The 57,671-nt window shown below is 55.7% G+C and carries 48 protein-coding genes, 2 tRNA genes and 2 pseudogenes (2 of these 52 cut by a window edge); 21 read left to right on the forward strand and 31 right to left on the reverse strand.

Going from position 1 to position 57,671, the window contains the following annotated elements:
- The 3 genes and pseudogenes from EMQ_RS14535 to EMQ_RS14545 form a co-directional block, all read left to right on the forward strand.
- On the forward strand, positions 1-368 hold the 3' portion of the coding sequence (locus EMQ_RS14535) for an LLM class flavin-dependent oxidoreductase (RefSeq protein WP_010668510.1). Its footprint begins 988 nt before the window's first position; 368 of the gene's 1,356 nt are visible here — the last part of the coding sequence; its start codon lies beyond the left edge, outside the window; the stop codon is at positions 366-368.
- Between the two features lie 27 nt (positions 369-395).
- The gene (locus tag EMQ_RS14540) at positions 396-1,727 is read left to right on the forward strand and encodes an LLM class flavin-dependent oxidoreductase (protein ID WP_010668511.1); all 1,332 of its coding nucleotides are present in this window, start codon (positions 396-398) and stop codon (positions 1,725-1,727) included.
- 74 nt (positions 1,728-1,801) lie between these two features.
- Positions 1,802-2,534 (forward strand): annotated as a pseudogene (locus EMQ_RS14545) (IS5 family transposase).
- A gap of 60 nt (positions 2,535-2,594) precedes the next feature.
- On the opposite strand, the gene EMQ_RS14550 reads toward EMQ_RS14545, so the two are convergent.
- Positions 2,595-2,909, reverse strand: a complete 315-nt coding sequence (locus EMQ_RS14550; protein WP_010666527.1) for a hypothetical protein — start codon at positions 2,907-2,909, stop codon at positions 2,595-2,597.
- 329 nt (positions 2,910-3,238) lie between these two features.
- Between EMQ_RS14550 and EMQ_RS14555 the strand changes: the two genes are divergently transcribed.
- Both EMQ_RS14555 and EMQ_RS17420 read left to right on the forward strand, forming a co-directional pair.
- A protein-coding gene (locus tag EMQ_RS14555) for an IS5 family transposase (protein WP_132012082.1) occupies positions 3,239-3,942 on the forward strand; the annotation gives its coding sequence in 2 pieces (ribosomal slippage) (positions 3,239-3,521 and positions 3,521-3,942; 705 coding nt in all).
- Between the two features lie 289 nt (positions 3,943-4,231).
- The gene (locus tag EMQ_RS17420) at positions 4,232-4,465 is read left to right on the forward strand and encodes a hypothetical protein (protein ID WP_373278086.1); all 234 of its coding nucleotides are present in this window, start codon (positions 4,232-4,234) and stop codon (positions 4,463-4,465) included.
- Positions 4,466-4,628: 163 nt separating this feature from the next.
- Here EMQ_RS17420 and EMQ_RS14565 read toward each other — a convergent pair whose 3' ends face one another.
- From EMQ_RS14565 to EMQ_RS14650, 18 genes and pseudogenes are all read right to left on the reverse strand, one after another.
- Complete coding sequence (locus EMQ_RS14565; protein ID WP_010668653.1) at positions 4,629-5,129, reverse strand: CBS domain-containing protein; 501 nt, start codon at positions 5,127-5,129, stop codon at positions 4,629-4,631.
- Between the two features lie 45 nt (positions 5,130-5,174).
- Positions 5,175-6,635, reverse strand: a complete 1,461-nt coding sequence (locus EMQ_RS14570; RefSeq protein WP_010668654.1) for an NADH-quinone oxidoreductase subunit N — start codon at positions 6,633-6,635, stop codon at positions 5,175-5,177.
- On the reverse strand, positions 6,632-8,143 hold the full coding sequence (locus EMQ_RS14575; RefSeq protein ID WP_010668655.1) for a complex I subunit 4 family protein: 1,512 nt from the start codon (positions 8,141-8,143) through the stop codon (positions 6,632-6,634). Before EMQ_RS14575 ends, EMQ_RS14570 begins: the two co-directional genes overlap by 4 nt.
- Positions 8,140-10,107 carry an NADH-quinone oxidoreductase subunit L gene (gene nuoL, locus EMQ_RS14580; RefSeq protein WP_010668656.1) on the reverse strand — a complete coding sequence of 656 codons (1,968 nt, stop codon included), beginning with the start codon at positions 10,105-10,107 and terminating at the stop codon, positions 8,140-8,142. Before nuoL ends, EMQ_RS14575 begins: the two co-directional genes overlap by 4 nt.
- Before the next feature lie 5 nt (positions 10,108-10,112).
- Positions 10,113-10,424, reverse strand: a complete 312-nt coding sequence (nuoK, locus tag EMQ_RS14585) for an NADH-quinone oxidoreductase subunit NuoK (RefSeq protein WP_010668657.1) — start codon at positions 10,422-10,424, stop codon at positions 10,113-10,115.
- A gap of 1 nt (position 10,425) precedes the next feature.
- Positions 10,426-10,926: an NADH-quinone oxidoreductase subunit J gene (nuoJ, locus tag EMQ_RS14590; protein ID WP_018307788.1), complete on the reverse strand. Its 501-nt coding sequence runs from the start codon at positions 10,924-10,926 to the stop codon at positions 10,426-10,428.
- A 5-nt stretch (positions 10,927-10,931) separates the two neighbouring features.
- Positions 10,932-11,444, reverse strand: a complete 513-nt coding sequence (gene nuoI / locus EMQ_RS14595) for an NADH-quinone oxidoreductase subunit NuoI (RefSeq protein WP_010667880.1) — start codon at positions 11,442-11,444, stop codon at positions 10,932-10,934.
- 25 nt (positions 11,445-11,469) lie between these two features.
- Entirely contained in the window at positions 11,470-12,426 is a 957-nt protein-coding gene (gene nuoH / locus EMQ_RS14600; protein ID WP_010667879.1) for an NADH-quinone oxidoreductase subunit NuoH, read from the reverse strand.
- A complete protein-coding gene (nuoG, locus tag EMQ_RS14605) occupies positions 12,423-15,158 on the reverse strand; it encodes an NADH-quinone oxidoreductase subunit NuoG (protein ID WP_010667878.1) in 2,736 nt (911 codons plus the stop codon). The genes nuoH and nuoG overlap by 4 nt, the downstream gene beginning before the upstream one ends.
- Entirely contained in the window at positions 15,155-16,459 is a 1,305-nt protein-coding gene (nuoF, locus tag EMQ_RS14610) for an NADH-quinone oxidoreductase subunit NuoF (RefSeq protein ID WP_010667877.1), read from the reverse strand. The genes nuoG and nuoF overlap by 4 nt, the downstream gene beginning before the upstream one ends.
- The gene (gene nuoE / locus EMQ_RS14615) at positions 16,456-16,947 is read right to left on the reverse strand and encodes an NADH-quinone oxidoreductase subunit NuoE (RefSeq protein WP_010667876.1); all 492 of its coding nucleotides are present in this window, start codon (positions 16,945-16,947) and stop codon (positions 16,456-16,458) included. The genes nuoF and nuoE overlap by 4 nt, the downstream gene beginning before the upstream one ends.
- A complete protein-coding gene (gene nuoC, locus EMQ_RS14620) occupies positions 16,934-18,694 on the reverse strand; it encodes an NADH-quinone oxidoreductase subunit C/D (RefSeq protein WP_010667875.1) in 1,761 nt (586 codons plus the stop codon). Before nuoC ends, nuoE begins: the two co-directional genes overlap by 14 nt.
- A 5-nt stretch (positions 18,695-18,699) precedes the next feature.
- Positions 18,700-19,335 (reverse strand): NuoB/complex I 20 kDa subunit family protein, encoded by a 636-nt coding sequence (locus EMQ_RS14625; RefSeq protein WP_010667874.1) that lies wholly within the window; start codon positions 19,333-19,335, stop codon positions 18,700-18,702.
- Positions 19,332-19,757 (reverse strand): NADH-quinone oxidoreductase subunit A, encoded by a 426-nt coding sequence (locus EMQ_RS14630; RefSeq protein ID WP_010667873.1) that lies wholly within the window; start codon positions 19,755-19,757, stop codon positions 19,332-19,334. Before EMQ_RS14630 ends, EMQ_RS14625 begins: the two co-directional genes overlap by 4 nt.
- A gap of 824 nt (positions 19,758-20,581) precedes the next feature.
- Complete coding sequence (locus EMQ_RS14635; RefSeq protein WP_010667871.1) at positions 20,582-21,142, reverse strand: phosphate-starvation-inducible PsiE family protein; 561 nt, start codon at positions 21,140-21,142, stop codon at positions 20,582-20,584.
- 180 nt (positions 21,143-21,322) lie between these two features.
- Positions 21,323-22,076: pseudogene (locus EMQ_RS14640) on the reverse strand (IS5 family transposase).
- A gap of 460 nt (positions 22,077-22,536) precedes the next feature.
- Positions 22,537-22,612, reverse strand: a tRNA-Glu gene (locus EMQ_RS14645).
- An 84-nt stretch (positions 22,613-22,696) separates the two neighbouring features.
- On the reverse strand, positions 22,697-23,743 hold the full coding sequence (locus EMQ_RS14650) for a hypothetical protein (RefSeq protein ID WP_232092251.1): 1,047 nt from the start codon (positions 23,741-23,743) through the stop codon (positions 22,697-22,699).
- Positions 23,744-23,879: 136 nt separating this feature from the next.
- Between EMQ_RS14650 and EMQ_RS14655 the strand changes: the two genes are divergently transcribed.
- Together EMQ_RS14655 and EMQ_RS14660 are read left to right on the forward strand one after the other, a co-directional pair.
- On the forward strand, positions 23,880-24,569 hold the full coding sequence (locus EMQ_RS14655) for an ATP-dependent Clp protease proteolytic subunit (RefSeq protein ID WP_010665775.1): 690 nt from the start codon (positions 23,880-23,882) through the stop codon (positions 24,567-24,569).
- A 102-nt stretch (positions 24,570-24,671) separates the two neighbouring features.
- On the forward strand, positions 24,672-25,685 hold the full coding sequence (locus EMQ_RS14660; RefSeq protein WP_010665776.1) for a ferritin-like domain-containing protein: 1,014 nt from the start codon (positions 24,672-24,674) through the stop codon (positions 25,683-25,685).
- A 109-nt stretch (positions 25,686-25,794) separates the two neighbouring features.
- Here EMQ_RS14660 and EMQ_RS14665 read toward each other — a convergent pair whose 3' ends face one another.
- Positions 25,795-26,955: a serine hydrolase domain-containing protein gene (locus tag EMQ_RS14665; protein ID WP_035349760.1), complete on the reverse strand. Its 1,161-nt coding sequence runs from the start codon at positions 26,953-26,955 to the stop codon at positions 25,795-25,797.
- An 11-nt stretch (positions 26,956-26,966) separates the two neighbouring features.
- Entirely contained in the window at positions 26,967-27,773 is an 807-nt protein-coding gene (locus EMQ_RS14670) for an NAD kinase (RefSeq protein WP_010668272.1), read from the reverse strand.
- A 348-nt stretch (positions 27,774-28,121) separates the two neighbouring features.
- Here EMQ_RS14670 and fliF point away from each other — a divergent pair, with 348 nt between their 5' ends.
- From fliF to EMQ_RS14705, 7 genes are read left to right on the forward strand one after another with little or no spacing between them, the layout of a single operon-like run.
- Positions 28,122-29,789, forward strand: coding sequence for a flagellar basal-body MS-ring/collar protein FliF (fliF, locus tag EMQ_RS14675; protein WP_010668273.1), 1,668 nt, complete (start codon positions 28,122-28,124; stop codon positions 29,787-29,789).
- Between the two features lie 3 nt (positions 29,790-29,792).
- A complete protein-coding gene (gene fliG, locus EMQ_RS14680; RefSeq protein WP_010668274.1) occupies positions 29,793-30,800 on the forward strand; it encodes a flagellar motor switch protein FliG in 1,008 nt (335 codons plus the stop codon).
- A complete protein-coding gene (locus EMQ_RS14685; RefSeq protein WP_132012083.1) occupies positions 30,797-31,507 on the forward strand; it encodes a hypothetical protein in 711 nt (236 codons plus the stop codon). The genes fliG and EMQ_RS14685 overlap by 4 nt, the downstream gene beginning before the upstream one ends.
- A 22-nt stretch (positions 31,508-31,529) precedes the next feature.
- On the forward strand, positions 31,530-31,823 hold the full coding sequence (fliN, locus tag EMQ_RS14690) for a flagellar motor switch protein FliN (RefSeq protein ID WP_081470977.1): 294 nt from the start codon (positions 31,530-31,532) through the stop codon (positions 31,821-31,823).
- A gap of 11 nt (positions 31,824-31,834) precedes the next feature.
- Positions 31,835-33,160, forward strand: coding sequence for a sigma-54 interaction domain-containing protein (locus EMQ_RS14695; RefSeq protein ID WP_018307781.1), 1,326 nt, complete (start codon positions 31,835-31,837; stop codon positions 33,158-33,160).
- Positions 33,160-35,310 carry a flagellar biosynthesis protein FlhA gene (gene flhA, locus EMQ_RS14700; RefSeq protein ID WP_026199983.1) on the forward strand — a complete coding sequence of 717 codons (2,151 nt, stop codon included), beginning with the start codon at positions 33,160-33,162 and terminating at the stop codon, positions 35,308-35,310. The genes EMQ_RS14695 and flhA overlap by 1 nt, the downstream gene beginning before the upstream one ends.
- An 18-nt stretch (positions 35,311-35,328) precedes the next feature.
- A complete protein-coding gene (locus EMQ_RS14705; protein WP_081617487.1) occupies positions 35,329-36,288 on the forward strand; it encodes a flagellar biosynthesis protein FlhF in 960 nt (319 codons plus the stop codon).
- An 86-nt stretch (positions 36,289-36,374) separates the two neighbouring features.
- On the opposite strand, the gene hpf is transcribed toward EMQ_RS14705, so the two are convergent.
- The 7 genes from hpf to EMQ_RS14740 form a co-directional block, all read right to left on the reverse strand.
- Complete coding sequence (gene hpf, locus EMQ_RS14710) at positions 36,375-36,974, reverse strand: ribosome hibernation-promoting factor, HPF/YfiA family (protein ID WP_026199982.1); 600 nt, start codon at positions 36,972-36,974, stop codon at positions 36,375-36,377.
- A gap of 65 nt (positions 36,975-37,039) precedes the next feature.
- Positions 37,040-38,482 (reverse strand): RNA polymerase factor sigma-54, encoded by a 1,443-nt coding sequence (gene rpoN, locus EMQ_RS14715; protein WP_018307778.1) that lies wholly within the window; start codon positions 38,480-38,482, stop codon positions 37,040-37,042.
- 9 nt (positions 38,483-38,491) lie between these two features.
- Positions 38,492-39,295, reverse strand: a complete 804-nt coding sequence (gene lptB, locus EMQ_RS14720) for an LPS export ABC transporter ATP-binding protein (RefSeq protein WP_010667087.1) — start codon at positions 39,293-39,295, stop codon at positions 38,492-38,494.
- Position 39,296: 1 nt separating this feature from the next.
- The gene (locus tag EMQ_RS14725; protein WP_099348650.1) at positions 39,297-40,451 is read right to left on the reverse strand and encodes an LptA/OstA family protein; all 1,155 of its coding nucleotides are present in this window, start codon (positions 40,449-40,451) and stop codon (positions 39,297-39,299) included.
- Positions 40,452-41,222, reverse strand: a complete 771-nt coding sequence (lptC, locus tag EMQ_RS14730; RefSeq protein ID WP_018307776.1) for an LPS export ABC transporter periplasmic protein LptC — start codon at positions 41,220-41,222, stop codon at positions 40,452-40,454.
- On the reverse strand, positions 41,222-42,220 hold the full coding sequence (locus EMQ_RS14735; protein ID WP_048874285.1) for a KpsF/GutQ family sugar-phosphate isomerase: 999 nt from the start codon (positions 42,218-42,220) through the stop codon (positions 41,222-41,224). The genes lptC and EMQ_RS14735 overlap by 1 nt, the downstream gene beginning before the upstream one ends.
- A gap of 121 nt (positions 42,221-42,341) precedes the next feature.
- Positions 42,342-42,998, reverse strand: a complete 657-nt coding sequence (locus tag EMQ_RS14740) for a ribonuclease D (protein WP_010665886.1) — start codon at positions 42,996-42,998, stop codon at positions 42,342-42,344.
- Between the two features lie 225 nt (positions 42,999-43,223).
- Between EMQ_RS14740 and EMQ_RS14745 the strand changes: the two genes are divergently transcribed.
- A complete protein-coding gene (locus EMQ_RS14745; RefSeq protein WP_010665887.1) occupies positions 43,224-43,535 on the forward strand; it encodes a hypothetical protein in 312 nt (103 codons plus the stop codon).
- Between the two features lie 182 nt (positions 43,536-43,717).
- On the opposite strand, the gene EMQ_RS14750 is transcribed toward EMQ_RS14745, so the two are convergent.
- A tRNA-Leu gene (locus EMQ_RS14750) sits at positions 43,718-43,804 on the reverse strand.
- A gap of 254 nt (positions 43,805-44,058) precedes the next feature.
- On the opposite strand from EMQ_RS14750, the gene EMQ_RS14755 reads away from it, so the two are divergent.
- The 5 genes from EMQ_RS14755 (at position 44,059) to EMQ_RS14775 (ending at position 54,623) form a co-directional block, all read left to right on the forward strand.
- Positions 44,059-45,015 (forward strand): complex I NDUFA9 subunit family protein, encoded by a 957-nt coding sequence (locus EMQ_RS14755; RefSeq protein ID WP_018307774.1) that lies wholly within the window; start codon positions 44,059-44,061, stop codon positions 45,013-45,015.
- A 256-nt stretch (positions 45,016-45,271) separates the two neighbouring features.
- Entirely contained in the window at positions 45,272-46,705 is a 1,434-nt protein-coding gene (locus EMQ_RS14760; RefSeq protein ID WP_010666969.1) for an NAD(P)-dependent oxidoreductase, read from the forward strand.
- A 5-nt stretch (positions 46,706-46,710) separates the two neighbouring features.
- Positions 46,711-51,264 carry a glutamate synthase large subunit gene (gene gltB, locus EMQ_RS14765; RefSeq protein ID WP_373278093.1) on the forward strand — a complete coding sequence of 1,518 codons (4,554 nt, stop codon included), beginning with the start codon at positions 46,711-46,713 and terminating at the stop codon, positions 51,262-51,264.
- A 101-nt stretch (positions 51,265-51,365) separates the two neighbouring features.
- The gene (locus EMQ_RS14770; RefSeq protein WP_081470958.1) at positions 51,366-52,376 is read left to right on the forward strand and encodes an aldo/keto reductase; all 1,011 of its coding nucleotides are present in this window, start codon (positions 51,366-51,368) and stop codon (positions 52,374-52,376) included.
- 69 nt (positions 52,377-52,445) lie between these two features.
- A complete protein-coding gene (locus tag EMQ_RS14775) occupies positions 52,446-54,623 on the forward strand; it encodes a beta-N-acetylhexosaminidase (RefSeq protein WP_231367910.1) in 2,178 nt (725 codons plus the stop codon).
- Between the two features lie 88 nt (positions 54,624-54,711).
- Here the strand turns inward: EMQ_RS14775 and EMQ_RS14780 are convergent, their stop codons facing one another.
- Both EMQ_RS14780 and EMQ_RS14785 read right to left on the reverse strand, forming a co-directional pair.
- On the reverse strand, positions 54,712-56,607 hold the full coding sequence (locus tag EMQ_RS14780; RefSeq protein WP_010666965.1) for a superinfection immunity protein: 1,896 nt from the start codon (positions 56,605-56,607) through the stop codon (positions 54,712-54,714).
- A gap of 69 nt (positions 56,608-56,676) precedes the next feature.
- Positions 56,677-56,976, reverse strand: a complete 300-nt coding sequence (locus tag EMQ_RS14785; protein ID WP_132012084.1) for a hypothetical protein — start codon at positions 56,974-56,976, stop codon at positions 56,677-56,679.
- Positions 56,977-57,028: 52 nt separating this feature from the next.
- Here EMQ_RS14785 and EMQ_RS14790 point away from each other — a divergent pair, with 52 nt between their 5' ends.
- On the forward strand, positions 57,029-57,671 hold the 5' portion of the coding sequence (locus tag EMQ_RS14790) for a hypothetical protein (RefSeq protein WP_018307771.1). It continues 560 nt past the right edge of the window; the window shows 643 of its 1,203 coding nt (coding positions 1-643); the start codon lies at positions 57,029-57,031; the stop codon falls past the right edge of the window.

A 57,671-nucleotide genomic window follows, 5' to 3' on the forward strand; every position in this document is an offset into this window, starting at 1 on the left:
TGAACAGTTACAAAGGTCATGCAGAGCGTATTTTGCGTGGAGTGGCTTCTGGAAATCTGACATTGCGGCAGGCGACGGAGCGTTATGGCGGCTGGCGTCTCAGCTTCGTTGGATCACCGGAAACAATCGCCAACGAGATCGAACGCTGGTTTGTCGGTGGTGCTGTAGACGGCTTCAATATTCGTTTCACCAACCCTCGGGATTTCAGGGCTTTTCGTGAACATGTCATTCCGATTCTTCAAAAACGAGGCCTGTTCCGGACCGAATATGAAGGAACGACACTGAGAGACCATCTTGGCCTTCCAGTTCCCGAAAACAGGTGGACAGCACGGAAACGTGAAGATCCTTCACATGCCGCTGCCACCTGATCACTCTCTGTTTTGAAAAGCGATAAAATGACACAGAAACGCAAGATCAAACTTGGATTCATTCTGCATGGCGTCGGACGGACATGGGATGACTGGCGCCATCCGGAACGGAATGTGCGAGCCAGCACAAATTTTTCCCTGTATCGCAAACAGGCTCAGCTTGCAGAAAAGGGGAAGTTCGATTTCCTTTTTGTTGCTGACAGTCTGTCGATCAATGAAAAATCCAGTCCACACTATCTCAACCGTTTCGAACCGCTTACTATTCTGTCGGCGTTAGCTGCTGTCACCGATCACATAGGGCTCGTCGGCACGCTGAGTGTGAGTTACACGGAACCGTTTAATGTAGCGCGACAATTCGCCTCGCTTGATCATATCAGTCATGGTCGAGCTGGCTGGAACGTTGTCACTTCATGGTTGAGTGATACGGCTGCAAATTTTGGCCGAAAGGAGCATCCTGCCCATAGTGAACGCTATCGCATTGCAGCGGAACATCTGGAAACTGTGCAAGGATTGTGGGACAGTTGGGAGGATGATGCTCTGGTTGGTGATAAGGCTAGTGGTGTATTTGTAAATCCTGAGAAACTGCACAAACTTGATCATGCCGGGGCTCATTTTCAGGTTCGGGGCCCTCTGAATATTGATCGTTCTTCGCAGGGACAGCCGGTTATTTTTCAGGCGGGAGCATCGGACACCGGGCGTGATTTTGCTGCGCGGCATGCAGAAGCTGTTTTCTGCGGTCCAGCGGATTTGGACGAAGCCCGTCTTTACTACGCCGACCTTAAATCCCGTGCCCATAAGCTCGGTCGTAAAGATGATCTTCCTTTCATTCTGCCTGGAGCCGCACCGATTGTCGGTTTGACCGAAGAAGAGGCGGAAGCGCGGTATCAGGAGCTTGTTTCTTTAACCTCAATCGATACTGGTCTTGGTTTCCTCTCACGCTCATTCAATGATCACGACTTCCGACAGTACGATCTGGATGGACCTTTTCCTCAAGTGGAGCATATCGGTAATGAAAGTAACCAGAGTGCCTCGCAACGTATTCTCAAACAGGTCAGAAAAGACAATCTGAGTATCCGGCAGATTGCGCTGGAACTTGCCACGCCACGTGGGGATTTTGTCGGTACGCCAACGCAGATTGCTGATGCCTTACAGAACTGGTTTGAATCCGGAGGATCAGATGGTTTTGTTCTGTTTGAGCCTCTTCCCGGACAGCTTGATCTTTTTGTTCAGCATGTCGTGCCTATTCTGCAGGAACGCGGTCTATTCAGACAGGACTATGAGCATAAAACATTCCGGGAGAACCTTGGTCTTTCCATCCCTGTCAATCGCTACGCTGTAGATCGTAAGCAGGCTGGCTGAATGAAAGGATCGAAGGGCTGCTGACTGGTGGTGTCTTGGCAGCCTGAACTATCCCAGGATTGAAAGAGGGCTTGATGAAGAATTCCGCAAAGCCATTTTTCCCACTGGCACATGGGGTTCCGCGGGTGGATGACCGTCGTGTTCTGAGCGGAATTGTTTACGTGATCTGCAACGGTCTTCAGTGGAAAGACGCTCCGAAAGTGTATGGCTCACACAAGAGCTTGTACAACCGGTTTATCCGCTGTAGCCGCCTGGGTGTCTTTGACCGGATTTTTGTCGCCCTGACAGAGCAGGCTGGCCGTTCGATGTGTCTGATGATTGATGTAACACATCTCAAAGCACACAGAACGGCAGCCTCCCTGCTTAAAAAGGGACTTTTCCCCGCCATATCGGACGCATAAAAGGCGGCCTGCACTCAAACTCCATGCCGTGTGCGATGGTCAGGGCCGGCCTGTTCGCCTGCATCTGACAGCAGGTCAGGTCAGTGACTCCAAAGGTGCAGATGTGCTGCTGGCAGATCGCCCCGACGAGACAGAAGAAGTCATCGGAGACCGAGGCTATGACAGTAACTAGATCAGGCAGTCTCTCGCAGAACGGAATATCACAGCCTGGATTCCGCCGAAGAAGAACCGGAAATCAAGGCCACCTTACAACTGGCTCCTGCATAAAAAGCGCCATTTCATCGAAAATATGTTCGTAAAGCTCAGAGACTGGCGACGGGAGACAACCCGATATGACCGCTGCGTTCATACCTTCATGTCCGCAATTTGTATCGCGGAAAGCGTCTTTTTCTATCTCAAAGAATAACTCCTGAGCCTAACGAAACAGCGAAATTACAGACATTGCGCATAGGTTAGATCTAAATCATCAATGTTGACCGTAGCTTCCGACGCCCGCTACAAACTTGGAAGCTTCCTTGTCCGTCAAACCCACGGAAGGGTTATGCCGATTGGTTTTTAGGTGAGCACGAAGTTCCTGATCGTATTTTGTTAGCACCTCACCGATGATGTTGCTCTTGTCTAGAATTTCGATCTCCTTGTCTATCCCGTGTTTTATGGTCAGCCTGCGTAGGTCGCGAATATATTGTTTTGCCGCATCCATCGGGTCGCCAAAGATTCCAGCGTAAAACGTCGCATCGGAAATAATCTTGAATTTCAGGTGGACACCAGTTCGAGCGTTCATGTGACGGGACACCCGCGCAAGATGCAGAAGCGACACTTCTTCCGCGAAAGTAACTGACGTGACGTGGTTACGCTTTTGTTAATTGCTTATCACGCAAAACACGAGGAGAAAGACGACGACCTCATTGGCATTATTGATTGCGCGGCGTATTTTCTCTGGAATGCGTCCACACGCCGCGAACATGTGTCTCGGATTGAACTGGAGTAATGGGTGGTTCAGGTAATCTCGGATGGTATACTCCTTTAGGCTTTATGTGGATTCACATAAGGCTTGTGTTATGATTCAAGCTTCGGATGGAACGCTTTGTGCTGACAGACGCCCAATAGGCGCTGATTGAATCCCACTGCCTTGGTAAATCGACCGATCCGGGACGGAGCGGTCGCGACAACCGTCTTTTCATGGAAGTGGTGCTGTGGATTGTGCGCACTGGTAGTCCATGGCGTGATCTGCCTGCCCTGTTCGGTAACTGGAGCACGGCGTTCCGTCGCTTCAGCGACTGGCGCACTGCTGATGTTTTTAAACAGATTTTCGATGCATTATCCGGTGATCCGGATATGGAATATGCAACGATCGTGAAGATTCATCGTCATGGTCAGGGCGCTAAAGGGGGACTCAGGGCCAGGCCATAGGCCGCTCGAAAGGCGGCATGACGACGAAGATTCTCGCGCTTACGGATGCTCTGGGCAATCTCGTTCGTTTCCGTCTGATGCCCGGACAGCGCTTCGACAGTGTGGAAGTGCCATCGTTGATTGACGGTCTCGAATTCGATGCCTTCATCGCCGACAAGGCGTTCGACAGCAACGCCATCATTGCCGAACTGAATGAAAGGGGTGCAACAGTCGTTATTTCCCAGCATCCGCGACGTTCAAAGCCGCTGCTGCTGGATCGGGAAATCTATAAATGGCGGCATCTGATCGAGAATTTCTTCTGTAAGCTCAAGGAATTCAAACGCATCGCAATGCGGACCGACAAAATAGATGCAAGCTTTAGCGCCATGACCTATCTCGCCGCAGCCATCATCCATTCACAGTGAATCCCCACAAGCCCTAGAATGACTTTACTCCAAAAAGCTGCTGAATTGTCGATCGTAATTTGATAGTGCCTCAACAGCTCTGTCATACGATGTTCGAGAAAGCCGGAAAAATATGATGCTAGGGCCTATTAGATCTTGAAATTCTTCCCATATTGTAGGGATGAAAGAAGGAGATAGAACAGGCACCTTTACGGACGAGGCATGGACGATCTGGGAACCTATGATTGATGAGGCAGTTCGCCCAAGGGGCAAGACGCCACCACATGATCTGTAGCGCACGATAGCAGCGATTTTCTGGCGGTATGAAAATGGCATGAAATGGCAGAGTATTCCCGCTGAATTGGGTCCGTGGTGGCGGGCGGTACAGCTTTTCATCCGCTGGGCGAAACTGGGCGTAAGGAAACGTCTGTTCGAACTGGTTCAGAAACAACAGGGAGTGGCGTCGACCTCGTGCGGGCCATGGGAGGTGGCTGGGGACCGTAGGAGGGACCAAAAACAAAATAGGTCTTTGTTGACTACATGATTCTGCCGTGTCAGCCGGTTTGAAGATCAGGTTGCTTTATCGGCGCGAGGTTCGGCCACTCGATCCTGATGGAAGGAAGTGGGTGTCCGATATCTAACGCATGACACCACATCCCCCCACGGGAGAGGTAGCCGCACTTCATAGCATCTGTCGCAACATGCAATCAGCTTTGTTTTTCTCCGCACTGCATCGGTAGCTCTTCATGGGGAGGCTGGACGGCCGCATGGTCGCTGCCTGTCACGTAACCCTGAAGTTCACGTGCTTCCTGTTCGGCATTTTCAGCGCGGAGTTTGACAATATCGCCAATACTGACCAGTCCGACGAGTTTTCCGTTCTCCAGAACGGGCACATGCCGATTGCGGGAATACGTCATGCGGCAGGCAATATCGTAAATACTGTCATCGGGTGTTGCGGTCGGCATAGCCTTCGTCATGATATCCTTTGCGGTCAGGGTGGATATGTCCGCACCATGTTCGGATAACATATGAACGATCCCTTTTTCCGAGACCATACCAATCAGTTGTCCATCAGGATCAAGAACAGGTGCGCCACCAATATTATGCTGCGCCAGTACGGTGGCGACACTCACAACGGGGTCGTCTGCTTTCACGGTAATGACCGTGCTGCCTTTTTGCGCCAGAATGTGAAAGACATGAGAGGACATGGGAAAATCCTTTCCATGTTTTAGGGAAATCGAAAAGAAGTTTCGTCAACGCATCGTCATCTCGGCCTCTGTGTCAGATGGGATGGCGGAGACAGGAAGAAGAGGATGGAGGGCGCGGGCGGGAAAAAGCCCTCCAATCACCACGATTATTGTGAGAACGATGACAAGCGCCATCAGTTCCGGGCGGATATGCCGATTCAGGCTGGCGGATGGCAGCGATGGTGCTGACATCATGACACGGATGATGTTCAGGTAATAATACAACCCGATAATGCTGCCGATTATGAGCACACCCAGCAGTAGGTTGCGCTGGTATTCAACCCCTGTCGCCGCGATCTCGAACTTTGCAAAAAATCCGATGCCGGGTGGAATGCCTGCAAGCGAAAGCAGCATGAGCGACATGGAAGAAGCCAGAAACGGGCGGGTGAAAAACAGTCCCTTCCATTGCGCGATAACCGCGCCATCGGACCCGTCAGGCGTTGCGAAGGCGGCTATGGTCGCAAATACGCCTAATGTACTGGCTGTATAGGCCAGAAGATAAATGGTGATGGCCCCCGATTGCAGACGACCCGGGCAAAGGAAGGCAATCAGCAGATAGCCCACATGCGCAATGGATGAGCAGGCCAGAAGACGTGTGAGGCTGGTTTGACGCAATGCAAGCAGGTTGCCCCCCATAATGGTCAGGATAATGACGACATACAGGATGTCGTTGAGGAAGGGCGGTTGGTTTCCCGTTCCGAAATAGCGGATCAGCGAAGAAAATATCGCGATTTTAGAGACAACAGCCAGAAACGCCGCTACGGGAACGGGTGCGCCTTCCATCACGTCCAGCAGCCACATATGGAAGGGAACAGCAGAAAGTTTGAAGAACATGCCGATAAGGATCATGATCGTGGCGGCGACCGGCAACGCAGGGTAAATATCCCCAGTTGTGGCGGGCGGCATGAACCGCAGCGATCCTGTCACGCCATAGGCCAGACCGACACCAAACAGAAGAATGGCGGAAGACACGCCTGACAGGATCAGGTATTTCATCGCCGCTTCATAACCCGGCATGACAGGGCGATGCCGGAAGGTCACAAGTCCCATAAGCGAGACACCAAGGATTTCCAACCCCAGGAAAAAGGGCATGTAATTCGCGCTGAAGACCATGGTCAGTGCGCCAAGCGTGCCCAGCATGCACAGCAGGGGATATTCATCCACCAGTGACGTGGTTCTGTCGTTCGCATCATTCCGCCATGATATGAGCAGGATACACATGCTGGAAAACATGATGAGAATGGCAGTATAGTTCGCCCATTGATCCTGAATGAACAGGCTGTCGCCATTATCCCGTGCTGTGCCGGTATGGTGCCCTACAAACACAAGAGCCAGTAGCAGTGTCGCCAGTCCGGTCAGAAAACTACGGTTCGTCGAACGTCGCCACGCCGTTGCGGCGAGCATGACCGTGATCCCTACACAGAGCACCGGCAAAGATGTTGGCAGGAAAACATCGTGTTCGATCATGGCGCGTGCTCTCCCTGACCGGTCACCCCTATTACGGACAGGGGAGAGGGAGCGGAAAACGTCATGAAAGGCTGTGGATGTAGGCCCAGCACGATCAGAAAAATCATCGCGCAGGCAAAAACCGCCATCTGCCGCACAGGCAAATCCTTCAAGGGGAGCTGGTCTCCCCGCGGTGCTGCCAGAAAGACGCGATTGACCATCCGTAGCGCATAGATGGCGGCCAGAACCAGCCCCACAGTCGTCACTGTCGCAATGATAGGGCTGACATGCCATGTCGCCAGCAGCACGAGGAACTCGCCAGCGAAATTACCCAGTCCCGGCATTCCGAGCGACGCCACGGCAAAAAACAGTCCCGTGGCGGACAGGCGTGGCATGGCTGTCCACAAGCCGCCGATACGGTGCATGTCACGTGTATGTAGTCGGTCCTGAATGGCGCCCGCGATCAGGAAAAGCGCGCCAGCACTCAACCCATGCGCCAGCATCTGGATGATCGCTCCCTGCATTCCCATGCGTGAGCCGGTAAAGATGCCAAGCACCACAAAGCCCATATGGCTGATACTGCTGTAAGCGATCAGACGCTTAATATCTTCCTGTGCACAGGACAGCCACGCCCCGTACAGAACGCCCACAACACCCAGCCCCATGGCGACGGGCGCGAAATACATGGCCGTATCTGGAAACAGCATGATATTAAAACGGATCATGCCATATCCACCAGTTTTGAGAAGAATGCCTGCCAGTAGCACGCTGGCTGCCGTGGGCGCCTGTGTATGGGCGTCGGGCAGCCAGACATGGACCGGCACGATCGGCAGCTTGACGGCAAAGGCGATGAAGAAGCCCAGCATGAGCAGCATGGACAGGGTAGGAGACAGGTGTGTCTGGGCCAGTGTGAAGTAATCGAATGTCAGCACGCCAGTTTCCCGGTCGTGCGTGATGACCAGACCGAGGATGGACAGCAGCATGAGCAGCCCGCTGCCCTGCGTGAACATGAAAAACTTCAGGGCGGCGCGCTGCCTGTCCTCATGCCCCCATACGGCGATCAGCACGAACATTGGCACCAGCATTAGTTCCCAGAAAAAGAAGAACAGGAACAGGTCTGTGGCCAGAAATGTCCCGATAATACCAGTAAAAGTCGTAAGAAAAAGAAAATGGAATGTACCAGATTTGATCGTAACCTGACGGGTGGCAAGACATGCGCACAGGAAGCACAGGATCAGCGAAAGCCAGATCAACGAGAGCGAAAGACCGTCCATGTCCAGCCTGATCGCGATCCCCATGGTGGGGATCCACGGCATGGAAAAATGCTCCAGCCATGGCCCCGTGCGAATGGTCGGATGGTTGAATGTGACCATTGCAAGCAGCAGGGCTTCCACAATCAGGGTCGCCAGCATTACCCACCACGATGCATTACGTGCGGGTGCGCTGGTATGAGGCAGGATGCGCTCAGCCAGCCACGCCAGACCACCGCCTATGACAGGCAGCAGCACAAGGGCGGGAAGGGGATTCATGACAGCAGCGCCATGGTGAGAGCCACGCACAGCCCACCGGCAATCCATGCCGCATACCACCGCACGCGACCGTTTTGTATCTGGCCCATCAGGTGATCGGCCCACCTTATGCCACTGGTCCCCCATAGGGTCAGCGTGCCCAGAAAAGCCGTTCGCGCTCTGAGAACCGAGGTGCTGGCCGTCCGTGTCAGCCGTCCCGCTCCGGTTATGGCGTAATCAAGAATGTCATGCCGCGTCAGCCATGTCAGGAAACGAAAGGGCTGCACGAACAGACGGTCATACAGGACATCTATGCCCTCCCCGGTGCGGGCAAAGCGGATAACTGCCGCCTGTCCCGGTATCTCGCGCATGACGGGTGAAGGGCGTCCCCACAGCACCCATGCGACGCCAAGTCCGGCAAGCGGAACAACGGCACCCGCCAGCACCAGCCAGCCGGGTTCATCCACGTGTGAGTGGGATGCCGCAGGATCAAGAAGGGTGCTGAACAGATGAAGGGGAGGAAATGTCGTGGGCATTTCAATGATGCCTCCACAGAGGGACAGGACACACAGACAGCCAAGGGGAATGGTCATGAGGCGTGACGTCTGGCCCTTCGCTGTGGTTCCCGATTTTCCGAAAAAAACGATGAATACACAGCGGAAAATATAAAGCGCGGTCAGGAAGGCGCCCAGCAGGGCTATCCCCCACAGGAAATGTCCGCTCAGCATCAATTCGTGGGTCAGGCGGAAATGGGCGGGCCATACGCCCGACAGGATCATTTCCTTGCTGTAGAACCCTGCCGTGACCAGTGGCAGACCGGCCAGCGCGGAGGCTCCGATGACAAAGGCGGCGGTCAGTCCCGGCATGGTGTGGCGCAGGCCGCCCAGACGGAAAATATCCTGTTCATGATGGGTGCGCACGATAACCGCGCCCGCGGTCAGGAAAAGGAGCGCCTTGAAAAAGGCATGGGTCATCAGGTGAAACAGCGCTGCCTGCCATACGCCGCACCCAAGGGCGAGAAACATGTAGCCAAGCTGGCTGATCGTGGACCATGCAAGGATACGCTTGAGATCGGATTGCACCAGTGCCGTGCAGGCTCCTATAAGAATGGTCAGCGCTCCGATTATAGTCGTAAGCACCATGACGGGAGCCGCCAGGGCAAAAAGGTCATGCAGTCGTGCAATCAGATAAACGCCTGCCGTAACCATCGTCGCCGCGTGGATCAGGGCGGAGGTCGGTGTCGGTCCGGCCATGGCATCCGGTAGCCATGTCTGGAACGGGATCTGCGCCGATTTGGCGAGGGCCCCTATGAGGATGAAAAGGGCTGCCATGTTTAGAGCGGTCGGGGTTATCTGTCCATTTGTCACTGCCTCCAGCACGGTGCCGATGTGCAGGGAACCTGCCGCCGTGGCCAGAAGCAGCAGCCCGCACAGCAAGGCCGCATCTCCCATGCGGGTCATGTAAAAGGCCTTGCGTGCAGCCGCAGTATTGACGGGGTTGTCATACCAGAACCCGATGAGCAGGTAGGAACACAGCCCCACGCCTTCCCACCCGATAAACAGGCAAAGCAGGTCGGACGCCAGCACCAGCACCAGCATGGAGGCCACGAACAGCGTCATGCAGCCAAAAAAGCGGGCAATCCCCGGATCGTCCCGCATATAGCTTGCGGCATAGATATGGATGAGTAATCCCACGATCGTGACGACAAGGATCATAATCATGGAAATCCGGTCCAGCATGAATGCGATATCGGCTGAAAATCCTGCGATATGCATCCACGGCCACAGCGTTGTCTGCACTATCCCTGTCGCTGGACCGGATAGAAGCAGGGCGGACAGAACGATGCTGATGGCAGCGGATAGTCCCACGCTCACACAGGCAACTGTCCCGACGGCACGCGCACTCATGCGTCCGGCGGAGACAAACAAGATCACGGAAGCAGCAAGTGGTGAAAGGATGAGAAGGGGAAGCAGAATTTCGCCCATGACCCTTATCCTTGCAGAAGGTTGCCGGTATCGGCATCAAGCGTGGGACGTCCCCGGGCGTGCAGGCACAGGATGATGGCAAGCCCCACCGCCGTTTCTACGGCGGCGAGGGCGAGGATCAGCAGGAACATCACCTGTCCCGCCGCATCGTGCCAGCGTGCTCCCGCGCCCACGAAGACGAGGGCAGCCGCATTGAGCATGATATCCAGAGACATCAGCATAAACAGCAAGTTGCGCCGGATGAGAACGCCCGCCAGCCCGACCGAAAGCAGGATGGTGGCCAGCAGCAGGGTGTCGTTGAAGGAAAAAACCGGCATGTCAGGGATCCTCCACACGGTTGCGTCCGATGTGAAAGACCGAGATCAGACCGGCCAGAAGCAGGAAAGATGCCAGTTCGACCATCAGCACGTAGCGTCCAAACAGACTCAGCCCGACATCATGTGCCGTAATGGGGGAAAGGGAAGGAGTGGATTCGGAAAGAGGGCTCACACAATAAAGAAGTTCCGCACATACAATGGCGGCTAGAATCCCCGGTCCCAGCCATGCGCGTGGACGCAGCCATTCCTTTTCACGCGCGCTGTCCGGTTGCCCCAGATTGAGCATCATGATGACGAAGACGAACAGCACCATGATCGCGCCGGCATAGATGATGATCTCCAGCATCGCCGCGAATGATGCTCCCAGCATCACAAGTAATGCCGCCAGCGCCAGTAGTGTCACGACCAGATACAGCACCGCATGCACGGCGACTTTCCGGGTAATGACCATGATGGCCCCGATGACGGTCACACTGGCAGCAAGGAGGGCCAGAGCGTGCATGATGGTTACGGCAGCAGGGAGTGAAGATCGATTGGCGGGCGTTCGCGTTCGGAAGCACCGCGTTCCTTGCCGGGGATGGGGATGCCCGCGACATTGTAGAAGCTGTAATCAGGATATTTCCCGGTACCGCTTATCAGCAGGTCTTCCTTTTCATAAACAAGATTGGGGCGTGCGTATTCACCCATCTCAAAATCGGGCGTCAGTTGTATGGCGTAGGTTGGGCAGGCTTCCTCGCAAAAGCCGCAGAAAATGCAACGGGAAAAATTGATCCGGAAATATTCGGGATGCCAGCGCCCATCGGTCTCGGTTTTCTGCAGACTGATGCAGTCCACCGGGCAGGCGACAGCGCACAGATTGCACGCCACGCACCGTTCCTCTCCATCGGGATCGCGCGACAGAATGATCCGTCCGCGATAACGCGGCGGCAGATAGGGTTGCTGTTCGGGATACTGCACGGTCGCGCGCCGGTGGAAAGCATGCAGCGCCGTCAGGAACAGGGTGCGCAATGTATTGAACATGGGGGATGCCTTTGCATCGGGCGTGTCACAAAGACGCGCGCAGCATAAGAATAGTTCCGGTTGCCATGACATTTAATAGTGAAAGCGGCAGCAGGACTTTCCAGCCCAACGCCATCAACTGGTCGTAACGCGGGCGGGGCAGACTTGCGCGCAACAGAATGAAAAACGCCACCATGCCGCCGGTCTTGATCATGAACCACACGGCGGGGGGCAGCAGTGGTCCGCGCCAGCCCCCAAGATAGAGCGTGGTCACAAGACTTGAGACCAGAACGATCCCGGCATATTCGGCAATGAAGAACATCCCGAATTTCATGCCTGAATATTCGGTATGGAAACCTGCGCCCAGTTCGTTCTCCCCTTCGGGAAGATCAAAGGGCAGACGGTGTGTTTCCGCAATGCCTGCAAGCAGGAACACGCCAAAGCCGAGACATTGCGGGATGATGAACCACAGCCCCGCCTGCGCCATCACGATGTCGTGCAGGCTGAATGATCCAGCCATCATGACCACGCCCAGCAGCGAAAGTCCCATGAAGACTTCGTAGCTTATCATCTGCGCTGCTGCCCGCATGCCGCCCAGCAGTGCGAATTTGCTGTTGGAGGACCACCCGGCCAGTACCACCGCATAAACCCCCAGTCCCATCATGGCGAGGATGAACAGCAGCCCGACATTCAGATCGCCTGCAATGCCCGTGCCCATCGTGATCGGAATGACGGCAAAGGACAGCAGGACCGTCATCATGCCGATAGCAGGAGCAAGAATGAAAACGCCCTGATCGGCAAAGGGAGGAATCCAGTCCTGCTTGAACAGGATCTTGATTCCGTCCGCCACAGCCTGAAACATGCCGCCCGGTCCCACGCGGTTGGGGCCATGCCGGTCCTGCCATAAGCCCAGCAGTCGCCGTTCGACCCATGTCAGCAATGTCGCAAGGGCAAGGAGGAGAAGCGGTGTAAGAATGATGGTGAGCAGTGCTGAAGAAGTCATGATCGTTCTCCTTCACCGGGCAAACTCTCAAGCCGGGCCACGCGGGGGAAACGGAACGCGCGTGCGACCATGTGCGTGGGACATAGGACAGTGCCTTCGGGGAGACCGGGTACCGGCTCCACGGACAGGATGTGTGGCCCGTCTTCCAGGTGCAGCACCATGCGGTCTGATCTGGTCATGCTGGCGGACAGCCCCAGCGTTGGCGCACTGGATCGCGTCATGATGGGAGGCGAGAACATGCTCAATTCCTCACTGCCGAACAGGTGTGTATCGGGCAGCACCAGCACAGTATCCGCCTGTGGGACATAGGGGGCCGGAATAGCCGTGTTGTAAGCGTAGGGCTGCGCTTCCGTGTTTTGATTTTCTGCTGGGGATAACAGCCGGATACCCGATGGACCACCACGCATCGGTCCACCGATTTCGGACTGGAAACGGTTAAGTGCCTGCACCGAATTCCATGCTGGCGTCTGATAGTAGGGAACCAGCGCGCCGGGCATGTCCGGTTCGTAGGCTCCTTCCATTGAACTGCTGAATGGTGTGTCCGGACTGGCGGGGGGCGGCTGATCACGCACACTGATGAAGGAACGGATAACGGTCCGACCGCTGGCGCGATAGGTCTGGCTGCGCAGTTTCTCGCCATTGATGCGGTAATCCGCTTCGGGCGCGGCCATAACGGCCGGGGCCAGATCGGGAAATACCGTTGCCAGCGCGGCAAGAACGTCATCGAGATCCCGCCAGTCGATCAGACCCGTTATGGGGTGCATGGACGGGTCAAGACTTCGGGCCAGCGCCTGTATCCACCGCCAGCCGGCCTGTATGGGGGCAGGGGGAAAGACCGCCTGGAAAAAGCGTTGCGCCCTGCCTTCCTGACTGATCAGTGTGCCGCTGCATTCGCTGAAGGCCGCAATGGGCAGGACAAGGCTGGCGTGCTGGCACAGCGGTGTCACCGTGTGGTCGATCACGACGATGTTGGGAACGGCCGCCACAAGTTCCGCCACATCAGCGGGATCGAGGGCGCGTGTCAGGTCGTTTTCCACGATAACCAAAGCAGAAATCTCGCCTGCCCGGGCCTGTTCCATCACCGTTTCCAGTGACAGCCCGCCCATCATGGCCAGCCCCATGCTGTTGCATTCAGGCAGAACCAGCGACAAGCCCGCGGCAGGTGTGGCGCGGGCAAGGGCTGCGGCAATACTGGCGGCACCCTGCATCAGTGCGGGGGAGCCATACTGCATGCCGGATACGACCAGCGGCTTTCCGGCGGCCAGCAGCGCCTGCGCAATGCGTGCGGCGCGCGCCGCATCATCTGGCGTCAGATCTGTGACGGGTGGGGCGGAGGGATCAATTGCGTGGGCGATGGCAAAGCCAAGCCGTGCGATATCATCAGGCGCTGAGCGAAAGATTTCGACAGCCACACTGTCCAGATCGGTTGGCGCAGGCGTCAGGACATGCAGGGCGGAAGGGCACTCGCTTCCCAGCGTTCGGACCGCCGCATCCATCCACCGAGGCACCTTGGCGTTGTCCGCCGTGTGGAAGGAGGCCTGACGTACCGACTGCCGCAACGACAGACCCAACCGGGGAGCGGTGGCGCAGACGTCCTCGCCCAGCACCAGCACAGCGTCGGCACTTTCCATTTCATGCAGGGTGGGCAGGGCGCCGGGATGCCGGGTGAGCAGGGTATGAGCCAGTTCCACGCATTCCTGTTCCTGCCGCGTCTGGCCGGTGGAAAAATGCTCTAGCCCTACCAGCGCATGCAGGCTGAAACAGGTCTCCAGGGCTGCGCGGGGAGAGGCGATGCCCACAATCCGCCCCTTCGTCTCCATACGCGCGAAAGCCGTCAGGGCTTCCGCCATAGGGACGGGCACCTGCTGTCCGTCAATGGTGCGCAGCGGCGTGCGGATCCGTGTCGGCGCATTGACAAAACCATGACCGAACCGGCCCCGGTCGCACAATACGTAGCGGTTGATGTCTGTATTATAGCGGTTGAGAACACGCCGGAGGGTTTCCTCGCGGGCATTGACGATGGTGTTGCAGCCCACTGCGCAGTGTACGCACACCGAGGGCGCGCCCCGCATGTCCCACTTGCGGGTGTAGACGGCGGAAAAGGGTTTATCGGTAAACACGCCAGTCGGGCAGATTTCCACCAGATTGCCGCTGAACGCGTTTTGCAGCGTGCCGTCTTCGGCGCGACCGAAATAGACATTGTCATGCGAGGCAAAGGCCGCCAGATCGTCCCCGCCCGCGTAATCACGGTAGAACCGCACGCAGCGATAGCAGGCGATGCAGCGGTTCATTTCATGTTTTACGAATGGTCCGAGATCCTGATTGCGATGGGTCCGCTTCGTAAACCGGTAGCGACGGGTGTTGTGCCCGGTCATGACCGTCATGTCCTGCAGGTGACATTCGCCACCTTCCTCGCAGACGGGACAGTCATGTGGATGGTTGACCATCATCCATTCGATGACGCCAGCCCGAAAGTCGCGAGCTTCCGGATTGTCAATGGAGATGATAGCGTTTTCGCTGACAGGGGTCATGCAGGCCATCACGATGCGGCCCTTCCTGTCCTCGGGCCCGCTGAACTGTTTGACGGCGCACTGCCGGCACGCTCCGACGGAACCGAGTTCGGGATGCCAGCAGAAATAGGGCAGGTTGGCCCCGGCCTCCAGACAGGCCTGAAGCAGGTTGATGTCGTTGCGGGTCTGGCAATCCCGTCCATCGATGCGGATGGTGGTCATGGTCCTGCTCCGGCGTGATGCGGGCAACGGCCCTGCTGGATGTGGGCAGCGAAATCGGCGGCGAAAAGTTTCAGCCCGCTGGCCAGTGGCGCCATCGCTCCCGGTGCATGGGCGCAGAAGGTCCGCCCCGGAGCGCCCAGCATGCGGGCATGGCGGTCAAGCTGCTCCAAATCTTCATCACGACCCGTCCCGTCCTCGATCGCGTCCAGCAGGCGTTCCACCCAAGGCAGCCCATCCCGACAGGGCGTGCACCAGCCGCAGGATTCCTGTGCGAAGAAATGTTCAAGGTTGCGGATCATGCCGATGGGACAGGTGCGGTCATCCAGAATGATGGCCATGCCGGTGCCAAGCCTGCTGCCCGCCTTTTCCACCGATCCGTAATCCATGGCGACATCGAGGGCCGTGGCGTCGATAAAGGCGGTGGACGCTCCGCCCGGCAGCAGGGCACGCAACTGGTAGCCGGAGCGCATGCCGCCTGCGTGGTCCTCAATGATCTGACGTAGCGGCGTGCCGATCGGCAGTTCCCATGCTCCCGGCTTTGCTACGCGCCCGCTGACACCATAGATCTTGGTGCCACCATCCTCGCCTAGCCCGAGGCCCGCGAACCATTCCGGTCCGTTGGCGATGATATGAGGCAGATTGCACAGCGTCTCGACATTGTTCACCACGCTGGGCGCGCCCCACAGGCCGCCGGTCTGGGGAAAGGGCGGCTTGCTGCGTGGCGTGGCGCGGCGGCCCTCCAGCGCGGTCAGAAGGGCGGTTTCCTCGCCGCATATGTAGCGGCCGGCGCTGGAATGCACGTGGATGTCAAAGCTGAAGCCCGAGCCGAGAATGTTCTCGCCCAGCCAGCCCCGCTCCCGTGCCTCTCCGATCGCACGGTGCAGGCGAACGCAGGCTTCCTGATACTCCCCACGCAGGAAAACGATGCCATGTCCCGCCTGCACGGCGTAGGCGGCAAGGATCATCCCTTCGACCAACTGGAGTGGATTGCCTTCCAGCAGCCAGCGATCCTTGAAGGTGCCCGGCTCCATCTCGTCGGCGTTGGCGATTAGGTATTTGCGGCGTTCGGAGGCGGGTTCCTTGGGCACGAAGCTCCATTTTTGCCCAGTGCCGAAGCCTGCGCCACCACGCCCGCGCAGCTTTGAGCGTGTCACTCTGTCAATGATTTCAGCCGGGGTAAGGCTTCCCAGCGCCAGCCGAGCCGCCTGCCAGCCGCCAGCGCGTTCATATGCCGCGCAGTCCGGTGGACCGATGGCAGGATCGATCATGGCGGTCAGGGGACGTTCGGAGGCGGCCGTCATGGCGTGTCCCTCAGCGTATCAATCAGGTGATCGAGGCTTTCCGTGGTCACATCTCCATGCAGTGTGTTGTCAACCAGCATGGCCGGGGCGTGATCGCAGTGTCCGATGCAGACCGTGGGGAGTAGCGTGATGGCGTTGTCCGCCGTGGTTTCTCCGGGCCTTATGCCGAGCTTTCGGCACAGATGGGCGCAGAGCGGTTCGCGTCCCATGATCCAGCATGAAACGCTGTCGCACAGCATGATGACATGCCGCCCGACCGGTCTGCGGAACAGCAGATTGAAATAGGTTGCGACACCATCGAGATCATCTGCCGACATGCCCAGCAGGTCGGCCACTTCGCGCAGATGCGCCGTACTGATCCAGCCAAAGCGGGCCTGCACCAGCCGCAGGGCTGCGACACTCGCGCCGCGCGGATGCAGTTCCTGCGCCGCAAGGGCAAGGATTTCCGCCCGCATGGGCGCTGGGAGGGGGAGATCAGCGGTCGACATCGGCCATCACGAAATCGATGCTGCCCAGGATCGCGATCAGGTCCGCGACCATGATGCCGCGACTGAGCAGCGGAATCATTTGCAGATGGGCGAAGGATGGCGTGCGGATGCGCGTGCGGTAGGACGTCGTGCCGCCGTCGCTAATGAGGGTATAGGTGTTCACGCCTTTCGTGGCTTCGATGCTGGCCCGAGCTTCTCCCGGCGGAATGACCGGCCCCCAGCTTACGCTGAGGAAGTGATGGATCAGGGTTTCGATGTCATGCATCGTCCGCGCCTTGGGCGGAGGGGTTGTCAGGGGATGATCGGCCTTGACCGGACCGGCGGGCATGTTGTCCACGCACTGACGGATGATATGCAGGCTCTGGCGTATTTCCTCCACATGCACGGCAATCCGGTCATAACAATCGCCGTTGATACCAGTAGGAATGTTGAATTCAAGCTGGTCGTAACAGGCATAGGGCGCGTGTTTGCGGTAGTCCCATTCCAGCCCTGTGGCGCGTAGCCCCGGCCCGGTAACGCCCCATTCGACGGCCTCTGCGGTGGTATAGGCGCCAATACCCTTCGTCCGGGCCCGGAAGATGGGATTGCGCATGACCATCGCATCGTATTCGTCCAGTCGCAGAGGCAGGTCATGGAGAAACGCGCGGATCAGTCCTTCCCACCCATTGGGCAGGTCCATGGCGACCCCGCCAATCCGAAACCACGCCGGATGCATGCGAAAGCCGCAGATCGCCTCGATAATCCCGAAGACGCGCTCGCGGTCGGTAAACATGTAGAACACCGGAGAAAGTTGCCCGACATCCTGCGCCATGGTGCCGTAGAAGACGAGGTGGCTGGCAATGCGGAACAGTTCCGCCAGCATGACGCGGATCATCTGCGCCCGTGGCGGCACGGTAATTCCGGCCAGTGTCTCGACCGCCATCACATAAGGGAAATTGTTCATGACGCCGCCGAGGTAATCCACCCGGTCGGTGTAGGGGATGTAGGTGTGCCATGACTGGCGTTCCCCCATCTTTTCCGCGCCCCGATGGTGAAAACCGATATCGGGCACAGCATCGACAATCCGCTCCCCTTCCAGTTGCAGCACGATACGGAATACCCCGTGCACGCTGGGATGATTGGGGCCGAGATTGAGAAACATGAAGTCGCTGTGGTCACTATGTCGCCGCATGCCCCACGCGGAAGGGTCAAAGCGCAGGGCGTCCTGCTCCTGCGCTTCGTGTTCTTCCGTCAGGCTGTAGGGCGGCATTTCCGTGGCGCGGGCATGGTGGTCCTTGCGCAGGGGATGTCCGGTCCATGTGGGTGGGGTCAGGATACGGCGCAGGGAGGGATGGTTCTGGAAATGGATACCGAACAGATCCCAGACCTCGCGTTCATACCAGTTGGCGTTGGGCCACAGGTCACAGATGCTGGGCAGGGCGGGAGCTGTTGCGCCAAGAGGCACCTTGATCCGTAATTCATCGGTACGGGTGGTTAGCGAAATCAAGTGATAGACAACCGTGAATGCCGATTTTGGCTGCCCGTCACGGTGGGTGCGGTCGCGTTCATCTATGGCCGTCAGGTCCAGCAGCATGAGGGATGCAGCAGCCTTCAGTGCGGCAAAGGTAGGGCGCAGATCGGTCGCTGCGATCCAGAGGATGGAGACCCCGTCGCATCCAGTCTGTGCGGCCAGCAAACCGTTGGGGAGATGCTCCGAAATTCTTTCCGCAAGACTCTGTTCGCGGGCGGGAGAAAGGAGCGTCGTCATGGGCGTCAGATCCCGTCAGGCGTGCGGAGGTCGCGCATGGCTCGGCGCTGGTCGCGCTTTTCATCGCGCAGACTGGGCGGTGTCACGGGTTCCGCGCCTTGCGGTCCCACCATCCAGCTCAGGGGTCTGCGCTGTGTGCCGATGGATTTCTGCAAGAGCAGCAACCCCTCCAGCAGTGCCTCTGGGCGAGGAGGGCAACCGGGCACATACACATCCACGGGCAGGAAACTGTCCACGCCCTGCACGACACTGTAAATGTCATACATGCCGCCGGAATTGGCGCATGACCCCATGGAAATCACCCAGCGTGGCTCCAGCATCTGATTGTAAAGATGCTGGATAACCGGAGCCATTTTGACGAACACGGTGCCGGAAATGACGATCAGATCCGCTTCGCGTGGTGTAGCGCGCAGGACTTCGGACCCGAAGCGGGCGATGTCGAACCGGCTGGTGAACGCTGTCGCCATTTCCACATAACAGCATGACAGGCCGAAATTCAGCGGCCAGATCGAATTTTTCTGCCCCCATGATACAAAATCCTGCAACCGGCCCATGACCAGATTACGACGGAGAGTTTCGCTGAAACTGGGCGAAGGCTGCACGTCTCTGGGTGCACCGGGGGAAGAAAGGGACCAGCTCATGATGCGAGGTCCTTTCGTGTGTCCGTTACACGACGTGGACGAACCTGCGGCCCCCAGTCCAGCGCTCCGGCTCGCCACAGATAGGCAAGAGAAATCGCCAGAAAGACAATAAAGGCAAGCGCCGCGCCATAGCCGATCCAACCCACTTCGGCCACAACAGTTGCCCATGTCAGGAGAATGGCTGTTTCGACATCAAAAATGACGAAGAACATGGCCACCAGATAATACTGTACAGGCAACCGCAGGTGCGCCGATCCCGTGGGGATGATGCCGGACTCAAAAGGCATGGACATGGAGCGGCCCAGGGCTCTGCCGCTTCGTCGGGTGCCGGTTATGGCGGACAGTCCCATCATGCCGGCCAGCACTATTCCTATGACAAGAGCATAGGTAAAAATCGACCATATACTGGAAACATTTTCCATACTGGCAATTCCGTTTCTGTTTATTCTGAACGGAGGTTATTTGTGTAGTGCTATTGGTCATGACGGATGACAGGCGGCTGCGGTCCGAGGAGGAGCGTGTCCTCTGACACATTCGGGTTCACTGAAGGAAACGTCAGAATGCGTTATCAGTCGCCTATACGCGGCAAGAAGAGGGAAGTTGCGGCTCTATCGTGCAAGTTTTTCACGAAATGGGACGGCTTATTTATGAGAAATATTCTTCTCTCAATTTTCTGTTTTCGTATCAGGTGAGCATGGACAGAAAGTAATCACAGGATACGATTGGAAATGGCCTGTTCGGAGTGCAGGGAGACCGGGATTACGGCCGTGCCGCGCTGAATATTCTGGAGGAAACCTTGGTGTGTCTAATGTCCCGGTGACACAGTGCATCTGAGGCGAAGAAGTGCCGGAAATCGTGTAACCGTCCATCATCCAGCCCCATCGCCTCTGGACGGAAAGCTGTTCTGCTTTCTTTAAAATTTACAAACCGGGATCAAAGGAGCTGCATTCTTTGGTGTAGAGCAAAACCCGGGACAGTTGCCGTCCATGTCTAAACATTTCGGGCTTTGCGCTGAATCCCGTCAGTGGTGCAGAGGACAGGTGGTTTTCTCACCGGGCAGATGATCGAAATTGCAGGAAATGCTTCCGTCCACGGGGCTGTTATTCGGGTCAGGCTTGGGACAGCACGCAGTTAGAAGGATGCCGAATGCCGTGAGAATGAGGATGTTGCGTTTCATAATGCTTGCTGATTCTTTCTCAATAGGTGCAGTTCTGTACACGAACAATGACGGCCCGGTAAGGCGAAATTATTCCTGTGTGTGAGACGATTGGTCGTGCGGGGCTTTTTCGACGGCGGAGAAACGGGCCGCCTGAGCAGCGACGCGCGTGTCCTGTTCACGGATCAGCCAGTACACGACGCCGAGCGCCAGCACCGCCGCAGAAAAGGCGATCATTTCCATGGGACGTACTTCGTTTAGGTCGAGGATAATGAATTTCCGGGAGACGGCGAGAAGCGCGATCAGCACGATCGTGCGGACTCGCACGACGTCCTTGTTGTGTGACAGGCTGATTCGGAGCGAGCTTTTAAACTCCAGAGCGATGATGACTGTGAAGATATTGCCAAACACGCTCTGGAAGGTCGGCGCATTGTCCGGGCTGATCTGACCGAACCATGCGAGCCGCCAGACTTCTTTCGTGAGGCTCCAGGTGGCGATTGCCGTGATGATCATGATCAGTGCTGTCAGGATCAGCATGATCAGAAGTTCGAACCCTTCGTAGAGATTCATTTCCCGGAAGCTGCGTCCGAGACGCAGGGCTTCCCGCGAAAAGGGATCGTGAGGTTCTTTTCCGTCCCCTGAACCGTCCATTTCTGACTTTCCTTATCGATGCGCGTCGGTTCTCTGATGCGGATAGTGTCGCAGGCATCGCGTGACGGGTCCAGTCGGGAACAGGATGACCGGTATGTCCGTCCGCTTCCCCCGCGCTTTCATTGACCGTGGTATGTTGTGGCAACTGCCGAAAACGGTATGACTTATTGGGGCGTGTCATCAGTTAATTCCGATGATGGCGGAAACGAGTTGCACTGCTGCGAAGAATGTTGACTTCAGCTTGTCGTAGCGTGTTGCAATGCCTCTGAACTGCTTCAGTCTGGCGAAGAACCGTTCAATGATGTTTCTGTTTTTGTAGAGCTGGAAGCTGATTTTCCGTGGATCGCGTCGATTTTTCCTTGAAGGGATAACCGGTACGATCTGCCGTTCTTCGATCTTTTTGATAAGCGGATCAGCATCATAAGCCTTATCGGCGATAAAAGCTGCAGGATCGACTTCATCCAGCAGGGGGTCTGCTTCTGTGATGTCCGCTCTCTGCCCGGGCGTCAGGGACAGGGCGACCGCCTTTCCCGCAGCATCGACAATGGCGTGGATTTTCGAAGTCAGTCCGCCACGGGACCGCCCGATGGCCTGATCCGCGCCCTTTTTTACGGGCGCCCGCACTGTGCTGGTGAGCCCGGACAATCGTGCTGTCGATCATCATGTATTCGTTGTTGGGACCGGCGGCCAGATGCCGGAAAATCCATTCGATCACGCCGCCTTCGCACCAGCGACTCAACCGTCAGTGGACGTTTTTCCAGTCACCAAAACGGACAGGCGGGTCACGCCGGGGAATGCCGGCACGGTAACGATACAGAACCACTTCCACAAACAGACGGTTATCGGCAGCCATTCCGCCGACATGGCCTTCGCGCCCCGGGAGAAGATCCTTTATCCGTTCCCACTGGCTGTCACTCAGGCCATATCGACGCATTCACACTCTCCCTGAAAACAGAGAGAAAACTTCACAGATCTAATGGAAGTACAAGCCTCATAGCGCCAGATGCTAACTGACGGCACGACCTAACGTTCGAAGCACGATACCGTCCAGAGCCCGGACATCGATATTGCGCCCTTCACGGACCTTGACCGAGGTCTCTTCGAGCCGCGCGCGGGCGAGACGGGCTGTATCGAATGTTCTGACGATCCGCTGGCCATTGACCAGTTTGCGTGCCCGATACTACTTTGGACCGCGGCAACTTACACCATCGGGCAGCGGACGTCTTGTCGCGGGATCGTTGGCATTTTCGGTGGATTTTGTACGGGCCATAAGACGAACTCCGAAGGAGGGACGGAATCGTCATTGGCCCAGAATTGGTCCAGAATCGCTACTTAATTTTTGGATGGGTAGGGCGCTTTTCCCGTAAGCCAATGATAACATTGCCAAATAAATTTGGCGTCCCGTACGGGATTCGAACCCGTGTTGCCGCCGTGAAAGGGCGGTGTCCTAGGCCTCTAGACGAACGGGACAGAGGCGAGGGCGTAATTAGGCGAGGGAACGATGGGCGTCAAGCGCGATACGACAGAAAAAATAAAATTATTGTCTTTCAGCGATTAACCCTGCGTGCTGACGCGTGCGGCCGGGCCGAATGCGGAGCTGGTGATATGCAGGGCAGAGGCGGGCATCCCCTTCTTGATCAGCGCGTCTGCCAGCGTTCTGCCGCGCAGCAGACCAAGCTCAACTGCCTGCGTCTGATCGTCCGGAGACAGGGAGACCGTCTCGCCGCTGCAATGCAGGAATAGCGGGGCGCCGTGACGGCTATTGATCAGCTTGGTCAGGGTGCCATCCTGTCCGGGCTTCATCTGATCCGAGCCCGGAAGGAAACCGATCAGCGTACCGTCCTTGGGTGAGACATCATAATCCGGTTGAATCGGTTCCATAGCGAGTGCGTCGTGAGGAGGCGCAAAGCCCGGGATGGAAGGGATAGCAGGCGGTCCGGCGGGAATTTCCGGCAGAGGCCCCGTGACGGACGTGGCTGCGATCGCAGCATCACCGCGGAATTCAGGCATGGCGAGTTCTGCTTCAGGTGGCGCCTGTGTCGCGTCCGACTTCGCTTTGGGGGCCGGAGAAGGCGTTGTGGCTGGTGTTGTTCCCGTCGGAGGTGACGAAGAATCTGCCGCATCAAGGATGGCCCCCATCCCGCCGTTGGGCACTGGGGTGGTGGTCGCGGCAGTGGGAGCCTGCGTTGTGCTTCCCTTGGACGCATCCGCTGCAGAAACGGCGGGTTTGGCGGTAATGGCTGCTTTGGGCGGTGGAGGAATGACGGGTGTCAGGGTGCCGTTCTGCGCTGCCGTCCGCATGGTGAGGTTGCGGGAAGTGATCAGATTATTGGTGATGGACTGACGCAGCTCCGGAGACGGAAGCGCTGGCGGTGTGGTGGGTGTCAGACCAACACGGGGATAGGGATCAAACTGTCCCGGCGCAGGAGGGCGCTGCTGGGCAATGATTCCGCCTTCATGCTGATGGTACCAGTCAAGCGTGGTGTCGACCAGATCGCGATGCTGGCAGCCAGCCAGAAGCGCACAGGAAAACGGCAGGACGATCCTGAAGAAGCTTCGGCTCACAGCCGACTGGAACGGAAAAATTGTCATTGGGCTCATCTTAATCGCTTCGGGTTTCTCTGGCGAGAGCCACTGTCGTGAAAGCGATGTTGTGCTGTGCCTCTTGGCATTGCCAGCAGGGCGGCGCAGAATAAGAAGAATGAGATCACATTACCCAACCAAGGAGGCCGACCTGATGGGCGCCAATCGCATGCTGGACGATGTCACCAAAGGGCGGATCAGACTCGATGACGAGGATCCGAACGGCCCTGACATTCCTGCTCCCGAAGGCCCGGAGCCGTCCGAGCCGGATGACAACAAGACGCTGTCCTCGCCGATCAATGAGCTGGAAACCAAGCTGTTCGATCAGCGCAAGGTTCTGATCTTCGGCGGGATCAACGACAAGATCGCCCGCGATGTGACCGGTCGCCTGCTGGCTCTTGCTGGTGCGTCGGACAAGCCGATCGACGTTTACGTCAACTCCCCGGGCGGTCATGTGGAAAGCGGCGACACGATTCACGACATGATCCGCTTTGTCGATTCCGTGGCTCCGGTCAACATGATCGGCACCGGCTGGGTTGCATCGGCTGGTGCGCTGATTTTCGCAGCCGGCCACAAGGATCGTCGATTCTGTCTGCCCAACACGCGCTTCCTGCTGCATCAGCCGATGGGTGGCGTGCGTGGACCGGCGACCGATATCGACATCGAGGCCCGCGAGATCATCAAGATGCGTGAGCGTCTGAATCATCTGTTCGCCCGTGAGACAGGCCAGCCTTACGAGAAAATCTGCAAGGACACGGATCGTAATTACTGGATGTCGGCTGAAGAGGCGATTTCTTACGGTCTTGTGACACGGATCATTTCCAAGCCGTCCGATATCCACTAACCGCGCTCTGTCCCGCGCTGCGTGCGTGGAAAGAGATCCATCATCAGATATGGCGCGTCTCCGTGATGGGGATGCGCCATTTTCCAACATGGGTACGTGGAAATGACTGCACTTGCCGATATCTACACCAGACTCCCGGACAGTATTGATGACCTGCCTCCTCCGCCGAACGCAGAGGCTGTAGAGCAGGCCGATTACCGCGCCCGTCACTGGAGTTCCTCAATTCCCGGCCCGCTCAAGCCCGGTTCGCCGGAGCACAAACGGGCCATGGCGGATATGTTCCGGGAGACGTTCAATCCCTATCGTCCGTCCGTCATCAACTGGCCCAAGCTGGAGCCGGATGCCCTGAGACGTGTGACGTCCCTGCCGATCTGGGACATTGCCGTGCAGACGGAAGGTAAGGCGCGTCTGCGTATGGCGGCCTATGCCCGGATGATCGACGACCCAGATATCAAGGACGCGATTTCCCGGAATGCATGGGAAGAAAACCGGCACAAGGAAGTCCTGAGCAAGCTGGTCGAGGCCTACGGAATCGAGATGGCTCCCGAGCCGCCATACGTCGAGCCGAAGGACGTCGAATGGGCCTATCTCGTCACGGGTTTCTCTGAATGTGTGGACAGCTTCTTTGCGTTCGGCATGTTCCGCGTCGCCCAGACGTCAGGATTTTTCCCTGCGGAACTGATTGAGACATTCGAGCCGGTGATGCAGGAAGAGTGCCGTCATATCCTGCTCTTCGCCAACTGGCTGGCCTGGTATCGTGCGGTCATGCCTGCGTGGAAACGTCCCTGGTTTGAACTGAAGGTGCTCGCCGTGTGGGGCTTCCTGATTTACGAGCGTCTGGGCCTTGTTCATTCTGTCGATGCCAATGGTGAAGAACATACGCAGGACAACAACTTCACGGTAACCGGCACGAAGGATATGACCAGTCAGGATATTACGCTGGCGGACTTCATGCAGCTTTGCCTTACCGAGAACGCTAGACGTTTTTCGGGTTATGACCCGCGCCTGCTTCGGCCCAAACTGGCTCCGAATATCGCCAAGACGATTCTGTTCGTGCTGCGTCTGTTCGGACGCAAGCCGCATGATCTGGAAGCAGGCGCGCCGGTCGCCGCCTGAAGTGATGTTTGAGGCCGGAACGTAGTTTTCTGCGTCCCGGCGTCATGTATTTTGAATGGGGATCACAAGCTCAGAAGCTGTGGTCCCCATTTGTTTATGGACCCTTGTTCTACGCTCTGCCCCGTAACGCACGCGCTGCCACTGTCGCGACATCATGACGTAGCTTGACGATGGCCTTGCCGTTAGTGTCCAGCGGATGCACCCGGTTGGTTAGAATCAGTACAAACGCAGAGCTGCCAGCATCCATCCAGAGAGATGTGCCGGTATATCCGGTGTGTCCAAAGGAACCGACAGGAAAAATATCGCCCCGAGGTGTAGAGTAATGCGTTGCAATGTCCCAGCCGAGCCCACGCAGATCCGTGACGCCGGGTGACTGGGGCGATGTCATGAGCCGAAGCGTCGCGGTGCGAAGTGGGTAATTGCTGGGACGCCCCGCAAGCCGGTCAAGAAGACTGGAAGCGTAGAGCGCCATGTCGTGGGCGTCTGAGAACAGGCCCGCATGTCCGGCGACACCGCCCATGCGTCGGGCTGTGGGGTCATGCACGACACCACGCAGCGGAATATGGTTCTCGTCATATTGTGTCGGCGCGATGAGTGGCCGCACTGTTGCTGGCGGCAGAAAACCGGATTCCTGCATGCCGATCGGCTGTAGGATGTGGCGTGCCGCATAGACATTCAGTGGCAACTGACTGAACCGCTCCACCAGCAATCCGAGAACGATGAAATTGATGTCGCTATAGACAAAATGCTGTCCGGCTGGAGCCTGTGGGACTGCGGTCATGGCTCTGTGGACGGCTTCGTCCTTGCCGGTCCACGGCGTGGACAAATCCAGATCCGGGGCCAGACCGGAATAGTGGGTCAGCAGATGCCGGATGGTGATCGCTGCTTTTCCGTTCTGTGCAAAATCCGGCAGATAGCGTGAAACCGGATCATCAAGTTGGAACAGGCCCTGTTCCCAGAACTGCATGATCGACGGGGCCGTGATGGTCGCTTTTGTAAGCGAGGCCATATCGAACCGCGTGTCCCATGACATGGGTTCGGGAGCAGGAGCTAGCGCTCTGTGCCCCATGACGGCGCGGTGAAGGATAAGGTCACCCTGACCGATAACGGCGATAACGCCTGGAATCTCGCCACGTTGAACGGCACCCGACAGAAGACTATCGACTTCCGAAAAATCGTATGAGGGGCGGCTGGCAGCACAGCCCGCCAGGCTTGTGGCTCCGGGGAGAAGAGCTCCCGACAAACATTTGAGAAACAGGCGTCTGCTCATAACTGGATATCTCAGGCCGAAAACTGTTCAGCAATAATGCGCTCTGACAGGGACTGTCCGGGGTCAAACAGGACAGTGACCGAGCGGTTTCGGTTTTCCTGCACGGACACGGTTTTGACGTCACGTACTTCCGTAAAGTCCGCGACCGCGGCGACAGGGCGCTTTTCCTGCTCAAGAATCGAAAACGTCACGACAGCGGTTGAGGGAAGCAAGGCGCCGCGCCAGCGTCGCGGACGGAAGGCGCTGATGGGGGTGAGCGGCAGAAGATTCCCGGAGAGCGGCACAATGGGACCGTGTGCGGACAGATTATAGGCGGTGGAGCCAGCCGGTGTGGCAACCAGCACGCCATCACAGATCAGTTCAGGGAGACGCTCGCGTCCATCCACATCGATTCTGATTTTGGCCGCCTGACGGGTCTCCCTGAACAGAAAGACGTCATTGAGGGCTTCGGCTTCATGAACGGACCCATCCGTGCAGATCGCTTTCATGTGCAGGGGATGAAGTTGGGCGCTTTGAGTCACAGCAAGTCGCTCCAGCAGATCATCTTCATCCAGCGGATTCATCAGAAACCCTACGGAACCACAATTCATTCCATAGACAGGCACGATTCCGTCCATGACCTGTCGGAGTGTTTCCAGCATGAAGCCATCACCGCCCAGACAGATGATGACTTCTGCTTCTTCCTGAGAACAGTTGCCGTAACGACGGGAGAGTCGAAGCAGTTCTTCCTGGGCAGTTGCCGTTTCAGCTGCGACAAAGGCAAGGCGTTCAGGACGCGTAGCAGGCGGCCAGAAGGTCTCTGGAGAGTCTTTTTCCATATATTCCGGTCCGCGTCTTTCTGGCTGCAGGCGTGGTTGTTGCCGCAAACTTATACGTGACGTGCATGGAACGCCACGGGCAACGGCGGACTGAGTGCTCGAGTTCGGTGAAACAGACTTTATGGGACAGGTCGCAGATTTCCGGCGTTTCGATCTCCGGTCTCCGTGAAGGGAGTTTTTTGTTCGTCAGCAACCCGGCAAATTTTGCCGATATTAACTCCAGAGTAATGGCACTTATGCACGATCAGTTCAGAGATACACCAGGAACCAAGTGATTCACGTGCAAGGTCCAACAAGACGCTCATCCGGAGTCCCATGCAGCTTAACTCATTGTTCGGAAAATAAAAATTGAAAGCGACACTTTCCGGCCTGAAGTCGCTCGGACTGCCTCGTCTGATCGCTTTGGGAGCCGTTGGTCTCGGCATTTTGGGTATGCTGGCGGTCTTTGCATTTCATGGCGGTGGGCAGGCTACGGCGCTGCTGTACAGGGACCTGGATCTGCATGAAGCCGCGCAGATGGCCGAGGATCTTGAGAAGGCCCATATTGCCCACACTGTTTCGCCGTCTGGTGATGCGATTTATGTGGCTCCTGCTCAGGTCGCTGCCGCACGCCTGCTTCTGGCCCGTGATTCCCTGCCGTCAGGAGGGTCTGTTGGATATGAGATCTTTGATCATTCCAACACACTGACCACCACGGAATTCGAGCAGCATATTGACGAAACACGTGCTCTCGAGGGCGAATTGGAGCGATCCATTCGCCTGATTCATGGCGTAAGGAACGCGCGTGTTCATCTGGTGCTGCCTCACCGGGAAATGTTTTCGGCAGATCAGCAGGCGGCACAGGCCAGTGTACTTCTGACGATGAGCGGAAGTCGACCGGATGCAGAAAGTGTTCAGGCGGTTCTCAATCTTGTCGCTGCCGCCACACCAGGGCTTTCGCCTCAGAACATTTCTATCATTGACAATCACGGCAACGTTCTGGCGCGACCGGGGGATCGAAATGGTCCCGCAGGTCTTGCTCAGAGTATCGATGAGCAGAGACAGGCTATGGAAGCCCGGCTTTCCCAGACTGTCGAGGCTATGCTGGTACCCACGCTTGGCGCCGGGCATGTGCGGGCAGAAGCTTCTGTGCTGATGAATCTCGATCGGGTGCATGAAACGCAGGAGAGTTACGATCCAGACCAGCAGGTCTTGCGTTCTCAGCAGAGCACAACAGACAAGTCTGTAAATACAGAGGGGCAGCAGAATACTTCTGTAGCGAATAATCTGCCGAACGCAAATGCTGGACAGCCTCGAGCCGGAAGCCAGGATGACAGGCGGGAGGAAACGAACAATTACGAAATTGGCAAACGTGTTCGTACTGTTGTTCAGGATCAGCCACGCGTGTCACGTATCAGTCTGGCGGTCATGGTTGATGGCAAAACCAATAAAGGCGCGGATGGCAAATCCGAATGGGCTCCTCTGGATCAGGCCGAACTGGATAGAATCTCGACTCTTGCAAAGACAGCCATCGGTTTTGATGAAAAACGTGGGGATACAGTCAATGTCGTCTCAATGCGTTTTGCTTCGGAGTCCGCTGATACTGCCAGTGCACATGCTTCATGGATGGGACTGCCGATCGAAAAAGCGGATGCCATTCAGATGTTGCGCAGTCTGGCCCCAGGTCTGCTTATCTTTCTCGCGCTTATATTCTTCGTCAAACCTCTCCTGAAAAAAGATAATACAGGTGAAAATACTGGGGATGCGTCCACTTTGCCGGCAACATTGAACGATGGTGAGGGGCGTCCTGTGACAGCGTTGATGGAAACAGATGACGATGAAGCAATGCAGAGTGCTCCGACTCAGCTCGCGTTGGAGGGGCCTCGTGAAAGAAGGCCTGATTTTATGAATCTTTCTGGAATTGAGGGGCGTCTCAAGGCGTCCGCTATTCGCCATGTGCGTGAGTTGGCATCTGAAAACCCAGAGGAAAGCCTCAATGTCATCCGAAGCTGGCTTACGCCGCAGCATGAGGGCTGAAATATGTTGGTAAAAACAGCCTTAACAGGAGTTCAGAAGGCCGCGATACTTCTGCTCGCTTTGGGAGAAGAAAACGGCACGCAGCTGGTTTCTTCCATGCAGGAACATGAAATTCGTGAAATTTCTGCGGCAATGGCGACTATGGGGGCTGTATCTGCAGAAAGGGTTGAGGCTGTTTGCGCCGAATTCTCTGGAGCATTTTCTTCTGTTGATATGTTGGTAGGAACATACGACACAACAGAGAAAATTTTACGAAAGGCACTTCCTGGAGATCGGGTGAGTGCCATTATGGAAGAAATTCGTGGTCCGGCAGGCAGGACCATGTGGGATAAATTGGGGAATGTCCCGGAAAACATTCTGGCTAACTATCTTCGTAATGAATATCCCCAGACTGTGGCAGTTATTCTAAGCCGCCTTCAGGCGTCCCAGACAGCACGCGTACTGTCTCTTTTTCCTGAAGATTTTTCGGTAGATATCATGATGCGTATGCTGCACATGGAAAATGTTCAGAGGGATGTCATCGACAGTCTTGAGACAACCCTGAGATCCGAATTTATGGCCAGCCTTGCACGCTCGTCCAAACAAGACAGCCATGAACTTCTCGCCGAAGTATTCAATAATTTCGACCGACGCGTTGAAGGTCAGTTGATGAATGCTCTGGAAAAAAGAAATATTGAAGATGCTGAGCAGGTCAAGGCGCTTATGTTTACGTTTGAAGATCTAAAGCGTCTGCCGCGCGATGCAATCATGAGAATCATGAGAGATATCGACCGGGAGAAGTTGCCTTTAGCACTCAAGGGGGCATCGGAAGATATAAGAAAACTGTTCCTGTCATCAATGACATCACGGGCAGGGAAAATACTGGAAGACGAAATTTCTGCAATGGGCCCTGTCCGTATAAAGGATGTTGATGCGGCGCAATCGGAAATTGTTAATGTTGCTAAAAATCTTGCGAATCAAGGGGAGATAGATCTGAATCCCGGAAGTGACAACAATGAGATGTTGGCATGAATACGTGTATTGTTCTTTCTGGAGAGAATAAATCCGGCGTCCTGTTTGCTGAGGATTTCGATGATATTTCTAACAACATTCAGAAATCGTCAGACCATAATGAAGATCCTGTTCCAGAAGAACCTGCTGCTCCACCAGTTCCGTCCTATTCACAAGAAGAAATGGATTCTGCTATTGCTGTCTCTGTCTTAAAGGCCACTGAAAGGGTCAGAGATGAGATGGAAAAAACCCATCTGGAAGAAATTGAAAAAATAAAAGAAGAAAATAAAAATAAATTTCAAAATATATTTGACTCTATAAATAAAAATATAGATTTATCCTTGTATAATTATTCTGAAAATTTATCAAGATCAATATTGGTGGCCGTTGTGTCTTCATTTCCTGCGTGGAGTGATTCTCAAAAAAAATTATGGGCGGAAGGAATATTAGACAAAATATTATCATATTTTTCAGATGATTTTACTGTTTATGTAAAAACTCATCCAGATTGTTGTGAAGAAGTAAAAAAAACATTGTTTGAAAACAAGAATGTAAAAGATGATCGGATAAAATTTTTAGAAGATTCAAACCTTCATAAAACTGATTTTGAAATAGAATACTCTGATGGAAAAATATCTCGGCATATAGAGTTAATCGTTTCAAATATCTTAACTGATTTATCCAATTCTATAAACTTAAATGTCAAAGGAGACGTTTCCAATGGTTAATGCACCATTGCAGGAGGATTTAATGCAGCAAGATGGGATCGTTGCGCCGGTAGAAAGCGAACATGAACATTCTATTGAAGCAGTCTATGATATCCCTGTTACCGTTAGTGCTGTGTTGGGACGGGCGACAATGCAGGTAAGTCAGCTGTTGAAGCTGGGTAGGGGAGCTGTTGTCGAGTTGGATAGAAAAGTTGGCGAGGCGATTGATATTTACGTCAATAATAGACTGATCGCTCGAGGAGAGATTGTGATGGTTGATGAAAGCCGTCTCGGTATAACCATGACAGAAATTATCAAATCAGAAAAAAATAATTAAGGTTATTCTCCGTGCGTATACTGATTATTGGTTCTCTCTCCGATGAATTAGGAAAAGCCACAAAGATTGTATTGGCGCGGGGAGCCTGTGTGGATCATGCTGAGACCAATGGATATGCTATAAAGAAAATATGTTCATCTGGAGACTATAAATTTATTATATGCTCTGTAAGGGAAAATATTACAGATTTGATTAAGGCATTAAAGCAGGAGAGGATAGCTATTCCTGTCATCGCCTGTGGTCCGGAAGATCCTGCTATCGCAGCAGATGCAATTGCCAATGGTGCCGAGGATTATATTCCTCTTCCTCCGGATCCTGATATTATCGCAGCATTCCTGCAGGATGCGAGTAGTGAAAAAACAATTTTTCATACTGTCGATCCTGTTATGAAAAAGTTGCTGAAGCAGGTCGATAAGATAGCCGTATCAGGAGCATCTGTTCTTGTGACGGGAGAGTCTGGCACAGGAAAAGAAATTATTGCTCGTTATATTTACCTCAATTCAAAGCGGGCAACTGGCCCATTTATTGCGCTGAATTGTGCTGCTCTACCTGAAACATTGGTTGAATCGGAGCTTTTCGGTCATGAACGAGGAGCGTTTAGTGGTGCAACGGCCAGACGAGTTGGTCGGTTTGAGGCTGCCAATCACGGGACGTTATTGCTTGATGAAATCAGCGAAATGGATGTCCGTCTTCAGGCAAAATTGTTGAGAGCAATTCAGGAACGAGAAATAGACCGATTGGGAGGAAATACTCCCGTCTCGGTTGATGTTCGTATTATTGCAACATCCAACAGAGATCTTCCGGCAGAAATCAAGGCACAAAAATTTAGAGAAGACCTCTATTTCAGATTGAATGTGGTCTCAATCAGGATTCCCCCATTGCGTGATCGTGTAATGGATATTCCTTATCTGGCAAATCATTTTTGTCTTTATTACAGCAAGATAAATGCCATTCCACAAAAGACTATCTCTGAAAGTGCAATGGAGAAATTAAAGCAATATAAATGGCCTGGAAATGTCAGGGAGCTTGAGAATACAGTTCATCGTGCTGTTGTTGTCTCTTCCAATGACATTATAGATGTCGATTGTTTCGATCTTCCTGATGCACAGTCAGAGAAACATTCTCAGGAGCATTCGTTATCCTCTTGGGTCGGGTATCGGATGGATGAAGTTGAACAGGCTCTTATTATAGAAACTCTTTCGCATACGGATGGAAACCGAACTCAGGCCGCCTCTATATTGGGGATTTCCATTAGGGCTCTGAGAAACAAGTTGCGTGAGTATGCTGGTCAGGGTGTTGCGGTTCCTCCTCCATATCAAAGCTTGACAGAGATATAATGTCAGAATCGACAAAAACCTCTTTAAAAAATCTGTTTGATTATCAGATTCTCCTGAGAAATATAAAATCTTTTAGTGTTAAAGACTTGAAGAATGGTGGTTGGCGCCATTTTGTTCCTGGCAGTGATGTGGGCTTGGCGCTAGGCGTTGCAGCCCTTCTTTCTGTATTAATTATTCCATTGCCCACCATGTTCCTGGATGTGGGGTTGGCAATTTCTATTACAGTTTCAGTGCTGATTTTGATGGTGGCCCTGTTTCTGCAAAGACCACTTGATTTTACTTCTTTCCCAACCCTCCTTCTCCTGACAACACTTCTCCGTCTTGCTCTGGAAGTTGCCACCACTCGTCTGATCCTGGGGCATGGCAATGAGGGCGTCTATGCTGCTGGTCATGTTGTGGCGGCGTTTGGCGGCTTTCTTATGGGAGGAGATGTTGTCATTGGCGGTATTCTGTTCTCGATCCTTCTCGTTGTGAACTTCATGGTTATTACAAAAGGTTCGGGCCGTATCGCTGAAGTGGCAGCGCGATTTTCTCTTGATGCCATGCCAGGAAAACAGATGGCGATTGATGCTGAGCTCGCATCAGGCGCTATTTCCGACAAGGTTGCGAGAAAAAGAAGAAAGGAGCTTGAAGAAGAAAGTGGATTCTATGGGTCAATGGACGGTGCTGCCAAATTTGTAAGAGGCGATGCAATTGCGAGTCTGATCATTACAGCGATTAATATTATCGGGGGACTAACCATCGGTGTTGTTCGACATGGAATGCCACTGAGTGAAGCGGCTGGGTCATTCACAACATTGACGATTGGTGATGGTCTTGTTGCACAGATTCCTGCTTTACTGGTTTCCACAGCCGCAGGTATTGTCGTTACAAAAGGGGGGACTGAAGGCGCGGCTGACGCAACATTGCTGAAACAGCTGGCTGGTGGTTCCAAACCCTTGGCGCTTGCGGCAGGTATTTCTGGAATCATGGCCATTATGCCAGGTTTGCCGGCTCTTCCGTTTTTGGGAATTGCTGCGATTTGTGGTGGGGTTGCCTGGTCTCGTCATACTCATCCGATCGAAGACAAAGACGAAGAAGAGGCTGCAACACATGTTGTGCCTCATAATGCAGAGCCACCTATTACGGATTCCCTTCGCATTGATATGATCAGACTTGAACTTGGTTTCAGCCTTCTCAGTCTTGCCAGTGGTGAAAACCCACAACTGACAGAACAGATAAAAATATTGCGGCGTACTATAGCCAGTGAGATGGGTTTTATTCTTCCTCCTGTCCGTATTCAGGATAATTTACAGCTTCCTGGTGATCAATATGTCATTAAGATCAAGGAAATAGAAGTAGGTTCGGGTGAGGTCCGTCCCAACAGACTGCTAGTGATGAATCCTGCAGGCGGCTTGCCAGCACTTCAGGGCGAGGTGACCAAAGAGCCCGCATTTGGCTTGCAGGCAATGTGGGTTGATATTGGTCTCAGAGAAGAAGCCACATTTGCAAATTATACTGTTGTCGATCCAGCCAGTGTGATCGTGACGCATCTGAGCGAACTGGTGAGAGAAAATCTTTCTGATCTTCTGACCTATGCAGAGACACAAAAGCTTCTGGATGAGTTGCCGCGTGATCAGCAAAAGCTTGTTTCGGATATGATCCCATCCCAGATTTCTTTGGGAGCAGTTCAGCGTGTCTTGCAGGCACTTTTGTCTGAGCGTGTTTCGATCAGAGATTTGCCGACAATTCTGGAAGGGATTCAGGAAGCGTGCGGGCAGGGGCTTCGTGCTGTGCCGCAGATCGTTGCTCACGTGCGTATCAGACTGGCTCGTCAAATTAGTGCATCTGTAATGGGACCCAATGGCTATATTCCCATCGTAACCTTAAGCCCGGTATGGGAAGGGGTGTTTCTGGATAGCATGGTGGGGCCGCCTGACGATCGTCAGTTGGCGATGGCGCCTAGCAAACTGAATGAATTCATTGGAAAATTACGCGCTGTATTCGACCATCTGGCTAGTGTAAATGAAACTCCGGTTGTCGTCGTAAATGGCGGGATCCGTGATGCTGTGCATGCTATAATGGAGCGCTTGAAACCATCTGTTCCCGTTATGGCACAGGCTGAAATTGCACCGCGGGCAAGAATCAGGACTGTTTCCACAATACAATAATATTTATTTGGTGTTTTTATGGAAAATGAGATTTTTATCGGAATAAATATGAAAGATGCTGTCCGTAAAGCACGGGCGAACTTGGGTGAAACGGCTTTGATTGTTTCCGAGCGTATTGTGGATAATGGAGTAGAGGTCGTTGCAAGGAAGGATTCTTTGGAAAATGCTTCCATAGAGGATGGTGTCCAGGAAGTTTCTGAGGCTTCGAACGATTCTGAAAAATCTAATTATTCAGAAGATATTCAAAAAATATCCAGAATTTCAGATGTTTTGAGATGGCATAGAGTGCCTGATGCTTTGATTGATGTATTTTCGTCAGTCAATTTCGAGGCAATGATTGCCAGAAATATCCAGTTTGGTTCTTTTTCGTTTTCACAGGCCAAGAGACCCTTGGCGCTGGTTGGAACGGCTGGGGCAGGCAAAAGTCTTTCAGTCGCTAAACTGTCTTCGCGCCTTGTTCTGGCGGGAAATCCTCCACTCGTTATCACGACGGACAGAGAAAGAGCTGGTGGAATTGATCAGTTGGCTACCCATACACGTCGATTGGGGCTGCCTCTTATTGTTGCCAATGACAAAAAGACGCTTCAGCAGGCTATGGCTCAGAGAAGAAACAATCAGCCTGTGTTGATTGATACGGCTCCTGTCGACCCTTATAATGAAAACGCTTTAGCCATATTGATGGAACTTGAACTGGTCACGCGATCGGAGTTGTGTGTGGTTGTGCCCGCCGGGTATGATTCCGAGGAAACGGCAGATGTGGCTGAGTTGTTCTGGAATGCGGGTGCCCGGATGATGATTGCGTCAAGGCTGGATCAGGTGCGCCGACTGGGCAACATCATTACAGCCGCTGCCTGTGGTCTGGTAATGACCGAATATGGTGTTTCCGATAATTGCCATGCCGGTCTTGAGAAAATGACAGCAAGAAAGCTTGCTGCATTACTCATCGAAAAAGCGGAAGATTATGAGAAAAACAGATAGGGTCTGATCAGTTTTTGTCTATCTGACATAAAAAACCTCACAGACAGATCGGTCTGTGAGGTGAGGCACTCTCTGGTTTGTCCGGCTTAATTTACCGGTCCGTTGGGTTCGATCCAGCCGATATTTCCATCGTCACGCCGATAAATGATGTTGATTTGCCGACTGACGCTGTTACGGAAAACCAGAAGGTTACGGTCAGCCAGATCCAGTCGCATGACAGCTTCGCTGACACTCAGGAAAGCGATCTCTGTCGGTTGTTCAGCGATAATCGTTGCGTAAGGTCCTTCCGACGGCGTGTTTTCCAGAGTGTTCCTGGAAGGTTCCTGCGGGTCTGTGGGTTGGAGAATGTAACTCCGACCGATTTCTGGCCGTTGAATGCGTGCGGACGCTCTGGAATGGGTCTGCACTCTTCTTCGGTAACGTCTCAGGCGTCTTGCAATATGTTCCGCAGCATCATCGAACGCTCCGTGAGCGTCAGAAGCCTCACCTTCGCCTCTCAAGGTCAGTCCGCGGCCAGCATGGACATTGATGTCGCATGTGAAAAATGAGCGTGCTTTACTGAAGGTGACGTTGGCTTCGAGTGCCTGCTCGAAATATCGATCAGCGATATTGCCGAGATGCATGGTAACCCGATGTTTTAGTGCGTCTGAAAGGTCAATCTGTTTACCTGAAACGTGGATATGCATTCTGCCAGGCTCCTTTTTATTGAGGAAACCGGTCGCCCCAGCATTGATGGTGCCGTACTGCGCCATCAGGCGGAGGCGGCTTTCTCCCGTTTGCGCTGCACTGAATTTCCGATATGCAACGCGTCCCGATATTTGGCCACGGTTCGGCGAGCAATGTCTATGCCTTCCTTGCGAAGATTTTGCACAATCTCCTCATCCGAAAGAATATGTGTGCCCGTTTCCTGTGAAATCATTTTTTGAATTTTATATCGTACAGCTTCAGCACTATGTTCTTTTGAAATGTGAAGACTACTTATCTTCCGTGTGAAAAAATATTTGAGTTCGAAGAGCCCCTGAGGAGTCGCAATATATTTCCCTGTTGTAATGCGGCTGATGGTGCTTTCATGCAGGCCGGTTTCAGTTGCGACTGTTTTCATTGTGAGCGGCCGCATAAATGAAGCGCCGGAAGACAAAAAATCGCTCTGATGTTTAATTATTTCTAAAGAAACGCGCAGAAGCGTTTTTGTTCTCTGTTCAATAGAGCGCACTAGCCAGGACGCATGATGGGCCTGATTCTGGATGAATGGTCTGTCTGAGGTAGGACTGGATTTTCTTGTCTTCTCAAGAAGCGCCTGATCCAGATACAGACGGGGAAGTGTGTCTTCATTGATCCGCACACTCCACTGTCCGTCAGGGGCCTGTTGCACGAAAACATCAGCGATCCGACTGCTGGTATTGGCTGCGAGCGCCTCAAAACCGGGCTTGGGGTCAAGATGGTGCAGTTCCGAAATCATCTCGGCAAAATCGGCTTCATCGACACCGCATAATTGCTGAAGACTCCGGTAGTCTTTGCAAGCAACCTTATCGAGGTGATCGAGCAGAATACTCATGGCTGGATCGAGCCGGTTTCTGGAACGCAGTTGTGCGGCCAGACATTCCCTCAGTGAACAGGCAAACAGGCCCACTGGTTCAAACAGCATCATGCTCTGGCGGACGTTTTCGACTGTAGCGGCCGATACCCCAATCTCTTCAGCAATCGTCCCAAGCGAGCAATCCAGTCGCCCGGCTGCATCAAGATGCTCAATGAGCGCACAACCGATAACGCGTTGCTGTTCGGTGAAAAGGGGGGTCAGGCGAAGCTGTTCATCCAGTCGTTCAGAGAGGGTGGGCATGTGTGCGGCAATATCCTGATCGCCATCGCCGTATCGTTGACGCCAGTCCTGAGGAGAACCCTCTTCCGAGTAGGTATCGTCGAACCCGCCAGACGCCGCTTCCTCCGCGAAACTTATATCAAGAGAGGTTTCTTCCGGAGCTGCTGCTTCGTTGGAAGACAGGCTGACTGAATCTGTGGGCGTAACCGGCGTTTCTGTTTCCTCCCGAACGAGGAAAGGATTGCGTTCGAGTTCTTCCTCGACCAAGGCCTCCATTTCTGCACTGGTCATCTGGAGAAGCCGGATAGCCAGACGCAACTGCGGCGTCATGGCAAGATTGTGTGTCTGTCGGAGATGAAGCCCGGGTAGTGTCACCATACGGTGAGACTAGAGGGAAAAGCTTTCTCCAAGGTACACGCGGCGGACGTCTTCGTGCGCCACGATCTCTTCCGGAACGCCCTGCATCAGCACCTGACCGCCATGCATGATGTAGGCGCGGTCGATGACTTCCAGCGTCTCGCGCACGTTATGGTCCGTAATCAGCACGCCGATGCCGCGATCCTTCAGATGCGACACCAGATCACGGATTTCCCCGACGGCGATGGGATCAATACCGGCAAGCGGCTCATCCAGAAGGATATAGTGCGGCTGGCTGGCTAGCGCGCGGGCAATTTCCAGACGACGACGCTCACCGCCAGACAGAGCCAGAGAGGGGGAGCGGCGAAGATGGGAAATGCCGAACTCGCCGAGAAGACCGTCCAGCATGGCGTCACGTTTGTCAGGGTCGGGTTCGACCACTTCAAGCGCCGCCATGATGTTCTGCTCGACGTTCAGGCCGCGGAAAATACTGGCTTCCTGCGGCAGGTAGCCGATTCCCAGACGGGCGCGCCGATACATGGGCAGACGCGTAATATCCGCGCCGTCGAGCGTGATGTTGCCCGTGTCAGGCTGCACCAGCCCGACGATCATGTAGAAGCTGGTCGTCTTGCCCGCGCCGTTCGGACCGAGGAGACCGACGGCCTCGCCGCGATGAACCTCGATCGAGACGTTACGCACGACTTCGCGTTTTTTATAGGACTTGCCGATTCCGTCCGCGAAAAGACCGTGCTTGCGGTCACGCAGGACAGGTCCGCCTGAGCCGATATCAACAGAGGCCGGCACGAAATCCAGCATGAAATCTTCAGAGTTCATCTCAGTGTCCACCGTTGCTGTTGCCGTCACCATTGGGAACGACGAGACCACTGACACGGGCTCCCGGCTGTTCGGTCATGGTTGCGACACCAGTGTGCATGTTGATGACGGCGGCAGATCCCTGAAGCTGGTTCTGGCCACGGGTGATATGGACGTTGCCAACGATCCGGGCGATTCCGGTATCCGGCACATAGACGCCGCGGTCGCCTGTGATGGTTTCGGTCTGCGTGCGGACCCACACATGACCGAATGCGTTAACTTTCTCCAGCTTGCCAGATCCGTTGGCGAGCGGATCACCGCTTGCTTTCTTCGAATCAGCCGGTTGGGCCGGTGCGTCTGAAGGCGGTGCGCTGTAGCCAACCAGCACGTCCGCCTTGATCTGCTTGCCTTCATTGGTGGTGACCGTCGCATTTCCACGCCCGATGGAGATGCGTGTCTGCGAGTAATATTCCATCGTGTCGCGGGCTGTCAGGAGATCCTGCGGTGTGGTCAGTTTCAGCGCGTGACCCGTCATGACCAGTGTGGCCTGATCGATGTCGTAGATCGCCTTGTCACCCCATGCCTGATCGGTCTGGGTGAAAATATGTACGTTGCCGATCGCTTCCAGACGATAGATCTCGTTCGATCCTGAAGAGTCTGGTCCACCGGAAGGTGCGTCTGCCGGTTTGGCAGGAGCGGGACTGTCTTCAGCTCCGCCGGGATTGACCGCTGTCGGGTGGTCGGCTTCAGGTGGCGTTGCAGGCGTTGCAGGCGTTGCAGGCGTTGCAGGCGTTGCAGGCGTTGCAGGCGTTGCAGGCGTTGCAGCAGGTGCTCCCGGTGTGGCGGCAGGCGCTGCGCCCGGTGCCTGCGCATCCGGTGAGGCTGCTTTCTTGCGGTAATAGGCGATCAGCTTGTCAGCCGTGACAGTGACGTCGCCCCTGACCGCCTGCGCCTGATTATACGCCGTCACCTTCTGTGCATTCTGATCCCAGTCAAAACCACCTACAGCCGTCACTGTAATCTGTCCGCCATGAGACAGATCGATGGCCTGAGCAAAGGCCGGAGCTGTTCCGAGTATGGTGAGGCTCGTACCGGAGACGGCGAGAGCGCCAGTCAAGGCAAGGCTCCGCCACAACTGCTTGGTGAACAACAGGGAAGAGGTGCGAAGCGATACCATTCAGCTGGCCTTGTCGTGCGGTCCGTTACGATCGTCATTCAGGATGAATCGCCCGGGACCGCGGAACTGGGCAATACCTTCATGTTGCGACAGCCAATACCCTTTAGCGTCAAGGACTCCAAACGGACCCTCTGCATGAACCCAGGAATCAGAGGCGATCACGCCGTCATGCATCGACACATCGGCAATTGGCCCGCGCATCATCAGGCCATCGTCCCTGTAGAGAGTGACTTCGTCCTTCAGGTCGAGCAACTGCTCATGCTGCATGTAAACGCCCTGTTCGGACTGAAGGTAGAGCCATTCTCCGCCCTGCGACAGCGTATCGGCAGCCGGATTGATCAGATCGATCCGGTCTTCGTTGATCTGGTGCGCCGTTTTCGCCGTGATCATGTAGGGGCGTCCGTGCACGTCCACACTGCGGTAGACAGCCCCTTCCAGATTGCCGCTTTCGATCTTGAGGCGCGTAACTTCCGTCAGTGCCGCACGGTTGGCGTTCATCAGACGGTCGATTTCAGGCCAGATGGCGATGGAGCCCAGCAGAAGCAGCGCCAGTGACGGCAGCAGCCACTTCGCCCATTTGAGCGTGGCCTGCCGGCGGGCAAGTTCCTTCTGTCCGGGAGCCTTGCGGGCAGTGACGATCGCCGCTTCGATAACTTCACGCTGGCGTTTTACGGACGTCGCCGAGCGTTTGAAATCCTGCCTCTCTACCCGCGCACCGGTTCCGGTCTCCTTGGGCTGCGTCGGGTCATGCGGCGTCTGATCGTCTGGCATCAGGCGACTCCGGCGCGCAGAAGGTCGTGAATATGCAGCACGCCAGTCGGATGCTGCTCATCATCAAGCACGAAGAGAGACGTGATCGGCTTGGGGCGGTCATTCATGATGCGGAGTGCTTCGACGCCGAGCATGTCAGCCGAGACGGTCAGTGGAGAGGGATTCATTACCTCCGAGGCCGGAGTGGTGGCGAGATCCCGGTCCAGAGCCCCACGCAGATCACCGTCCGTGATAATGCCGACGAGCTTGTTGTGCGCATCAATGATGCCGACGCAGCCCAACGCCTTGCGGGTCATCTCGACAATAACGTCCCGCAGGACGGTATCGGGCGATACAAGCGGCAGAGCCTCGCCTGTTCGCATCAGGTTGTTCACACTCCGCAGACGCGCACCGAGACTGCCGCCCGGATGGAAGACGCCGAAGTCACCGGCGGTAAAGCCACGCCTCTCCATCAGCGCGACGGCCAGAGCGTCACCAAGGGCAAGTTGAAGCAGGCTGCTCGTCGTCGGAGCCAGACCCATCGGGCAGGCTTCCGGAACGGAAGGCAGCAGCAGGACGAGATCGGCGGCGCGTGCAAGCGTCGAAGCCGGGCGCGCCGTCATGGCGATCAGCGGCAGACCGAAGCGACGACTGTGTTCGACAATATCCGCAAGCTCGGCAGTCTCGCCGGAGTTCGAGAGGGCCAGCACCGCATCACCAAGCGCCACCATGCCGAGATCACCGTGTGACGCCTCAACGGGATGCACGAAGATGGCTGGCGTGCCGGTCGAGCTGAGTGTGGCCTGTATCTTGCGACCGATATGGCCGGACTTGCCAATGCCGGTCACGACGACACGACCTTCGAGCTCTGCGATCTGGTCGACGGCCTGACAGAATGCCGCGCCCAGTCCATCTCCGACATCCATTGCACGGGCAAGTGCTGCCAGACCGTCCGTCTCGATGGCCAGCGTGCGTCGGGCCGCACCCAGCGGGTCACGGTCTGATGGAGAAGCGATCATACTGTCGAGGACGGCGGATGATCCGGAAGAGAGGGGATGGCTCATGCCGTTTCTATCGTCCGTGATGGCGCGATGGTCAATCATAACCACCTGATCCACACCTAAAATCCGGGCAATAAAGTCAGGCGCGATGGGAGAAAATGTCGGGTTCGTCGTAACCGAGAAGGTCAAGACGGGCGCGGGCAGGCAGAAAGTCGAAGCAGGCCTGAGCGAGATCACGACGATTTTCCCTGACCAGCAGGGCTTCCAGCTTTCCCCAGAGAGCATGCAGATGCAGCACATCGGATGCGGCGTATGCCAGTTGCTCCGGTGTCAGGTCCGGTGCACCCCAGTCCGAGCTCTGCTGGTGCTTGCTCATCTCGACGCCGAGCATTTCCCGACACAGTGCGGCCAGTCCATGCCGATCCGTGAAGGTGCGGACGAGACGGGCGGCGATCTTGGTGCAGATGACCGGTGCGACGGTGATTCCGAGCGTATGCTGGAGGATCGCCACGTCAAACCGTGCGAAATGCATCAGCTTGGTGACGGCAGGATCGGAGAGAAGACGCTTCAGATTGGGGCAATCCGCTGGTGGGCCTCCCGGTTCGGTCGGCACGATCTGCACCAGATGGGCAGAGCCGTCTCCAGCGGAAAGCTGCACCAGACATAGACGATCACGATAGGGGCGCAGCCCCATGGTCTCCGTATCGATGGCGACGCACTTCCCGAGGTCGAGATCATCGGGAAGGTCGTCCCGATGCAGCGTTATTGGGCCATCGTTACTGATCCTGTCGCGCATGGGGTGCCTTATCCTTCAGGGGTAATGAGTGCCAGTCGTGAGCAATAGTAACCCAAAGCCGCCTTCGCAAGCAGGGCAGCGCGATGCACGGCATGAAGATATGGCGGAATATCGCATGTGGATTCTGACCGAATCGACGCCGGGAAGTCGTATCGTCCAGACCGGAATCTGGACAGCGTGTCGGATATGTTTCGCTAATTCCCCCGATCGGCCTAGACTCCGGACATGAACGCTAAATCCGACTTGTCTCTTTTTGACCAGCGACGGTCAGTGCTCCTGTCCAGATTGCCTGATCGTCTGGAAAAGGGCGCTCACTGGCTGCTTGAGCCGTCGCGGTGGTGGATCAGGGTGCCTTCGGGTCTCCTGTTCTGCGTCGGAGGAGTTCTGTCGTTTCTTCCTGTGCTGGGGCTGTGGATGCTGCCTCTCGGACTGCTGTTGCTGGCCGAGGATGTGTCATTCTGCCGGCGTATCTCGGCAAAAATTATGGGATGGTTCGCGAGGAGGAAACCTGCTCTGTTCGGGGAACAGGTGGTCTGACGCAGCCTGCATGCAGACAAACATGATGAACGAATGCCATCCGGCCTGAGCGTATAACTCTCTCCGGAGTGGAGCATATTTTCGGGAAGAAGCTTGGCTTTATAAGCTTGAGTATGGCGATCATGCCCTGCATGATCGTTACGCTACTGCTTAACCACAAACTATTGAGAGAGACTAATTTGTGGTGCCCAGAAGAAGACTCGAACTTCCACGACCTTGCGGCCACAGGTACCTGAAACCTGCGCGTCTACCAATTCCGCCATCTGGGCTGAGATGACAACCCGGTGCAACCGGGTGGTGGAGCTGGCGTTTAAAGGCCTCTTGCCAAAGGGTCAAGGGGGATTGTGAAGATTTTTGTGCGGAATATGAAATCGCGGAAAGCGGGCGTTATCGTCGTACCCGTTCTGCCGGGTTTTTAGGCTTTATCCTTTCGGCTTTGTGGGGCCGGTGATGTAGCGCAAGGTGTGCCGGGAGGAACCTGTAGTATTTTCCTCGCAGAAACTGGACATGAAGGAATAACGCCATGATCGGTCGCAAGACGGCAACTGTGTTCGGAGGAGCGGGTTTTCTTGGAAAATATGTGGTTCGGAAGCTGGCGGCTGACGGCTACGCAATCCGCGTTGCGTGCCGTCGCACGGATCTGGCGAACGATCTGAGGCAGTTGGGCGATGTGGGGCAGGTTGTCCCATTTTATGCGCCTGTCCAGAATGAGGATGCTGTGGCGGAGGTCGTGTCTGAGGCCTCGGTCGTGGTGAATCTTGCAGCCATCCTCGGCGCACCCTCAGGTGCAGCCCTGAATGCAGTGAATGTGGAGGGAGCCGCCCGCGTGGCGCGACTGGCTGCAGCCGCCGGGGTGCAGACGTTTGTGCATATGTCGGCTATCGGCGCATCATCCACTTCACCCTCAGCCTACGGACGTAGTCGGGCGGCAGGAGAGGAAGGGGTCACGCGGCATTTTCCTCCAGCCACCATTGTAAGAGCGTCCGTGCTGTTTGGACCGGAGGATCACTTTCTCAACATGCTCGGAGGCGTGGCCCGCTACACGCCCTTTGTCATGCCCGTGTATGGCGCTTCCACGAAACTGCAGCCGGTTTATGTGGCGGATGTCGCTGAAGTGATCAGGGTCATTATCAGAGCCTTCGACGAGAATCCGTCCACCCGTTCGAATCTGTGCGAGCTGGGGGGTCCGGACATCCTGACCATGCGCGCCATCGCCGAGCGTGTTCTGGCAATGACGGGGCGGAACAAGCCGATTTTTGAGGTGCCTTCGGGGCTTGCTTCCTTGCAGGCGGCGGTACTGGAACATTTGCCGGGGCGTATGCTGACCCGTGATCAGCTGAAGATGCTGACGGTTGATAATGTGGTGGATAAGAATCTGCCTGGGTTCCGCGATCTGGGAATGGCTCCAGTCGCTATGGACATGATCGCGCCCGCCTATATGAAACGCTATGCTCCTGGTGGTGAAAAAATTAGTGTTTGAAATCAATCTATTAGTTATTTTTATATCTGTATTGCTGTCACATTTTTTGGTTGTCTTGAGTGTATTGGAGTGTGAGTGAGAAATCGTTTCGGTTAATAGGACAGTTTTGCTGTCTTTTGTCGCCTGCGCGCCTGCGCTATCGCAATTCATGGCCTGCCGGGAATGCCGGTTGACCAGTCGTGTCTCGACGGGAAAGGTTCCCAGTTAGCCAGTATGCCCCGCCCAGAGTGACCGGCCGGGTTAAGGAAGCCAGTGCATGACCGCAAAGATGCTCTCGTTCGTCTCTGTTCCGCAGGCCCAGCCGCCCAAACGTCTCGCGGACGAGAGGCGCAAGGATTTCGACGAGATCTATAAGGAATTCTCGCCGGAACAGGCTGCCACGCAGGCCAGTCGATGCTCCCAGTGCGGTGTGCCATTCTGCTCCATTCATTGTCCTCTGGGAAACAACATTCCTGACTGGCTGATGCTGGCGGCGGACGGGCGTCTGGAAGAGGCGTACAGCGTCTCTCAGGCGACCAACAGTTTTCCTGAGATCTGTGGCCGTATCTGCCCGCAGGACCGGCTGTGCGAAGGCAACTGCGTCATCGAGAAAGACTTCGACAGCGTCACCATCGGTGCCGTCGAGCGCTACATCACCGATACAGCGTTCGAGAATGGGTGGGTGAAGCCCGTCATGCCGGTCGTTGAGCTGGAAAGCTCCGTCGGCATCATCGGCGCCGGGCCTGCCGGACTGGCTGCGGCCGAACGTCTGCGGGCGAGCGGCCATCAGGTGCATGTGTATGATCGTCATGACCGCGTCGGTGGCCTGCTGATTTATGGAATTCCCGGCTTCAAGCTGGAAAAGGACATTGTGCTGCGTCGCCAGAAGGTTCTGGAGGAGCAGGGCGTGGTCTTCCATCTCGGCCAGGGTGTTGGCGCAGGTGAAGGTGAGATCGCGTTCGAGGAACTGCGCAAAAAGCACGACGCCGTGCTGGTTGCGACCGGCGTCTACAAATCGCGTGAGATCGGTGGTCCGGGTTCAGGGCTTGGCGGAATTGTGCGGGCGCTGGACTATCTGACAGCCTCCAACCGTCGCTCGCTGGGTGATGCGCTGCCGGAAGGCGAACTGGATGCCGCGGGCAAGGATGTGGTGGTCATCGGTGGTGGCGACACGGCCATGGACTGCGTGCGCACGGCCATTCGTCAGGGCGCGAAGTCCGTGAAGTGCCTCTACCGCCGCGACAAGGCGAACATGCCGGGCTCCGTGCGCGAAGTGAAGAACGCCGAGGAAGAGGGTGTCGAGTTTGTCTGGCTGGCGGCCCCCGAGAGCTTCTTTGGCGACACGACCGTCACCGGTGTGCGGGCGCAGAAGATGCGTCTCGGTCTGCCGGATGGCTCCGGACGTCAGTCGATCGAGGCGGAGCCTGACGGTCTGTTCACGGTCCACGCTGACATGGTCATCAAGGCGCTCGGCTTCGACCCCGAACCGCTTCCTGAACTGTGGAAGGCGGATGATCTCAAGACCTCACGCTGGGGTACGTTGCAGGTTGACCGCGTCAGCTTCGAAACCTCAGTGCCGGGTGTGTTTGCCGCTGGCGACATCGTGCGTGGCGCGAGCCTTGTTGTGTGGGCCATCCGTGATGGCCGTGATGCGGCGGCGCAGATCGATCAGTGGATTGCTGCCCGTTCTTCTTCTCTGGCTGCGGAGTAATGACAATGGACTCATTTGAAGATTTCTCCCCCGCCAGCGAAAGCGGCGAGGCTTTTGTCACCAACTGGGAGCGCAACAGCGAGGCGCTGCAGAACGGCCTGTATGACCCGGCGGACGAGCATGATTCCTGCGGTGTCGGCCTTGTCGCTGCACTGGATGGCCGCAAGCGTCGTGACGTTGTCGAGGCCGGTATCGAGGCACTGAAGGCGATCTGGCATCGCGGCGCTGTCGATGCCGATGGCAAGACGGGCGACGGCGCGGGTATCCATGTCGAGATTCCGCAGGATTTCTTCGCCGACGCCATCGGCGTGCCGCAGGCGGAGCGTGACGCGGGCGTGCCTCTGGCCGTGGGGCAGGTGTTCCTTCCCAAGACCGACCTTGCCGCGCAGGAACGCTGCCGTCAGATCATCGAGACGGAAATCCTTAAATTTGGCTACAGCATCTATGGCTGGCGTCAGGTGCCGATCGATACGTCGTGCATTGGTGAAAAAGCCAATGCGACACGGCCTGAAATCGAACAGATCATCATCCGGGGCAAAACGGACCGCTCTGAAGCGGATTTCGAGCGTGACCTGTATGTAATCCGTCGTCGGATCGAAAAGTCCGCCATTGCCGATCAGGTCGATCTTTATATCTGCTCGCTGTCATGCCGTTCACTGATCTACAAGGGCATGTTCCTTGCAGAAAACCTGACGGATTTTTACCCGGATCTGCTGGATGAGCGTTTCACCAGCCGGTTTGCAATCTATCATCAGCGTTATTCGACCAATACGTTCCCGACATGGAAGCTGGCGCAGCCTTTCCGTCGCGTCGCCCATAATGGTGAGATCAATACGATCTCGGGCAACGTGAACTGGATGCGCAGTCATGAAACGCGGCTGGCCGATCCCGAGCTTGACCCGTTCATGAACGACATCAAACCGGTGGTGCAGGTTGGTGGCTCCGACACGGCGACGCTCGACAACGTCTTCGAGCTGCTGACCCATGCCGGGCGTGATGCGCCTGCGGTCAAGGCACTGATGATCCCGGCCAGTGTTGGCGCGCATTCCCACATGAAGGCGTCGCACCGCGACATGTTTGCCTACTGTAACGCCGTCATGGAGCCGTGGGACGGACCTGCCGCCCTGTGCGCGACAGACGGGCGCTGGATCATCGCTGGTCTTGATCGTTCCGGCCTGCGTCCGCTGCGTTACACCCAGACAAAAAGTGATCTTCTGATCATCGGTTCCGAAGCCGGCATGGTGAAGGTGCCGGAAGCTGACGTCGTCAGCCGTGGCCGTCTTGGCCCGGGCGAGATGCTCGGCGTCGATCTCGACAACGCCAGGCTCTATCATAATGAAGAACTGCTCGACCTTCTGGCGGGCCGTCAGGATTTCGGGCAGTGGGTCAAGAAGATCCAGAAGATCGGCTCGCTGGTGCGCGACGACGTGGTCGAGCCCGTCATGTACCAGCCGGAAGAGCTGCGTCGGCGTCAGCTGTCTGTCGGCAACACGCTTGAAGAACTCGAGCACGTTCTCCAGCCGATGGTCGAGACGGCGAGCGAGGCTGTTGGCTCCATGGGTGATGACACGCCGCTGGCGGTTCTCTCCGAACGGTATCGCGGACTGGCGCATTATTTCCGTCAAGGATTCAGTCAGGTTACGAACCCGCCGATCGACTCACTGCGTGAAACACGGGTGATGAGCCTGCTCACACGACTGGGCAACCTCGGGAACATTCTGGAGGAGACGGAAGATCAGTGCGATCTGCTCCAGCTTCCCAGTCCGATCCTGACCAGCGGTGAGTTCGAGGCGCTTCGCAAATTCTGTGGCGACCGTGGTGGAAGCATTGATACGACCTTCGTGGCGGCGGAAGGCGAGACCGGTCTGCGTGAGGCCATCGCCCGTATCCGTCGCGAGGCTGAAGAACGTGTCCGGGAAGGCTGCTCGCATGTCTTCCTGACCGACGAGAACCAGTCCACCGAGCGCGCCGGTATTCCGACCATCCTCGCCGTTGCCGCCGTGCATACGCATCTGGTGCGCAACTCGCTGCGGACATTCACCTCGCTGAACGTTCGGACTTCGGACGTGCTGGACGTGCACGCCGTGGCGGTGACGCTCGGTGTCGGCGCGACCACGGTAAACCCGTATCTCGCGCAGGAAAGCATCGCGGATCGTATCCGCCGTGGTCTCTGTGGCGACATGTCCCTGCGTACGGCGGTCGAGCGGTATCGCAAAGCAATCGACAAGGGCCTGCTCAAGATCATGTCCAAGATGGGCATCTCGATCATGGCGTCCTATCGCGGCGGCTGCAATTTCGAGGCCGTCGGCCTGTCCCGCGCGCTGGTCGCCGAGTTCTTCCCTGGTATGGCTTCACGTATCTCGGGCATCGGTCTCGGCGGTATCGCCAAGAACATCCTGAGCTTCCACGAGCAGGCCTGGGACACTTCGGCTGCTGTCCTGCCGGTCGGTGGTCTCTACAAGCTGCGCCGGAGTGGTGAGACGCATGCCTTCGACGGTACGCTGATTCACATGCTCCAGACGGCTGTTGGAACAGACAGCTTCTCGATCTACCAGCGTTATGCCGATGCCGTGCGTCGTCAGCCGCCGGTGGCATTGCGTGATCTGCTCGACTTCAAGAGTGACCGTGAAGCCATTCCGGTGGAGTCGGTCGAGAGCATCACCCAGTTGCGCAAGCGCCTGATCGCACCGGCTATTTCACTCGGTGCGCTCAGCCCGGAAGCGCATGAGACGCTTTCCATCGCCATGAACCGTATCGGCGCGAAGTCCGATTCCGGCGAGGGTGGTGAGGATCCAGCTCGCGCCAAGCCGCGCCCGAATGGTGACAATGCGTCTTCCGCCATCAAGCAGGTCGCGTCCGGTCGCTTCGGCGTCACGGCGCAGTATCTGAACGATTGTCGCGAGCTTGAAATCAAGGTTGCGCAGGGTGCGAAGCCGGGTGAGGGCGGACAGCTTCCGGGCTTCAAGGTCACGGAACTGATCGCCAAGCTGCGTCATGCGACGCCGGGTGTGACGCTGATCTCACCGCCGCCGCATCACGACATCTATTCGATCGAGGATCTTGCTCAGCTCATCTATGATCTGAAGCAGATTAACCCGGATGCGCGTGTTACCGTGAAGCTGGTGGCCCGATCAGGCATTGGCACCATCGCGGCAGGTGTGGCGAAGGCGAAAGCCGATGCGATCCTGATCTCTGGCCACTCTGGCGGCACAGGTGCCAGCCCGCTGTCGTCCGTGAAATATGCCGGTCTGCCGTGGGAGCTTGGTCTGGCGGAGGCGCATCAGGTGCTGATGCTCAACCGTCTGCGTCATCGTGTCACGCTGCGCACCGATGGCGGCATCAAGACCGGCCGGGACGTGGTGATTGCCGCCATGCTCGGTGCAGAAGAGTTCGGTATCGGCACGGCAAGTCTCGTGGCGATGGGCTGCATCATGGTGCGTCAGTGCCACTCGAACACCTGTCCGGTGGGTGTCTGCTCGCAGGACCCGGCCATGCGCGCCAAGTTCGAAGGCACGCCAGAGAAGGTCATCAGCCTGTTCTCGTTCATTGCTGAAGATGTGAGAAATATTCTCGCATCCCTCGGCTTCAGGACGCTGAACGAGGTGATCGGTCGCACGGATCTGCTGCATCAGGTGTCGCGTGGTTCCGAGTATCTGGATGATCTCGATCTGAACCCACTTCTGGTTCAGGCCGACCCCGGCCCGCATGCGCGCTACTGCACGCTTGAAGGCCGGAACGAAGTGCCGGACACGCTCGACGCGCAGATGATCGCGGATGCCCGTCCGCTGTTCGATCACGGCGAGAAGATGCAGCTTCAGTACAACGTGCAGAACACCATGCGCGCCATCGGCACACGCATCTCCTCCATGATCGTGCGGCAGTATGGCATGGCCACGCTGGCGCCCGGTCATCTGACGGTGCGTCTGCGTGGTTCTGCCGGTCAGTCGCTCGGCGCGTTCGCCGTGCAGGGTCTGAAGCTGGAAGTACATGGCGACGCCAACGACTATGTCGGCAAGGGGCTGTCCGGTGCGACCATCGTCGTGCGTCCTTCTGCATCCAGCGTGCTGGCATCGAACGAAAACGCGATTGTCGGCAACACGGTCCTGTATGGCGCAACGGCGGGTACACTGTATGCCGCAGGTCTCGCCGGCGAGCGTTTCGCCGTGCGTAACTCCGGTGCGACCGCTGTGGTTGAAGGCTGTGGTTCCAACGCCTGTGAATACATGACGGGTGGAACGGTTGTGATCCTTGGTGACTCCGGCGACAACTTTGGCGCTGGCTTCACGGGCGGCATGGCTTTCGTCTACGACGAGGACGGATCGTTCGAGCAGAAGGTCAACCCGGACAACGTGTTCTGGGTGCGTGTTGATCAGAAGGAGTGGGAAGAAAAACTTCGCGCTCTTGTCGAGGCGCATGCGACCGAAACCCAGTCTTCGTATGCTGCGATGCTGCTGCATAAATGGGAAGAAGTCCTGCCGCGATTCTGGCAGGTGGTTCCGAAAGATTATGCAAAGATCATCGGATTTGCGGCACCGGAACAGGTAGCGATTTCCGCCTGATCAGACGGGCAGGATCGTTTCCAGCGGGCAGTCTCAGGACTGCCCGTTTTTATTTGCAGCCTGAAAAGACGTTCGTTCAGACAAGAGAAAGATCGCCCGCTATGAAATTACGACGACTTGGCAGGAATGGTCCTGAAGTTTCCGAGATCGGGCTTGGTTGCATGAGCATGTCCGGCATGTATGGCCCTGCCGATCGGACTGAGAGTATCGCCACCATCCATGCCACACTGGACGCGGGTGTTACGCTGCTCGATACCGGTGACTTCTATGGCATGGGCCATAATGAGATGCTGATCGGGGAAGCACTCAAAGACGTCGCGCGCGACAGGTTCCTCGTCAGTGTCAAGTTTGGCGCTATGCGTGATCCGGCTGGAAACTGGGGCGCTTACGATGCCCGGCCCGCCGCCATGAAGAATTTTCTGGCCTATACGCTGCAACGGCTCGGTCTTGATCATATCGATATTTACCGTCCCGCCCGGCTTGATCCCGCAGTTCCTGTTGAAGAGACAATCGGTGCGATTGCGGACATGGTGCAGGCTGGTTATGTGCGGCACATCGGGCTTTCCGAAGTCGGATCGGAAACCATCCGGCGCGCGGCATCGGTCCATCCGATCTGTGATCTTCAGATAGAATATTCCCTGATTTCGCGTGGTATCGAGGACAGCATTCTTCCGACCTGCCGTGAACTCGGGATCGGTATTACAGCGTATGGCGTGCTTGCGCGTGGTCTGATCAGTGGGCACTGGCAGACGGCCAGAACGCCTGGTGATTTTCGCGTGCATAGCCCGCGCTTTCAGGAAGGTAATGTCGAGCAGAATCTGGCACTCGTTGAAACATTGCGCGAAATTGCAAAAGCCAGAAACACGACCGTCGCTCAGTTGGCCATCGCATGGGTCGCGGCACAGGGTGATGACATTGTGCCATTGATCGGCGCGCGCAGGCGAGACCGGCTTTCAGAAGCTCTTGGTGCTCTTGATCTCACACTGACACCAGCCGACCTTGCTGCCATTGAGCAGGCAGTTCCCAAAGGAGCCGCAGCGGGGGAGCGGTATGATCCAAAGCAGATGGCAGTGCTGGACAGCGAGAAGACGGTGTCAAGAAAAACCTCCTGAGATAACTTCATCAAACTTGAAGAGAGCTGTTTCGTAGGACAGGTCGACAGAAGGGTAGAAGAGCACATTATGACAAAAAGAAACCGGCTACGCGTAATCCTCTTTTTGGCAGGTGCTTCTTCTCTCTGCGTGCTGCCACACTCTTACGCGCAGGCAGCCAGTTCTTCTGACTTGATGCCGATCCCGTCCACCATTTCGTGGCAAGGAGACGAAGCGGAAACCTGTGATCAGATAAAGATCAGCTGGCACGGTGCACATAGTCCTATGCTGGAGCGGGCCAGCGAACGCCTGTTGCACTCCCTGCGCTTATCGTCACGCTCTGATAAAAAACAGACGACCTGCTCTCTGGAAATCCGTAGCAAGGATGATCCCGCTTATCTTGCAATCGGTGAGCGGGAAAATTATCAACTCACGATCCATCAGGGAAAAATCGCACTGAATGCAGAAGGTCCTTCGGGAGTGCTGCATGGGTTTGCAACGCTGGTCCAATTGGCGGGATCGACGCCAGATAGCGTGTCATTCCGTGATGTGACGATCAGCGACGCACCGCGCTTCCGTTGGCGGGGACTGATGATCGACGTAGCGCGGCATTTCATGTCTGTGCTCGCGCTCAAGCGTCAGATCGATGCAATGGAACTGACCAAGCTGAATGTGCTCCACCTTCATTTGAGTGATGGATCTGCTTTCCGTGTGGAAAGCCAGCTTTTCCCCCGGCTACAGACTGTCTCTTCACATGGACAGTATTATACGCAGGACGAGATCCGTGATCTTGTCGCATATGCCGCTGAACGGGGTACTCGCGTTGTGCCGGAGTTTGACGTGCCGGGTCACGCGCTGGCCGTGCTGGAAGCTTATCCGCTACTCGCAGCGCAACCGCTGCCTGCCGCCAATGCTGCTTGCACAGGTGGTTCGGCCTGTATCGCCGGTAGTAACGCCAACAATCCGGCTCTTGATCCAACCAAACCGGAAACGCTCGATTTTGTAGAAAAGCTTTTTGTGGAAATGATGCATCTCTTTCCGGATGCCTATTTCCATGCGGGTGGGGATGAAGTGGTCGCCTCTCAGTGGACCGGCAATCCGCAGATCGCCAGCTACATGAAAGCCCACAATTATCCTGATGCCGCAGCGCTTCAGGGAGAATTTACAGCGAAAATACAGGCTTTTCTGGCGGGGCAGGGAAAGACGATGATCGGATGGGATGAGGTGCTGTCTGCACCCGTTCCACAATCCGTTGTTGCCGATGTCTGGCGCTCTTCGAAATGGATCAGCGCAGCAACAGCCAAGATGCATCCGACTCTTGTCTCTTCCGGATATTATCTCGATCTTCTGAGACCTACGCGTGAGTATTATCAAATTGATCCCTATAATCTAATGGCGAGTGGCCTGTCAGGGGCGGAACTGGAACATGCCCGACAGATTCATTTCAGACTAGCGGATGCGTTTGCGCTTGACCCCAGCCTGCCGCCTCTGAGCGCCCGGCAAAAGCAGTATGTTCTGGGTGGTGAGGCAGTTCTGTGGACGGAAGCGGTTTCAGAACAGATGCTGAATCAGAGAGTCTGGCCCCGTGCTGCCGTGATTGCAGAGCGTCTGTGGTCGCCTGAAACTGTGACGGATGTTGCCGATATGGAACGCCGTTTGCCGCATATCGCCGCGCAGTTGAACAGGCTGGCTCTGACAACGACACAACAGGATCACGAACAGATGCTGTCACGGTATCCTACTGCCAGCAGGCATGCGCTGAATACGGTGTTGCAGGTGACCAGTCCAGTCAGAAACTACACGATCAACAGAATGATCAAGAAGGCGGGAGAAGGGCTTCTCACATGGCCGGTCGCTATGGCGGAGCCAGATTCTTTTCCGGCAATGCGGTTTAATCAACTTGCGGAAGCCTATGCGCACGGTGATCATTCGACCGCACCAGAATTGCGCCGCGATCTTGAACAATGGTCTGCCAACGATGGTCAGTTTGAAAAGACGATCGGAGGCGTTGCTGCGCTGGAAATGATACGTCCTGTCTCGCAACAACTGTCCGCATTGGCGCAAGCGGGTCTCGAAGCGCTTGATGGAACGATTGATACAGCCAGAAGAACGCAGATTGAAAAACTTCTGGCCCAGCAACAGGAGACATTCGCAGCGTCTTCGTGGCAATTGCTGTCTCCGCCTCTGCCTCAACCAGCGGGCGGTCTGCTGATTGATATCGTGCCGGGGATAAGAGCGCTGATCGACAGTGTATCGACTGTTCACTGACCCTGTTGTTGGATGTGTCTGAACACACTGTGTGGGGCCATGTGCAAAAGGATCAGGACCGCCGCGACCGGGCGGTCCTGCGGTGGCTTCAGTGCTGATTTCTTGCGGAATACTCTGTGTTCATACGTATAAATGTCAACGCCATGACCAGTGCTGTAATCCATCCCAGACCAGTCCAGCCGAAGAATAGATTAACGACAAAGACAGCGGGTTTCCGCACTGTGTCACGAATACAGGCAATCACGAACGGCACGAAATACAGCGCAATTCCGGCCGCTATAGCTAGCAGGGCTGTGATGCCTGACAGTCCAAACAGTTGGAACGTGCCTTTTGCAGACTGAACAGGCGCGGACGGAGCGACTTCCGGAGAAGGCGGAGCTGTCTTTTGCGATACTGCTTCAGCAGGTCTGGTGGTTTCCGCGACAGTAGCCGGTGTTCCCAGAAGCACGGCTGCGTCGGCGTCAGACAGGAAAGACGAAACGTCTGGACGACCGGTGTCGCGTTGCCATGCTGCAATGGCAGTCCGGGTGGATTCACCATACACACCGTCAGCGGTTGAGCCTGCCGGCAAGTATCCAAGCTTTATCAGGCGGCGTTGAAGAGCGATATGCTGGTCAATCGGTCGTTTTGACTCTTCCAGAGCGGGGCCGGACAGTTTTTTGCGATATTGCTCCGACAGGGCGTCCATGCCTGTTGCATAACAGCTGATGGCATTGGACGGCAGTGTCTGATCTGCCTCGCCCGGAACCGGAAGACCGCATTGCTGGTCAACAGTATTTTCAGCCAGAATGATTTCCTGCTTCAACGCACGCCAGCCAGCAGGACCGACGAGTTGTCGCAGGGCGTAATAGACCTGATCGAACTGAAGCTCGTGTTCAGCAGCCTGACTGTTTTCACACAACATGATGGCTACGCCGTTTTTCTGGGGCGGGGTACGACAGGAGAAGTCAGGACTGTAATGGTCTGCTGCCCTGATCGCGGCTTCTGCTTCCGGTGCTGTAGCCAGAGCCTGTTCCGATGTGATGTAATTGCCAGCGACCAGAAAACCGGCCAGCGCCTGCGGGAAAGGAAGGGGAGCCTGCTCATCGGCGGTGCATTCTGCTTCCAGCCGTCCTCCGAGAGCGCAGCGGGAAAGAGAAAACGCCGCGTCAATTTCATGATCGTAGCGCGGCAGCATGTAGGACCATCCCGCCTGGAACTGGCCCATATTGGCTTTGGTGGCGACATAATAGGCAAGAAAACCGTTGGGTTCGCTGCGATTTTGCTGAACCCAGAATCCTTCGTTTTCTTTGAGACTCTGTTCCAGATAGGGTCGGGACACGCTGTCCGTCGTGATGTCCGCAAGGCGGCCGTCGGTGTAGCGATAAATGATCGCCGGTGTGTAAGACCCCGCGTGGGACGCAAAGGTATAGAGAAAACTGCTGTCGCCGATGACAATTTCCTGAGCGCCATCCTTGTCAATATCGGCAAAAAACGGCCGATCTTCTCCGGAGAGTTCAGAGGTCCGTGTCGCACTCCACGTACCGTTTTTCGTCATCCCGACAACGGATGTCAGGGCGCAGCAGTGAGCGCCTCCAGTGTAGACCGAAACAACGGCCTGAGGGAGCGGGGAGGCGGCATCCAGATGGCGCAGATCAAGCTGAAGGTCACGGACATCGCTGCCGTCCCGACTGTAGGGGGTCAGCAATGTGGTGAAGGCCGGTCGATCCGGATGGGTGCTGTCTTTCAGGGTGAGCACAGCCATGCGACAGGCCCCTGAAACCAGTGCATCATTACCACTCAGAAGGGTGGGAGCGCTGCAATCAGGTTTCTCCACCAGATCGACGGAGGCATCCAGTCCGCCGTTAGACAGAGCGATATGTTCGTGCTCGTCAATCGCCGCGTGAGCAAGCGGAGGTGCGCTTTCCCGAGCCTGTGCGGTAACGGCTCCCGCCGACAGACCGCACACCATAGCCAAAAGACTTTTCTTAATCAGGCGTTTCATTGAAGCCTGTTCCCTTCAGTTTGCAGAGAGCTTAGGCGCAGGCTTCAGTGATTTGAAGCTATCAATCCACTAATCTGTGGGGAAGAGCGACGGCGTGACGAATACTGTCGGGAAATACGAGGATGAGCGTTCACCCATTGAGCTGACAGATAACACATCACTGTTTGAGCGCTGACGGGTGCGATGAGGCGTGATCGAGAAAGTGCTGTTTTCGGGCAGGCGCTGCGCACTTTCCGGCATGGTTTCTGTCATTGCCGTAGTGGGACATGGTAACGGCCTCTTCATCAAAATGACATACCAAGCAGGATTGTCTCTTTCGTAAGGCACATGCCATGCTTCATTTTGCACAATTGTAGTTCCACACATCATGAAAAACATCCTGCTTTATGTGGAGCCAGCGTGCTTCAGAAATGATCCACAGATGCTCAGCGTGTGGGTCAGCTGGGTCGCGCAATTTGTCAGAATGGAAAACGCTGCGGGTGGTGGTCGGTTTAACTTCGCCATAGCGACCAGCCCGTGGCTCTGTGATTTCTTTCGCGGAACCGGACCCGAAACAGCAACGCTGCAGATCGAAGTCAGTCCCCGGCGTGTGCTTGAGGCTTTCGAAGGTGACCGATACCGCTATGTAAGAGATCTGTATGCTCCGGCATCCACTCCGCCTGTTAATCAGGCCCTTGTGGATGTTTTTGAAGAAATTCGTGAGAGCTTCAATCCGGATCTGATCCTGAGCTATGCACAGAACCGTTATATCGAGACTGTATTTCACGACAAACGCCATGTGTTCAGTGAAATGGCTCCTCTGCCGCGCATAACCGGTCAATCAGCCTTTTTCTTTGATCCGAGTGGGCATCAGACCGCCAATCTTCTGCGTAAAGAGGCTTCGCGTCTGCAAAATATCATTCTGCCGAAAGCAGACGCTGATGAGGTTCTCGCGCTCTGGCAGCATAATGTTCGTGATCGCTGCGTTGAGGCAGCCAAAACGCGCGGGCTGGATCAGTGGTTGGCCGGTATCAGGGAAGAGGGACGTCCTGTCGCACTTCTGGCCTTCCAGCCTCCCGACTGGC

The organism is Acetobacter aceti NBRC 14818 (assembly GCF_000193495.2).
Lineage (GTDB): Bacteria > Pseudomonadota > Alphaproteobacteria > Acetobacterales > Acetobacteraceae > Acetobacter > Acetobacter aceti.

Excerpts from the sequence above, each read along its gene's own strand:
- EMQ_RS14540 (WP_010668511.1), top strand. The coding sequence starts at position 396 with ATGACACAGAAACGCAAGATCAAACTTGGATTCATTCTGCATGGCGTC.
- EMQ_RS14550 (WP_010666527.1), bottom strand. The coding sequence starts at position 2,909 with ATGAACGCTCGAACTGGTGTCCACCTGAAATTCAAGATTATTTCCGAT.
- EMQ_RS14565 (WP_010668653.1), bottom strand. The coding sequence starts at position 5,129 with ATGTCCTCTCATGTCTTTCACATTCTGGCGCAAAAAGGCAGCACGGTC.
- EMQ_RS14570 (WP_010668654.1), bottom strand. The coding sequence starts at position 6,635 with ATGATCGAACACGATGTTTTCCTGCCAACATCTTTGCCGGTGCTCTGT.
- EMQ_RS14575 (WP_010668655.1), bottom strand. The coding sequence starts at position 8,143 with ATGAATCCCCTTCCCGCCCTTGTGCTGCTGCCTGTCATAGGCGGTGGT.
- nuoL (WP_010668656.1), bottom strand. The coding sequence starts at position 10,107 with ATGGGCGAAATTCTGCTTCCCCTTCTCATCCTTTCACCACTTGCTGCT.
- nuoK (WP_010668657.1), bottom strand. The coding sequence starts at position 10,424 with ATGCCGGTTTTTTCCTTCAACGACACCCTGCTGCTGGCCACCATCCTG.
- nuoJ (WP_018307788.1), bottom strand. The coding sequence starts at position 10,926 with ATGCACGCTCTGGCCCTCCTTGCTGCCAGTGTGACCGTCATCGGGGCC.
- nuoI (WP_010667880.1), bottom strand. The coding sequence starts at position 11,444 with ATGTTCAATACATTGCGCACCCTGTTCCTGACGGCGCTGCATGCTTTC.
- nuoH (WP_010667879.1), bottom strand. The coding sequence starts at position 12,426 with ATGACTTCTTCAGCACTGCTCACCATCATTCTTACACCGCTTCTCCTC.
- nuoG (WP_010667878.1), bottom strand. The coding sequence starts at position 15,158 with ATGACCACCATCCGCATCGATGGACGGGATTGCCAGACCCGCAACGAC.
- nuoF (WP_010667877.1), bottom strand. The coding sequence starts at position 16,459 with ATGACGGCCGCCTCCGAACGTCCCCTGACCGCCATGATCGATCCTGCC.
- nuoE (WP_010667876.1), bottom strand. The coding sequence starts at position 16,947 with ATGTCGACCGCTGATCTCCCCCTCCCAGCGCCCATGCGGGCGGAAATC.
- nuoC (WP_010667875.1), bottom strand. The coding sequence starts at position 18,694 with ATGACGACGCTCCTTTCTCCCGCCCGCGAACAGAGTCTTGCGGAAAGA.
- EMQ_RS14625 (WP_010667874.1), bottom strand. The coding sequence starts at position 19,335 with ATGAGCTGGTCCCTTTCTTCCCCCGGTGCACCCAGAGACGTGCAGCCT.
- EMQ_RS14630 (WP_010667873.1), bottom strand. The coding sequence starts at position 19,757 with ATGGAAAATGTTTCCAGTATATGGTCGATTTTTACCTATGCTCTTGTC.
- EMQ_RS14635 (WP_010667871.1), bottom strand. The coding sequence starts at position 21,142 with ATGGACGGTTCAGGGGACGGAAAAGAACCTCACGATCCCTTTTCGCGG.
- EMQ_RS14650 (WP_232092251.1), bottom strand. The coding sequence starts at position 23,743 with ATGAGCCCAATGACAATTTTTCCGTTCCAGTCGGCTGTGAGCCGAAGC.
- EMQ_RS14655 (WP_010665775.1), top strand. The coding sequence starts at position 23,880 with ATGGGCGCCAATCGCATGCTGGACGATGTCACCAAAGGGCGGATCAGA.
- EMQ_RS14660 (WP_010665776.1), top strand. The coding sequence starts at position 24,672 with ATGACTGCACTTGCCGATATCTACACCAGACTCCCGGACAGTATTGAT.
- EMQ_RS14665 (WP_035349760.1), bottom strand. The coding sequence starts at position 26,955 with ATGAGCAGACGCCTGTTTCTCAAATGTTTGTCGGGAGCTCTTCTCCCC.
- EMQ_RS14670 (WP_010668272.1), bottom strand. The coding sequence starts at position 27,773 with ATGGAAAAAGACTCTCCAGAGACCTTCTGGCCGCCTGCTACGCGTCCT.
- fliG (WP_010668274.1), top strand. The coding sequence starts at position 29,793 with ATGTTGGTAAAAACAGCCTTAACAGGAGTTCAGAAGGCCGCGATACTT.
- EMQ_RS14685 (WP_132012083.1), top strand. The coding sequence starts at position 30,797 with ATGAATACGTGTATTGTTCTTTCTGGAGAGAATAAATCCGGCGTCCTG.
- fliN (WP_081470977.1), top strand. The coding sequence starts at position 31,530 with ATGCAGCAAGATGGGATCGTTGCGCCGGTAGAAAGCGAACATGAACAT.
- flhA (WP_026199983.1), top strand. The coding sequence starts at position 33,160 with ATGTCAGAATCGACAAAAACCTCTTTAAAAAATCTGTTTGATTATCAG.
- EMQ_RS14705 (WP_081617487.1), top strand. The coding sequence starts at position 35,329 with ATGGAAAATGAGATTTTTATCGGAATAAATATGAAAGATGCTGTCCGT.
- hpf (WP_026199982.1), bottom strand. The coding sequence starts at position 36,974 with ATGCATATCCACGTTTCAGGTAAACAGATTGACCTTTCAGACGCACTA.
- rpoN (WP_018307778.1), bottom strand. The coding sequence starts at position 38,482 with ATGGTGACACTACCCGGGCTTCATCTCCGACAGACACACAATCTTGCC.
- lptB (WP_010667087.1), bottom strand. The coding sequence starts at position 39,295 with ATGAACTCTGAAGATTTCATGCTGGATTTCGTGCCGGCCTCTGTTGAT.
- EMQ_RS14725 (WP_099348650.1), bottom strand. The coding sequence starts at position 40,451 with ATGGTATCGCTTCGCACCTCTTCCCTGTTGTTCACCAAGCAGTTGTGG.
- lptC (WP_018307776.1), bottom strand. The coding sequence starts at position 41,222 with ATGCCAGACGATCAGACGCCGCATGACCCGACGCAGCCCAAGGAGACC.
- EMQ_RS14735 (WP_048874285.1), bottom strand. The coding sequence starts at position 42,220 with ATGATCGCTTCTCCATCAGACCGTGACCCGCTGGGTGCGGCCCGACGC.
- EMQ_RS14740 (WP_010665886.1), bottom strand. The coding sequence starts at position 42,998 with ATGCGCGACAGGATCAGTAACGATGGCCCAATAACGCTGCATCGGGAC.
- EMQ_RS14745 (WP_010665887.1), top strand. The coding sequence starts at position 43,224 with ATGAACGCTAAATCCGACTTGTCTCTTTTTGACCAGCGACGGTCAGTG.
- EMQ_RS14755 (WP_018307774.1), top strand. The coding sequence starts at position 44,059 with ATGATCGGTCGCAAGACGGCAACTGTGTTCGGAGGAGCGGGTTTTCTT.
- EMQ_RS14760 (WP_010666969.1), top strand. The coding sequence starts at position 45,272 with ATGACCGCAAAGATGCTCTCGTTCGTCTCTGTTCCGCAGGCCCAGCCG.
- gltB (WP_373278093.1), top strand. The coding sequence starts at position 46,711 with ATGGACTCATTTGAAGATTTCTCCCCCGCCAGCGAAAGCGGCGAGGCT.
- EMQ_RS14770 (WP_081470958.1), top strand. The coding sequence starts at position 51,366 with ATGAAATTACGACGACTTGGCAGGAATGGTCCTGAAGTTTCCGAGATC.
- EMQ_RS14775 (WP_231367910.1), top strand. The coding sequence starts at position 52,446 with ATGACAAAAAGAAACCGGCTACGCGTAATCCTCTTTTTGGCAGGTGCT.
- EMQ_RS14780 (WP_010666965.1), bottom strand. The coding sequence starts at position 56,607 with ATGAAACGCCTGATTAAGAAAAGTCTTTTGGCTATGGTGTGCGGTCTG.
- EMQ_RS14785 (WP_132012084.1), bottom strand. The coding sequence starts at position 56,976 with ATGATGTGTGGAACTACAATTGTGCAAAATGAAGCATGGCATGTGCCT.